The organism is Pontimicrobium sp. SW4, from assembly GCF_039954625.1.
GTDB lineage: Bacteria > Bacteroidota > Bacteroidia > Flavobacteriales > Flavobacteriaceae > Pontimicrobium.
This window is the reverse complement of the sequence record NZ_CP157199.1, coordinates 1,037,101-1,094,771: the sequence shown is the minus strand read 5'-3', so window position 1 is coordinate 1,094,771 and position 57,671 is coordinate 1,037,101. Positions and strand designations below refer to the sequence as shown.

Genomic DNA, 57,671 nt, shown 5'->3' with positions numbered 1-57,671 from the left:
GCAGATGAATTTATACTAGATAATATTAGCGATGGCGCTGGTAGAGCTCCTTCAAATATTATTGATGGTGCCCTATATTTTTGGGAACATTTTGCTAGTTCTACACATGTTCTATCACAGTACCAAGGAGGCTATGGCACCTATACACTTATAGGTGGTACAACCGCCATCTCCAACGATATTCGTATTAATAACACTGGAGCTTCAGGTGTGAAAACACCTCAGCAATATATTCCTGTTGGACAAGGATTCTTTGTTACGGCAGATACTGGTGGAACAATAACTTTTAAAAACAGTCAGCGTACTTTTAGAACTGAAGCTTCAGATCCTTCAGTGTTTATGAGAAGTGGTGGTGACAAAAAAGGAAAAAACACTGTTTCAAATAACAACACTAGAACTAGTGACAAAGTTGATTTACGTGAAAAAATAAGGTTGATGTATGACTCTCCTAAAGGGTATCACAGACAACTATTAGTTGGAGCAGATAGTAATACTACTGATGGTCATGATATTGGATATGACGCTCCAATTATCGACATCAACGAAGAAGATATGTATTGGACTATTGATGACAACTATTTTACTATTCAAGGCGTAAGCGATTTTAATGATGATAGAATAATTCCTTTTGCTGTAAAAGTAGAACAAGAAGGTACTGCAACTATTAGAATAGATTATTTAGAAAATATTTCTAAAAACACAATTATTTATCTGCATGATAAAGAATTAGAAGTATATCATGAACTTAAAGAGGGTGACTATCAAGTATATCTTACACCTGGTGAGCATCTCGAAAGATTCGAAATTAGCTTTGGAACTAGTGAAGAAGAAGAGGAAGAAGAGCCTATTCAAGAAGAATCTACTATTGTTGATACTCATTACTCTAATAGTATTAAAAGTATCATAATTATTAATCCTTCAAATAGAAATATTAATGGTGTAGAAATGATTAACATACTTGGACAATCTGTTTACAAAAACGAAAGTGTTAACAATAGTAGTTATAATGAAGTAAGAGTCCAAAACATTAATGCAGGAGCATATATAATAACTATAAAAACTGAAAAAGAAACAATTATTAAAAAAGTAATTGTCGAATAAAATTGCTCTGAAAACTTAAATTTATTAGTTAGTTAAAATTAAATGGCTCCAATTTCTTGGAGCCATTTATTATTTAACTTTATTTAGAAGTTCATCAAGCGAGCATTTTTGCTGTTCACCTGAACTCATTTCCTTAAGGGTATATTGATTATTTTTAAGTTCCTCCTCACCTACCAAAACAACATAAGGAATATCTCTTCTGTTTGCATAGGTCATTTGTTTTTTCATTTTTGCTGTGTCGGGATATAATTCTGCATTAAAGCCTTTTTCTCTTAAAGCCTTAATGGCTTTAAGACCAAATAAAGCTTCTTTATCTCCAAAATTTATAAATAACACATCTACTTTATTACTTACCGTTTCCGGAAATAAATTTAACTCTTCAAGAACCAAATAAATTCTATCTAAACCAAAACTAATACCAACGCCACTCACATTTGGCATTCCAAAAATGCCAGTAAGGTCATCGTAACGACCTCCACCACCAATAGAACCCATTTGTACACCTTCTGGTGCAGACACTTCAAATATAGCACCTGTGTAATAGTTTAGACCTCTTGCGAGGGTGACATCTAATTGCAATAATGCCGACTTTAATTGTAAAGTAGAAATAGCTTTATCTATAAACTCTAATTCTTCAATTCCTCTCAATCCAATTTCTGAAGTACTTAAAATTGTTTTTAAACTTCCAATTTGGTTACCAAAATCACCTTTTAAAGTAAACAGAGGTTGCAATTTAGAAATACCTTCTTCAGAAATGCCTTTACTTAACATCTCTTCTTTTACCTTCTCCTCTCCTATTTTATCCAACTTATCAAGGGCTACAGTAAAATCAATTAATTTATCTTGAGCGCCAATAACTTCAGCAATTCCAGATAAAATCTTACGATTATTAATTTTTATGGTTGTTCCTTTTAATCCTAAGTTGGTAAATACTTCATCATACAGTTGCACAAACTCCACCTCTTGCCATAACGATGTAGAACCAACCACATCGGCATCACATTGATAAAACTCTCTAAAACGTCCTTTCTGTGGTCTATCTGCCCTCCAAACTGGTTGAATTTGATAGCGCTTAAAAGGAAATACAATATCGTTTTGGTGTTGTACGACGTAGCGTGCAAATGGCACAGTCAAATCGTAACGTAGGGCTTTTTCAGAGATACTTGGAGTTAATTTATTTGAATCCTTCTCATTATAGGCATTTTCATTAGCTTTAGATAAGTAATCTCCAGAATTCAAAATCTTAAAAATCAATCTATCTCCTTCTTCCCCATACTTTCCCATTAAGGTATCCGAATTCTCGAAACTAGGTGTTTCTATGGGCTGAAATCCAAAACGTTCAAAACTAGACTTAATGGTATTAAATATGTAGTTACGTTTTGCAACTTGCTCTGGATTAAAATCTCTAGTCCCTTTTGGAATGCTTGGTTTTTGTGCCATATCAACTATCTGCGAAGGCAGGTATCTTTTTAATAATTATCGTAAAATATTCCTGCCTGCACTTCGACAAGCTCAGTGACTACTCAGGAATGACAAAAATAATTAATGAAATCGTCATTGCGAGCTTTTTCATTAGAAAACTTCTCGATACAATTCCTCATACTTCGGAATTACTCGAAGTGACTAATCGATTTATCATCCTCTAAAATAATTTGAAATAGATTCCTGCCTTCGCAGGAATGACAAAATTAATGTACCAACTTATCAAAATACTTAAACAAATCGCCTTTTGTAATAACTGACCCTTGCTGTATTAAAGCAAACTTATCTAGTTGCTTATCATCAGAGTACTCTTTTTTTGCCTGAAAGAGCTCCACTGTATCATCCATTAAATTTTCACGCAACCACGAAAACCCTTCTCTAGTGGTTAAATCTATAGCTGTATTAGTAACTTTTAAACCAATTAACTCTATTTGAGCTTCAGCTAAATGAAATAGATATATATGCTGTGGTGATATATTTTCTAAATATTCGGCTTTGGTTAGTACACCTTCCCAAACTAAATCGCTAAAAACGTCTAATTCTTGTTCAGCAACTTCTGGTTTATTAGTTTTAATATCTTTCCACTCGTCTGCTGTAATAGACTGTGTCGCTAAAAAGTTTATGAATTCTTGGTGTAGTTCTTCAAATTGTTCTTTGGATAATCTCGCGTACTTCATTTTAAAAAATCTATTCTTTTTATTTAATAATATTTAATGCGGCAGCAGCTTGAAAAGGTCTATCTGTTGCAAACACATCTATTCCTAGTTTACGCCATGTCATATATAAGTTATCTCCTCTAGTTTCAGCTTGTTTATCTAAGTTACCAAGCGTTCCTAGCATAGTTGTGATTCCTAATTGATGCAATTCGTTATACAATTTGACATCAGACAATCTAGTCCCAGTAAAAGCAATCATATTTTCTGTTGGAATATCAGTTTCTAACAACCGTTGTAATTCTTCTTGATTTCTGGCTGAAACTGATAATAATAAGTCTGGAGCTAATTGGTATGCTTTAATTGCTTGCTTTACATCATATGTAATAATCACTGAGGCATCCTCAGCTTGTTGTTCTCTAATCGCTTCTATGACTTCGGCAACGTCAACACTTCGCTTAATATCTACTGTAAGAATAGCATTATTATTTTTAGCCCATGCTAATACATCTATGAATTTTGGAATTTTAAACGTTGTTACATTTTCAAAATCATCTACTAAATTAAATGCTTGTAATTCTTGATATGTGTACTTCTCTATTCTATCTGTTCCAGTAGTGGTTCGTTCAAGTGTATTATCGTGCATTAATACCAAAACACCATCTTTGGTTTTTGCTACGTCAATTTCAAATACTGCTGAAATACTATCGTTTACATATTCAATTGTTTCTAAACAATTCTCAGGGTAATTTACTAATCCAACACCTCCACGATGCACACTTATAATTGGATCTTTACCTTCAGCATACTTAAAAGCTTCAATTAAGGCAGATGCTTTTACTCTACTAGTAACAATTTCATTAGTTCCACTAGGCTTTCCTTTGCAAGAAAAAATGATTAATAAGACTATAAATAGAGTAATACGTGACATGATGTAATATTTAAAAATTAAAAAACCGTCTAGAAAGTATATCCAAACGGTTAGTTTTATATTGTGAAAAGCTAATTAAGCTTGTGGTACAATCTCGAAATCTAAATCAACAGATACTTCTCTGTGTAATCTAACAACTGCTGTGTACTTACCTAAACGCTTAATACTACCACCAGGGATAGTAATATATTTCTTATCAATTTCTTGACCTTCTTTCTCTAAAGCTTCAGAAACATTGATGTTATTTACAGATCCAAATAACTTATCACCAGATCCTACTTTAGCAGTAATCTTAATTTCTAATGCTTTTATTGCTTCTGCTACTTTATTAGCATCATCAACAATTTTTTGTTCTTTAAAAGCTCTTTGCTTTAAGTTTTCTGCTAATACTTTTTTAGCAGAGCTTGTAGCTAATATCGCTTGTCCTTGAGGAATTAAAAAATTTCTACCATAACCGTTCTTAACTGTTACAACATCGTCTTTAAATCCTAAATTTTCAACGTCTTGTTTTAATATAAGTTCCATTGTTATCGGTATTTTATTTTAATAAATCGGCTACGTAAGGCATCAATGCTAAATGACGTGCTCTTTTTACTGCAACAGCTACCTTACGTTGGTATTTCAATGAAGTACCTGTAAGACGTCTTGGTAAAATTTTACCTTGTTCGTTTATAAATCTCATTAAAAAATCTGGGTCTTTATAATCAACATACTTGATTCCAGATTTTTGAAACATACAATACTTCTTTTTCTTGCTAGTATCTATGTTAAGAGGAGTTAAATATCTAATTTCTCCTTCTTTTTTTCCTTTAGACTGTTGTTCTATAGATGACATAATTACGCTTTTTCTTTAAGTTTAACTCTTCTTCTCTCTGCCCAAGAAATAGCATGCTTATCTAACGCTACAGTTAAATAACGCATAAAACGCTCATCTCTTCTAAATTCAACCTCTAGTGGGTTAATTACTTCACCATCTACAGTGAATTCAAATAAGTGGTAAAATCCACTCTTTTTGTTTTGGATTGGGTAAGCTAACTTTTTTAGTCCCCAATCTTCCTTTGCTATCATCTTTGCACCTTTAGAAACAAGAAAATCTTCGTATTTCTTTACTGTTTCCTTTATCTGATCTTCAGATAAAACGGGATTCAAGATGAAAACAGTTTCGTAATGATTCATATTAAATTATTTATTTATGTTTAAAATGGCTGCAAAAATAGGTATTTATTATTGTTTAGACAACAATATTTACAGCTATTTTTTCACTCTTAATAAAATGTTAAAATTTTGTTAAACAAAACAGTTTATCGGCGTTTTTTGGTTTTTAACCGAATTTTTTGTACTATTGTCGATATCTTAACCTAAAACAAGAAATGTTATGACTTTAAACTGTGTTGTTGTAGATGACTCCGCAATCCAACGCTTATCTATTGTCAAGCTTATAGAGAACCACCCTTCTCTTAACTTGATAGCAGAATATAGTAGCGCTCTGGAGACGAAAAACGGACTCAATACTCACAAAGTAGACTTAATCTTTCTGGATATCGAAATGCCTGTTTTAAATGGCTTTGAATTACTTGACGTATTAAATAATAAACCCCAAATTATTTTCGTCACTGGTAAAACAGAGTATGCATTTAAAGCATTTAATTACGATGCTACAGATTATCTACAAAAACCAATTACAAGAGAACGCTTTAATACTGCAGTAGACAAAGCTTTAGAACAGCATAAATTAACGCTGGATTTTAAAGAGACTGACGGTGAGCATATCTTTGTGAAAAGTAATTTAAAAAAGAGAAAAGTTTATATTAAGGATATAAAATGGATTGAAGCACTTGGTGACTATGTAAAATTAGTAACCGAAGAGAATAGTTTAGTGGTATTATCTACCATGAAAGCTTTCGAAGCAGAATTACCAGAAGGTAAATTCTTAAGAATTCATAAATCTTATATCGTTAATCTAGATAAAATTGATCGCTTTAACAGTAAAAATGTTGAAGTTGGCGCTTACGAAATTCCTTTAAGTAGAAATAAGAAGACGCAATTAGTAGATGCTTTAAATAATATTTAAACCCTAGTAATTATCGACATTTAGAATTACTTTAATCGGACGAAAATCTTTGATACTCAAGAAGCTGTTCTTAATTTTAAGAATAGCTTCTTTTGTTTTTGCTAAAGATTGATTTTGAGGAATTTTAATAAGTATATTTTTATGATACTGATTTCTAATTCTAGAAATTGGCGGAAACTCAGGTCCTAACACATGTTGCTTAAACACATTTCTAAATGATTTTGCCATCCACTCTGCACCATCATTTACTTTGTTATAATCTCGATGCCTTAAGGTGACTTTAATGAGTCTATAAATTGGTGGATACTTATAATTATAACGCTCATCCATTTGTTCATAAAACATCCCTAAATAATCATTAGTAGATACTTGCTGCAAAATTTTATGGTAAGGATTATATGTTTGAATAAGCACCTTGCCCCTTACATCTGTTCTACCTGCTCTTCCAGAAACTTGTAACATCAATTGAAAACTACGCTCATGAGCCCTAAAATCAGGGAAATTTAATAGACTATCTGCATTCATAATCCCAACCAGTTTCACATTTCTAAAATCTAAGCCTTTAGTGACCATTTGCGTACCTACTAATACATCTACTTCATGTTGCTCAAACGCTGTAATAATTCGTTCGTAACTATATTTTCCTCTAGTGGTATCCAAATCCATTCTAGCAACTTTAGCTTTAGGAAATAACACTTTAACCTCAGCTTCAATTTGCTCGGTTCCAAAACCTTTATTATCTAGCTCACTGCTGCCACAAGCTATACAATTTTTAGGCATTGCAATAGCATAACCACAATAATGACATCGCAACTGATTTTTATATTGATGATACGTCAAACTTACATCGCAATTTGAGCATTGTGGTGAATGTCCACATGTATTGCACTCAATAATTGGAGAAAAACCTCTTCTATTTTGAAATAATATTATTTGATTGTCATTATCTAAAGCTTCTGTCATTTCTTCGATTAATCTATCACTAAAATGACCTTGCATACGCTTACGCTTCTGTTTGTCTTTAATATCCACAAGCTCTATTTCTGGCATTAACACATCATTGTAACGTGTATTTAACTCTGCAAATCCATACTTCTTCTCCTTTACTGCATTAAAGTAACTCTCAATACTAGGTGTTGCAGAGCCCAAGAGTGTTTTTGCTTTAAATAAATTAGCAAGCACAATAGCAGTATCGCGTGCGTGATAACGAGGTGCTGGATCGAATTGCTTATACGATTGCTCATGCTCTTCGTCTACAATAATTAACCCTAAATTATTGAAGGGTAAAAATACAGATGATCGCGCCCCAAGAATTACTTTAGCCTTATCGGAATTATTTAACACATGATGCCAAACCTCAACACGCTCGTTTAAAGAATACCGTGAATGATATACCGAAATTTGATTGCCAAAATATGTGCTCAATCTGGTTACTAATTGAGAGGTTAACGCAATTTCTGGCACTAAATACAATACTTGTTTTTCTAGTTTTAAAACATCTTCAATAAGCTTTACATAAATTTCTGTTTTACCAGATGATGTAACACCGTGTAATAATGTAACATTTTGATTTTTAAATGATTTAGATATTTCATTTAAAGTGATTTCTTGGTCATTATTTAGAGACTTAGATTCTAAAATTTCATCTTTTTCAAAAGAAACTCTATCAGTTTTTAAGTAATACCCTTCTAAAATTTCTTTATCAATTAATGCTTTTATTTGTGCAGAAGATGCTTCACTTTTTTTGATTAAATCTGATACTTTTATTGCCTTTTTTGAAATGGAATTCAATGTGAATAACGACATTATTATTTGTCGTTGTTTTGGAGCTCTACTTAATGTTTCTAATAATTCTTGTAATGCGTTTTCGCTTTTGTATGTTTCATTTAGCTTGACATATCGTATTAATTTGGGTTTATATTTTTCATACAATTCTTCTTCAACTGTAATAACGTTTTTTTCAATAAGTCGTTTTATTACAGGAAGTACATTTTTTTTATCAAGAATATTACTAATATCTTGAATCTTTAAGCTAGACTGATGTTGCAGCGCTTCATACACTAAAAATTCATCGTCTCTTAGCTCTAAATCGTTAATTTCTTCATCTTTATTTAAAATAATGGTAGTCTCACTTTCTAGTAAAAAAGTACTTGGTAATGCTGCTCTAAGAATGTCTCCTAAAGTACACATATAGTAACTAGACATCCATTGCCAAAGCTTTATTTGAAATTCATTAACCAAAGGTATTTCATCCAGAATTTGGTGAATTTCTTTGGCTTCATAAGCCTCAGGAGTATTTTGATGAATGTTTAAAACTAATGCAGTATATATTTTACTCTTCCCAAAAGGCACAGCAACACGCATACCAGTTTTTAGAAATTTAGATTCTGCTAGCGTTATAGCATAGGTAAATTGCTTTTCTAGTGGAATTGGTAGTATAACGTCTATAAAATGAGTTGAGTTAAACATACTATACCTTACGCTTTAATTGCTGTAAGGATGCATTAAGTTCATATCCTAAGAGCAAAATATTTGAGTTTAACCATAAGTAGAATAACAAAATTAATAAAGCACCAATAGAACCATAAAGCTCATTGTATTTAGAAAAATTTTCAATATACACACCAAAAAGATAAGATGTTAGTAAAATTAATAATGTAGTAAACAAAGCTCCAATCGAAAAGAACTTAGAGTGCCTACCTTCTTTAGTCCCAAAATAGTATAAAGTAGCAGTAGCTATATAAATCATTAAGATAAAAAAAGCATATTTAACAAACTGCACCCAAAATAGTCCTGAATTAGAACTATCTATCTCTTTTCCACTAATACTTTCATATAGCGGTGTAACTATAGAAATTTGGAAATAACCAAATACCCCAACAGTAACAATTAGCAAAACTGCTAGAATTATTGCAACTCCTAAAGCATATAAATATTGCTTAAAAACGTTTCTTGTTAATTGTTGGTGATATGAATGTTCAAAACCAGAAAACACAGCGTTTACACCATTTGCCATTAAAAGCAAGGATAACAAAAATACTGTAGACAGTAAACCTCCTTGTTTATTTACACTTATATTATTAAAAATATTATCATTAAAAAACTCTGATGTTTGTGGCGGTAAAAAAGAGTTTAGAAATTCTAAAAATTCTTTTTGGAAATTCTCAAATGGGATGATTGGTATAAGAATTATGATAAATAACAAAAAAGGAAAAATAGCTGTAAAAAAACTAAAAGCAATTGCACTAGCACGTGTCGTTAAAGCTCCTTGGACAATGCCTATGGTATACATTTCAAGAAGATCATAAATAGAAAGCCCTTCGAATCCTGGTAGTTTAATATTCTTTAAAAGTCTAACTACCCAGTTTATTACAGGAATTTTATCTAATCGTTCTTCAATGTGCTTAGTCATTACACAGCTTTTAAGCTTAAATCCATATTGTAAACCGAATGTGTTAACGCGCCACTTGAAATATAATCTACACCACACTCAGCATATTTACGTACTGTTTTTTCGTTGATACCTCCTGAAGATTCTGTTAAGCATTTACCTCCGATAAGTGCTACAGCTTTTCTGGTATTTTCATAATTAAAATTATCTATCAATATGCGATAAACACCATCACTTTCTAATATTTCTTTAATTTCCTCAAGGCTTCTGGCTTCTACAATAATTTTTAAATCTCTATTAGTGTCATTAAGGTATGTTTTGGTTTTATTAATCGCTTTGGTAATTCCTCCTGCAAAATCTATGTGATTATCCTTTAGCATAATCATATCGTACAATGCGAACCTATGGTTTTCTCCTCCTCCAATTTTTACAGCCCATTTTTCTAAAGCTCTAATTCCTGGGGTCGTTTTTCTAGTGTCCAATATTTTAGTTCCAGTACCTTCTAATAAATCAACAAACTGTTTGGTTTTAGTGGCAATGGCACTCATACGTTGCATGGCATTTAAGACTAATCGTTCTGCTTTTAAAATTGATTGGGAAGCACCTTCAACATAAAATACAATATCACCAAACTTCACTTTACTTCCATCTTCAATTAATGTGTCAACGGTCATATCCTTATCAACATAAGTAAATACTTGTTTTGCAAATTCTACACCTGCAATTATCCCTTCGTCTTTTACAAGTAATTTTGCTTTTCCTCTTGCAGTTTTGGGAATGCAAGACAATGAGCTATGGTCTCCATCACCAACATCTTCTCTAATGGCATTGCTTATAATTAAATCTATTTCTTTTTGAAATTGGGCTTGCGATATCATTTTCTAAAACTTTAATGCTAAAATAGCAATTGATTTTTATAATTAACTCTCAAAAAGTAACAACAATTAATATTATTCGTCTTAAAATAAACGATTACAATGACTAGTATTGAAAAACTTCATAATCGTATATATAAAAAACGCCTTTTTACACTTTTTACCTGGGGAACGAGAATACTATTATTTCTAGCATTTTTACCTTCTGGTTTAAAAAAGGTATTGGGGGAACGGTTTACAATTTTAGGAATAGATACACCTGTTGGCTTCTTTTTTGAAGGCTTATATCGTACTGGTTTTTACTGGAACTTCTTAGGGTTTATGCAATTGCTAGTTGGTGTTCTGTTATTAATACCTAGAACAACCTTTTTGGGAGCCATACTCTATTTACCCATAATCATAAACATTTTTATAATTGTTGTATCTATGAATTTTAAGGGCACTCCAATAATTGCTGGATTAATGTTATTAGCAAATATCTATCTTTTATTTTGGGATTATAAAAAGGTAAAACAAATAGTTTCTGTTATATTTGGAAGGTAAAACCTTTGTCTTAAAACATGAATTTTACAGTTAAATCCCTTTTAATACTATTACTTCTTATACCTTTCTTTTCAACCGCACAAGTTGAAGAAATTTATGTTGATGAAGACATGAATAGAATGACTAAAGAGCAGTTTTTAAATAATTGCGGTAAGAGTATTTATCGCTGTACAAGCTCTGTTTCTGATTCTTTAGCAGTAAACATACTACATTCAAGGTTTAAATTTGGAAGAATCTCACCAGAAGTTCATGAAAAATTATTGTCAGAATTATACAAAAACAATGAAACACAAACTGACCAAACCATTGTTTTAAGATTTGTAGATAGACATTTAAGCTATGAAAGCTATGTCAAACATGAACTTAATAAGATGAATTCGGGAGGATATGACTATTATATTTTTCAAAATGGAGAAAAAAAACATTTTAAGGGGAAGTCAAGTGTTTTACCTGAATCATGGCATAAAAAAAACCTTAAAAGATATTTATATCGTGAAAAAAAATGCATAAAAAAAGTTAGTAAAAAATCAAACTCAAAAGTTTTTCATTTAGCAAAATACAGTTTTGATAGTTTACATGAAGACTACAAAGGTTTAACCTTAATAAAAAGAAATAATTACTTAGAAGACATTCGCTCTAGCCTACCTGATAGTACTAGATTTGTAATTATTCTACCTAAAGGAGAATATTTTTCCTCTGAATTTTTTGTGCATCCGAAAAGTATCATACCTTTTCTCAATAATAGTGATTGGTCTGAATATAAAAGAGATTTAAAATACTCCAATAGTATAAAATATAAAAAAGGCTATGGTTTTTTTAAAAGCTTACCATACAGGTATAGAAATTACTATTTAGATTATAATTTAACTTGTTTCTAATATGACTATAAAACTTCTAGCCATAGGTAAAACTGACCATAAACAATTACAGCAACTCATAGAAGAGTATACTAAGCGTTTGGGCTTCTATATTAAGTTTCATCTTGAAATTATTCCAGATATTAAAAATTCTAAACATCTAAGTGAAGCCGAACAAAAACAGAAAGAAGGCTACTTAATTTTAACCAAAGTAAACACGTCTGATGTTTTAATATTATTAGATGAAAATGGAAAACAATTAGATTCTATTGGGTTTTCTAACTACTTACAAAAACACATGAATTCTGGGATTAAGCAATTAATATTTGTAATTGGTGGTCCTTATGGTTTTTCTAAAGAGGTATATCAAAAAGCTCAAGGAAAATTATCATTATCTAAAATGACCTTTTCGCATCAAATGGTCCGTTTGTTTTTTATAGAACAACTGTATAGAGGTTTCACTATTTTGAAGAATGAACCTTACCATCATAGATAATCTATTCATATCTTTCTAATAATCAGTTATTTATTTTTGTATATTTAGAGTAACTAACATGAACTTCTTTAAAAGGAGTTTTATAAAACTAACTAATATGAAAAATAATGTATTAGCCGTTCTCGGCGGAACTGTTGCCCTTTTTGGTCTTGGCTATTTAATTTATGTTGTTCTTGGCTATCATGCTTTGAATGGATCTAGAGTTGAATCCATAGCTGCTGAAGAATTAAATTTACCAATGATTATTTTAATGGAAGTATTGTATGCTACACTAATTACAATGATTTTTAGTAAGTGGGCACAAATTAAAACCTTTAGTACTGGTGCAAAGACTGGTCTAATAATTGGATTATTTCTAGGTGCTTTACCTACCTTAGAATTGTTTGCAACTACTACTGATTTAACTGACCTCACTGGAGTAATTACTGGTGCAGTAACCTTTGGTGTGCGATTTGCCGTAGCTGGTGGTATTATAGGATGGCTACTTGGCAGAGAATAGTTAATAATAATTTAAAGAAAGTAAAGGAGCTATATAATGAATAGCTCCTTTTATATTTAATCTTCGGATTCTAATTCCAAACGTTCCTTCTTTGAAAGGTTATTTATAACAAGATTATAAGATATATCCAACCATTTATATAACACTTCATTCGAAATAGAACCATCCATTACAACCTTACTCCAGTGTTTCTTACTAAAACTTGAAGTGCAGGGTATTGAGCCCGTAACTGATCGATAGTAACCGAATCACACTTAATGCTAAAATTTGCAAATGTATCTATGTCTGTAGCCGTAACATTTTACTTTTTACTTTAAATACGAGTACATTAGGGAATTTTGAAAATGGGATAGATTCGGTAACTCCCATTTTAGATAAACAATACAAACGATATTCCTCGATATTCATTTTTTAAAGGTAAGTAAATATAACTTTTGTCTAAAAATATTTAATTATAGTAAATCTTAAAAAGCCATCATTCTTAAAGTTTGATAATTGAAGTTCACTAGAATCTATATTATTAAAAACCCTTGCTTCCAATTCTGCTTTCAAACTACTACCAAAGCGTCGGGAGGCCTCAACGCTAAAAATTTTACTACTAGATTCCAAATCTGCAATTCCGCCAACTAAAATCGAGGTATCTTGAATATCGTTGAACGCAATTCTACTTCCAAAAAAAATGTCGTTTTGTAAAGCAGTTAACGCTAATTCATCTCGTTCATCATATAAGTATTCTCCCAATATTCCTATATCCAAACCATTGCCATCTATATTACTAAATGTATATTCTAAACCAGCAGCCAAAGCAAAAAAATCTTGTGTTTTAGAAGAACGATATATTGATTCTAGTTTCCATAAAAAAGCCCCATTAGTAATTTGCATATCTAAACCTGTTTGATTAATTACTGGATAGAATGCGTTTATATTTCCAAATGAATCGAACATAAATAATGGCTCTCTACCGTTTCCATAAAAGTGTGTAAGTCCAACATCAAAAGCGCCAAAAAAGTGAGACCATCTAAAAGCAACGTCCTGATTCCATTCTTTAGCACTACTCTCATAACTCACTTGATCTTTATCTATAACAATTGGAAACCTAAAGCGGCCTTTATTACCTGGAAATAGTCGTTCTCTATGATAAAGCAAATAAAATAAATCGAACGTACCAATGGTGGTGTTTAACGAATACTGAATCATAGGTTGTCCCAGCTTTTGTTCACCATCAAAACTTTCTACAGCATCAGTTTGATTGATAATATCAACTAAATGATTACTTTCTGTAACTCCCCAATATATTTTTTTAAGCCCAATACTTAACTCCCAATTATTTTTAACCTTTTGATAATACAACTCTCTAATATCCCAATGTGTCCGCTCACTATCAACATCAAGTCTGTAAAATCCTTCAATAGTTATATTTTCATAACCTTTATTCCATTCTAGAGTATACTTAGGACGAATGGCTAATGATGGGAAATGATTTTTTTGTTTATCAAATGATGCATCATCATAAAACAGTCGATACTCACCTTCAATTTCTAGTTCAAAATCATCAACTACTTGTTTCTCTTTTGTTTCTTGAGCTATAATCGAAAATGAACAAAAAACTATAATAATAAATTGTAATATACTTTTCATAACAAATAATTTAAGTGAAAAGGAACCGGAAATCAATTTAATAAGCTTCCGATTCCTTACACAACTACTTAACTAACTAATAAAATATTAATTACTTCTTCGAAGTGCATTTTGAGTAAAATCTTCGTCAGAAAGATTTGCATCAAAATTATAATCGCTAAATTCCAAAAGTGTTTCTTTATTACTTTGGTGGTTAACCATCTTAAATGTTGCAGCTCTCCAAAACTTATTTTTATATAGTTTATATCCCGAATAGGTAAGTGTTTTTAATAAAGCATTCTTCCTATCATAAAACTCTACTTTCTCTATTCGGTACCCTTTGGCCTTGTTATAATTTACAACACGTCTTGTATAGCCAGATTTTGGGTCTACAGGGTCTTGCTCTACTACCAAAATATCTCCTTTTTCTTCAAGAAATTTATAGGTGTATTTTTCTACTTCTTGTGATGACAAATCTTCATAGGCAAACTCACTACCAACAAAAGGACCAGATTTATTGTTAGACGAAATTCGCTTCACTCTTTTAATAGAAGGCAAAAATAACCATTGGTCATCTGCTCCTATTTTGTGAGTAAAAGTTAAAGTAGAGGTGCCTTTTACATCTTTAGGGCTATTAAAAACAATTAACGACTTATCTCCATCTTCATTAAGCTCAAGGGTACTAGTTGTTAACAAACGCTCACTTGTTTGTCCATTTTTATTTCTCAAAGTCATTTTTAACTCAACAGTGGAGCTATTGAATCCAAAATCAGCCTTTTCGGCTGCCTGAGCTATTTGCATTCCTTTTTCTTCAGCAGACTGTGCATATGCTCCTATTGCACTTAATAATACTATGGCTAAAACTGTTTTTTTCATTTTTATATATTTAATTATTGTTTGTTCTTAAAAAAGTTTCTTGTGTTATTCCTATTTATTTAGTTACTATATCTTCTTTTTTGCTTGTAAGAATTAATAATGATGGTAGTAAAATGAAGTCTATTACCAATGCAGCTATAATAATTATAACTGTAATTCTTGCCATATAACTATTTAAAGCAAATGATGATGTAGACAATACTGCAAATCCAGCTATGAGCACAATGGTTGTAGTTACTAAAGCTTTTCCAACGGTTTCAAAAGCATAGACAACTGCTTGTTTAGAATCATACCCTAATTCTCTTTTGGCTCTTAAGAACTTGCTCATAAAATGTACGGTATCATCAACAATAATTCCTAGTGTCATCCCAAAAACAATCACCATTCCTGTATTAATTTGTCCCTTATATAGTGCCCATATTCCAAAGCCTACCAATACTGGAGTTACATTAGGAATAATACTTAATAAGCCTAACTTGAAATTTCTAAGTGCAAACATTAATACTAATGAAATTAAAATTAATGCGATTATATTCCCCTTCAACATGCTATCAGCTTGTCTAAACCCAAGTTTTGAAAACATTAATGTTGGGCTTACTCCAATGGTATGCATAGGTTTTGGAGTATTATCCTGTAACCATTGTTCGCCTCTCTTAGAAAAAGCGATCATTTCTGCACTAGAAATATTTTTAGTAGTTACAGTAACACGTGTCTCGGATTTATCAACATTGATTTGATTGTTTAAATCTAAGCCAAAAGGTAATGAGAGCTCATAAAGCAATAGATATTGTGCTGCTTCATCTCTATTCTCTGGAACACGATAGAAACGTTCATCGTCTCCATGCATAGACCTGTTAACACGTCTTGCTACTTCACTAAAGGCGTTTACATGTATTACTTCAGGTTGCTTATTGAGCCAATCTTCAAAAGCATTTAAGTTTTTTAGGTATTCTGGACTATTAATTCCTCCACTTTCCCCACTACCAACAGAATATTCTACATTATAGATACCTGTTAAGTTTTTACTTATATAATCTGTACTATTTCTAAACTCAACAGTTTTATCGAAATAATTAATAAATTCATCATTAAATGTGTTTTTTGTAGCTAAATAGGTTAGCCCAGAAATCACTACAATTGAAATAACCGCTAAACGTACTGGCTGTTTTATTACAAAATTTCCCAGCTGGGTATATATACCTGCTTTCTTCTTAACAACTTCTTTGGTAACTTTAGATTTCAATGGTAAAATTGCCATTAATGCTGGTAAAGAAGTAGTAGAAAACAAGAATGCCATAGCCATTCCAAAGGCGGTAATATTCCCTAAATCCCAAAATGGAGGAACATCTCCAAAATTCATGGTTAAAAATCCAATAACTGTTGTTAAACTAGTAATAAATACAGGCATAAAATTTAGTCGCATAGACTCCTTTAAAGCATCTATCTTGTTTAAACCATCTTTTCGCATTTTTTGCAGCATAGTTATTAAGATATGTATACTATCAGCTACTGCTAAAGTCATTATCATAGTTGGGAATACTGATGATGGAGGTGTAAGTTTAATACCTGTTAACCCAACAAAACCAACAGCACTTATTATTGAGAATAAAACGACAACTAGTGTTGCAAGGGTACTATAAATGTTTCTGGTTAAAACAAACGTAGTAATAATGACAATTATTAACATAATCATAGTCAGTCCCAAATCTTTCATAGAGGCTTCAAAAAAAGCAGTGTTCATAGGTATTAACCCTGATGAGTGTATCTCAAAATTTGGGTGCTTATCTTTAAAATTAGAAATCATATTCCTAACAAAAGGTGTTACTTCTCCTGGTATTTCATTAATATCAATACCAGGTAACCTTACGGTAATATTAATAGCTGTTACACTTCCGGTTTTATTGAGAATTCTATTCACCAATAAAGGTTCCTTCAAAGCAATTTCTTTTATTTTCTGTATTTCAGAGTCTGTTTTTGAAGAAGACTCATAGGATAAATCGTCAACATAAAGATCATCCCCATTAGCACTAGTGTGCTGGAAATTTGTTACTGCATCAACACGAGAAGAATAGGGTGTATTCCAAGCTTCTGCTGTTAACTCTTCTATTGCTGTTAAATTTTCTCTTGTGAAAATATTTCCATTAGAAGGAGATAATACCAAGATAACATTATCATCTTTTGTATACTTTTCCTGAAGTGCATCAAAAGCTTCTAACTCTGGATTTGATTTACTGAAAAACACATGATAATCGCCATCAAACTCCATGTTTCCTTTTGAACCCAATCCTATTGCTAACAGTAGTGTAGCGATTAATACTGGCCATTTATATTTAATTACAAAATCAGTCCATTTTTTCGTAAAAGTATTTGTTATATTACCTGCTTTTTTTAGTGCATTCATAGTTTATTAAATTTGATTAGTTGACCAGTCACTTATATATGACTAATTTGTTTTAGTGGTTTATATTATATTGACGTATACTTAACATAAAAGATGACAAAAAATCAAACTAATTTAATAATCGACCAGTCGTCTATTGTTTAATCAAAAAAATTATTGTAATAGAACCTCTTTAACAATAATCATGAAATTATCGATTGGTTCCGAACTTTTCATTTCTTTCATACTAATCATAGAGCCCTTACCTGCATCTTCTATAAAAGCTGCAATAACCTCAGCCTTCATAGGATTATTTATCTCACCCAAATCTTTTGCCTCTTGTATAACATTTGTAATTAAGGACAGTAATATTTCTTCTTTTACAAAGATTGCTATTCTTATCCTTTCACTGTGTTCTGACATTTCGTTACCCAAATTACTTGCTAAGCAACCCATTTTACAACACATTTCATTTTTTAATATATTGTATCTAAACTCATGAAAATCATGAAGTCGTTGTTTAGGGGAAATCGATTTATCTTCCAGTATCTCTTTAGCTAAAGCAAAATGACCATTAAAATATTTATCTATTGCTTTGACTGCAAAGTCTTCCTTTGAATCAAAATAAAAATAAAAAGATCCTTTCGGAACATCAGCAGCTTTTACAATATCGTTTACACTTGTACCATTGTAACCTTTACTCCATAGTATTTCCATTCCTTTTTCTAAAAGGAAATCTGCTTTGGCATCATGTTTTACGGTTTTCAGCATAAATTATATTAAAGAAGCAAAGATATGACCACTCGTCTAGTAATGCAAATTTTTTAAGAAAAATTTATAGTCAACATATATCCGCAGTCTATAAAAACTATAAAAGGGAGCCAATTGGCTCCCTTTTATTAATGTGTTTTAAAAACTTCTTTACGTTTTTTAAGCTGCTTTTCTAAATCTTTTATAGTGTGTTTTACAGCATCTTCATAATTATCCTCATTAGAAGCTGCGAAAATTCTTGGTCCAGGTAAACTTAGTTCTATCTTACAAATTTTTCCTTTGGTTTTATCATTATGCTCCACTGCAAAATGCACTTCAGCACCTATAATCCAATCATATTTTTTTCCTAGTTTATTTAATTTTTCTGTCACATATTCGTTCATAGCTTCACTTGTTGCCATATGTACATATTGAATATTAATTGTCATAGTGTTTTGTATTAAGTTTAACAATGATATAAAAGTACTAGACATATTTTAATACTTAGATGATTTTTATCATATGATTAACAATTTATTTAGCATTTTTTAATTTAAGCCCCTTAATAGCTTTTAAATAACGATGCATTTCTTCTCTAACTTTTGGAAATAAAAATAATAGCCCAATCATATTTGGAAACACAAGAGCAAGAATCATAGCATCCGAGAATTTAATAACAGCGTCTAAGGTTATTGCAGCACCTAAAATTGTGAACATTAGAAAAATAATTTTATAAGATAAATCAATAAGCTTTCCTCTACCAAATAAGTACTTCCATGACTGCAAACCATAATACGACCATGACAAAATAGTTGAAAAAGCAAACAAAGTAACAGCAACCACAAGTACATAAGATGATCCAGGTATAGCATTATCAAATGCCAACGACGTTAAATTAACACCTCCAAGTCTAGAGCCATCAGCCATTAAAGCTTGTCCGTTTATAACATCTCCATAAACAAAAGCTCCATCCATATTAAACATGACGATAATAATTGCAGTCATTGTACAAATAACAACAGTATCAATAAAGGGTTCTAACAAGCCAACAAGACCCTCTGAAGCAGCATACTTAGTATTTACTGCAGAGTGTGCAATTGCAGCCGAACCTGCTCCTGCTTCATTTGAAAATGCAGCACGACGAAATCCTTGAATCATTACTCCAATAAAACCTCCAGTTATTGTCGCTTTTGGTGTAAAGGCCTCGGTTATTATTAAACTAATAGCATCATCTACAAAACTAAAGTTTGAAAAAATGATAAATAATGCAGAAGCAACATATAGCACAGCCATTAATGGAACTACTTTCTCAGTAACTTTTGCAATTCGCTTAATACCTCCAATAATAACCACACCAACTATAATGGCAAAAATAAAACCTATAATACTTCCAGAAGCTGAACCCTCAATTCCAAATCTAGCAATAATTTGAGCTGCAGCTTGATTGGTTTGAAATGCATTACCTCCACCAAACGATGCTCCTACACATAAAACTGCAAAAGTTATAGCAAGTAGCTTACCCAGTTTTGCAAATCCTTTTTCTTTTAATCCTCTAGACAAATAATACATCGGTCCACCATAGACATTTCCTTCTTCATCAATATCTCTATATTTAACACCTAAAGTACATTCAACAAATTTTGATGACATCCCAAGTAAACCAGCAATAATCATCCAAAATGTAGCTCCTGGACCACCTATAGAAATAGCAACTGCTACCATAGCAATATTACCTAACCCTACCGTTCCAGAAACTGCAGTTGCTAACGCTTGAAAGTGATTAACTTCCCCATGGTGGCTTTCGTCTTTTATAGTATCAATAATATCTCCTTCAACCTCATAAACGTTTGCTTTTGTTTCAGTATTTAAAGATTCTAAGTCATCATACTTACCACGAACAACCTGAATAGCTGTTGGAAAATGTTTGATATTAACAAATCCAAAATAAATGGTGAAAAATAAAGCTCCTATGAGTAGTAAGATTAAAACAATGGGGATGCCAAACCCAAATATATTAACCGTAGAGAGTATAAAGCCTTCCCACCATGTTGCAAATGGCATAAAAGCGTTATTAATCTGTTCGTCGAATCCTATTGATTGCGCTTGATTGATGAATGGAAATAATAAAAATGTTAGAACAAGTAGTTGATGTCTCGAAGCCATAATTTTTTTATGAATTAGAGCGCAAAGTGTAAAAATGATTTTTTAGAGAATCAAATTATCAGAAAAAAAAGATAAATGTCAGTAAATAAGTTACTGACAAAATTAGGTTAGATACTAAGCTATATAGAAATATTCTCCTTTGGAATTTTTAAACGAATTTTTCGATCTCTTTTTTCAGACATTTCAAAAAGTGTCATTTTTAAAGGATTAAGGTGATGATCAATCGTCCAACTATCCTTTCCAAAAACACCATCAAGCAATGCTATAAGCAATCGCTTTACTTCATTATAATCGTTAATATCGAAAACTCTATTACTATGACTAAAGTTTTTAGGTTTAATTTCTAGCCAGTCGTCATTATTCGATATTTTCCGTTTCGCAAATTTTGATAAAAGCTCAAACAATGCTGGAGTTAATTTAACCTTACGTTTTTCAGTACCAGGAAATCCTTTCAAAAAAACGACATGTTCAATTTTTCCTGATGATAATTTATTGCTCAGAAATTTTATGTGAAAATTATTTGAATCTGGAATTACATTTTCTGCTAACTCTTTTACCCAACTCAATGCTAAAGCAAAGAAAATCATGATTAATGAAGTCTTAAAAATAGCTGAGAATAATGTCAAGTTAATGTCGTTTCCAGATAGCTTATATGCCTGTGCAACTAAAACTATTAGAATACATACCATAGATAAAAAAGCAAGTGCTTTTAATCGTCGTTTCAAAAAGGATTCCCATAATACATATCCTAAAAAACCAAGCGTAAAAATTGAGTAATAAACATCTAGTTCATTAATCATAGTAATAATCTTACCAGATAACATACGACTTAGTGTTGGTAAAATTGAAAACAAAAATGGAACTCCTACAATGTAAATCCAATACTTAGATTTTATAATATGCCCAATAGATTCAGGCAAATACCTAAACCAAGGCAACGCTAAAAGAATAAATAAACTATTTAGTAAAGACCATACACTACGCCAACCATCTACAACTATTTCTGATGTTGTATTTGTTTTAATAAAATAAATTTCAAATGCTCCTGAGAAACTCCAACACAATACAGAAAGAGCCAACCAAACTTGTCCAAAATCGTTTTGCTTTTTACCAATATGCCACCAAATTGCAATTAAAGCTATAAATGCAAAGAGGCATACAGAAAATTGCCACCATCCGTAAAAAGATAATATCTCGTTATTAATATCTTGAAAATTTAAAAACTTGAGTAGCATGAAAATTTAGCTTTTTACCTTTAATATAACCGAAAAATAGAGTTTTCTAAATGTCAAATTCATTTTTATTCAAAAATTACAGTATCACTCTCCTTAAACCAACTTGTATAGAACTCTTGATGTATTTTCTCAATGCTATTTCGCTTTACCTTCATAGTAGGTGTAGTTAAACCATTATCAACATTCCAATCTTCTTTCATAATAACTATTTTTTCAACCCTTTCATGCTTTTCTAGTGTTGGATTCATTGCATTTATACTATCTATTAAACTAACTGATAATGTTTCTCTATCCTTTACTTTTCCTAAATCACTCAATGTTACTAAAGCTATTGGCTGTGGAATTCCTGTACCTACCAAACAAATTTGTTCAATATCAGTATTTTTAGATAATGTTAGCTCAATATGTGAAGGCGAAATATATTTTCCTTTATCTGTCTTAAATTGATCTTTAACACGTCCTGTGATGGTTAAAAAACCATCGTGATCAAACTCACCAATGTCACCAGTTTTTAAATACCTTTCATCATCGAAAACAAATGTGGTTATTTCAGGTTCTTTATAATAGCCTTTCATTAAACAATCGTTCTTAACACAAATCTCACCTTCAGCAGATAATTTTGCCTTTACATTATAAAGCGTTTTACCAACCGTTCCAATTTTATCATCATGAATCGTATTAAAATGCGATACGCAACAATCCTCAGTCATACCATAACCTTGGAAAATTGTGATATCCAATTTTCTATACCATTTCACTAAACTCGGAGCTATAGGCGCAGCAGCTGAACAAATAAATACCGCCTCCTTAAGGCCTAGCTTTTGTTTTAGCTTATTTTTAATAATACCATTAAGTATTGGAATTTTTAATAACAAACTGAGTTTTTTCTGTGGGATAGATTCCAATATCTTTTCCCTAAATTTTGTCCAAATTCTTGGAACTGCGAAGAAAATTTGCGGTTGTGTCTTTTCTAAATCAGAAGCAAATGTTTCTAATGATTCTGCAAAAGCTATAGTGCCTCCAAGATTTACACCTGCATTAATCAATACGCGTTCTGCAACATGCGCTAAAGGCAAATACGAGAATAATCTAATATTATTAGGCAGCTTAAATATCTCGGTAAGTGTATGCGCGCTTACCATTAAATTACTAGAAGTATGCATAACCCCTTTTGGAATGCCAGTAGTTCCCGAAGTATAAATAATAGTATGCAAATCATAGGGCTCTTGTTTATGGATAGATTCTAATGGCTTATGTGTTTTAATTAAATCTTCCCAAAGGTCTCCATTAGATTGACCATATAATTCAATACTTATTTTTGGAATATCTGGAATGCCAACTTTTTGTGATTCATAATCATCAAGTTTTCCAATAATGATGGCTTTAGATTCACTATGCTCCAATATTTCATTAATAGATGATGCATTTAATGTTGGATAAATAGGGATTGAAACAAAACCTGCCATCATAATAGCAATATCTGCCATGACCCAATGCGCACAATTTTTAGATAATAGAGCTACATGACTTCTTTCTGGCAAATTATACGATTTTAAGGCTGAGGCAATTTTCCGTATTTCAATACCAGCATCAGCATAATTGTAAGTTCTATATTCTCCATTTATTGGCTGCTTTAAAAAAAGAACCTTAGGAGCATGCTGTTCCCAGTACAAAAAAGCTTCTAATGGTGTTTTAAATTTTGACATATATAATGAGTTAGTTAAGAACTAACTTTTTTTTTGTGCTTTTTCCAAGCTGAAATAATTTCTGTTTCTCGATTAAAAACATTTTTTTCGTTATCCTCAAACTTTTGTCGCATGTCGTCAGTAACTCCGTCTGAGTGCCACCAATTGTAAGTTTCCTTGATAGAATCTTTTAAATTTCTATAAGTCAAACCAGCTGCCAAAGCTTTATCTCCATTAGCTCTTGCTGATCCATAATTATTGCCTTCTGGCATTATCCATGGCACTAAATATGGCGCTTTATTTGCCTTTAAAAACTCATAATCATCTATTCTTACAAAGGTATGCTCTACATCAAATGCTTTACTCGCTTCTTCAACAAAATCATACATGTTTTGAGCAGTTTTTGGACCAACTGCATTAAAAGTTCCTGAGTGCTTTTCTTCAATTAATCGAATCATAAACTCAGCTACATCACGTACATCTATATATTGTACTGGATCTTCTTGCTTTCCAGGAACAAAAACTTCTCCACCTTTTGATAATCTTAAAGGCCAATGTATAAACCTATTCGTTTTATCAGCTGGTCCAAACATATATGTTGGTCTAACCACTATAGTTCTATCGTCACCATAGATTTTTCTAGCTGCCAACTCAGAGTTAGATTTCATAACACCATACCAATATTCAAGACGCATTTCCTCATCTTCAAGTGTTTCTGGTTCTTCCAAAAGTACTTTTGTATCCTCCTTAATATTATCTGCTAAATAAGGATAATATACTCCTGTAGATGATGTATATAAATACAAGTCTGTTCTGTCTTTTAATAATTCTGCAGAATTTTTAGTCCACTCAACATCCCTCCCAGAGTTATCAATTACCACATCCCAAATACCAGTTTCTAAAGCGGATAAATCATTGTTTCTATCTCCAACTAAAGAGGTGACATTTTTAAATAACTCTTGATGAACTGTTGGTACCGTTTTTCCTCTTGTAAAAGTAGTCACAGAATGTCCGCGTCCTAAAGCATAAGCAATTTGATGTGGTCCTAAAAAACTAGTACCTCCTAATATTAATATGTTTAATTTTTTTGAAGAAATATCAATTTCTTTCTTTTTTTCTTCATTAAAATTACATGCTAATAAACTTGAACCTACTAATGGTAATGCTATTCCAAATTTTACACCTTTTTCAATGAATTGTCTTCTAGTGGCTAATTTTTTCGTCATTTTATTAGGCTATTTCAGTTTTTCTTTAAAAAAATCAATTGTTCTAGTCCAAGCTAAAGTTGCAGCAGCTTCATCATATCTTGGGGTTGTGTTGTTATGGAATCCATGATTTACATCTGGATAAAAATGAGCAGTGTACTCAATATTATTGGCTTTTAATACTTTCTCATAATCTTCCCATCCTTCATTTACACGCTTATCTAATCCTGCATATTGCAACATGAGTGGTGCTTTAATTTTTGCAGCATCTTCATCAGAAGGCTGCCCTCCATAAAATGGCACAGCTCCTTTTAAATTAGGTAAACGAACAGCCATCATATTGGATATCCAACCTCCAAAACAAAAACCTACAACGCCTATATTGCCATCACAATCCTTGTGTGTTTTTAAATACTCAAAAGCTGCAATAAAATCTTCTAGCATTTCATTTCTATCACGCTTACGCTGCATTGTTCTTCCTTCGTCATCATTTCCAGGATAACCACCTAGAGGTGTTAAAGCATCTGGAGCTATAGAGATAAAACCTTCTAAAGCCGCTCTTCTACCAGTATCTTCAATATAAGGGTTTAATCCCCTATTTTCATGAACAACGACAATTCCTGGCAACTTTTTTTTAGTATTAGATGGTTTACATAACAATCCTTTAATAGAACCTCCGCCTTTTGGAGAGTCATAATTCACATATTTAGATTCTAACCTAGGATCATCTTGCTTCACTGTAATAGTGTCTACATAATTAGGAGACACAAAACTTAGTAGGGATGATACTGTTAACCCTCCAATAGCATATAAGGAGAGTTTTTCTGCAAATTGACGTCTATCAATTTTGTTGTGGGTATAGTCATCATAAAGATCAAACACTTCTTGTTTGATATCTTCTTTTTTTATAGAACTCATAAAGGAGAAATTTTGTTTGTATCAAGATACTAAAATTTTAGTTTCATAGAAATATTAAATTATTTTTGTGCTTAAACCTATAATATATGCAGCTCGTTTTTGCTACTAACAATTCCAATAAACTTAAAGAAGTACAAGCGTTACTTCCAAAAAGCATCACATTGTTAAGCCTACAAGACATTGGTTGTTTAGAAGACATTCCAGAAACCCAAACAACTATTGAAGGTAATGCTATACAAAAAGCAGCATATATTAAAGATAATTATGGTTATGATTGCTTTGCCGATGATACAGGATTAGAAGTTAATTCTTTACATGGTGCTCCTGGGGTTAACTCAGCAAGATATGCTGGAGAACAGCGAGATTCTAATGACAATATGGCTAAACTTTTAACCAAACTGCAACTAAAAGATGATAGAAGTGCACAGTTTAAAACGGTTATAGCTTTACATCTTAATGACGAATTAAAAATATTTACAGGTATTTGCGAAGGACGCATCACCATTGAAAAAAGTGGCGAACATGGTTTTGGCTACGACCCTATTTTCCAACCTAATGGCTATATACAAACGTTTGCCGAGATGGATTTGAAACTCAAGAATCAAATTGGACATCGAGGGAAAGCTATAAAACAGTTAAATAAATTTTTAAACGACCTTTAAGTTGTTAATAAATTTGTTACTTATTAATTCTTAGTATATTGACTTACTAAATTTTAAAAACTACTTTCGCTTATCGACTTATATAAGTCATTAAAAACGACTTCATATCATTAAAAAAGTTAGCTTCAATTAAACCAATCCTACAATAATGAGAACAACTCTAATACTCTTACTAATACTTTTGACTTCTTGTCAACAAGAATCATCTGATGAAAAAATAAGAAAATCAAACCTTGAATTAACTTCTCGTTATTTCAATGAAGTATACAATCATAATAATATTGATTTAATTGATGAGTTGTTTGTTGAAAATTATGAGCATACATCAACGGAAGGAAGAAAATTTAATAGTCGGGATGAATTAAAATCTGCCGTTAAAAGAATTGAATCTCTTTTACCAAATTTAAAACTTGAAATTGTAGAGGCAGTAGCTGATAAAGAAAAAGTTGTTTTCTTGATTAGAATGGAATCTGATTTACCAAAAATTGCTAGTTCAACAACCAAGGCTAGTAAAACTGATTTTAACGAAACGTTTATCTTTTGGGTTAAGGATAATAAAATATATAAAGGCAGGTCAATTGGGGCACATTTACCTTTTATAAAACAAGTTTCTGGATTTGAAGGAGGGTTAATGGCATTGATTAAAGAGCTATCGGAAAAACAAGATTCATTGGCAACGGAAAAATAAACAGCTGCTAACACCGTATAAAATCAATTGCTAGTGCAAGCCTACTTACGAAAATCCTTTCGGATTTTCTATTCGGTTTGTATTTGTTAAATTAGGTGCTTAAACACGCAATTAATCTTATACATAACCGATAAGCGAACTCCTAAAACGTAATCCAAAAAATAACACTATATTTGCACGCTGAAACTCAGAAGACTGAGTTCAATTAAATTCCTCAGGGTGAGGATGTGTTACTAGAAGTTTAGGTTTAGTATGTCGATTCGCTTCTTTATGTAACACCACATAACATAATCGAATACTTATTACTCGAATGAACACATTCCAAGATTTAGGTCTTAATGAAGACCTTTTGCAAGCTATTACTGATATGGGGTTTACAAAACCCAGCGAAGTACAAGACAAAGCAATTCCAATTTTATTAGAAAAAGAATGCGATTTAGTGGCATTAGCGCAAACAGGAACAGGTAAAACTGCTGCCTTTGGTTTTCCTATGTTACAAAAAATTGATATTAATAGTCGTACAACACAAGGTCTAATTCTGTCTCCAACACGTGAGCTTTGTTTACAAATTACTAACGAATTAAAACTTTACGGTAAACATTGTAAAGGTCTAAATGTTACAGCAATTTATGGAGGTGCAAGCATCACAGATCAAGCTAGAGAAGTAAAACGTGGCGCTCAAATAATTGTAGCGACTCCTGGTCGTATGAAAGATATGATTAGTAGACGTTTAGTTGATATTTCTAAAATTGAATACGCCGTTTTAGATGAAGCCGATGAAATGCTAAATATGGGATTCTATGAAGATATTACCGATATCTTATCACATACACCTGAAGAAAAAAGTACTTGGTTATTTTCTGCAACAATGCCTAAAGAGGTGTCGACTATTGCAAAAAAATTCATGAATAGCCCTATTGAAATAACAGTAGGAAATAAAAATGAAAGTACAAGTCAAGTATCTCACGAATATTACCTAGTAAACACTAGAGATCGTTACCAAGCATTAAAGCGTTTATCTGATGCCAATCCAGATATTTTTTCTGTGATTTTCTGTCGTACAAAACGTGATACTCAAAAAGTAGCCGAAAACTTAATTGAAGATGGTTATAGCGCTGGTGCATTACATGGTGATTTAAGCCAGAACCAACGAGATTTGGTAATGAAATCGTTTAGAAACAAGCAAATACAAATGCTAGTAGCTACAGATGTTGCTGCTCGTGGTATTGATGTAGACGATATTACTCACGTTATTAATTACCAACTTCCTGATGAACCTGAAATTTATACGCACAGATCTGGTAGAACGGGACGTGCAGGAAAAACAGGTATTTCTATGGTTATTGTCTCTAAAAGTGAAGTACGTAAAATAAAAAGTATTGAGCGCATCATAAAGAAGCAATTTGAGAAAAAAGAAATTCCTGATGGTATGGAGATTTGCGAAGTGCAATTAATGTCGCTTGCAAATAAAATTCATAATACGGAAGTGAATCATGAAATTGACAAATATCTATCTAGTATTAATGAGTTATTTGAAGATACTTCGAAAGATGAGTTAATTAAAAAATTCTTCTCAGTCGAATTTACACGCTTCTATAATTATTACCAAAAAACAAAAAACCTAAACGTTACCGACTCTCGCGGTGATGATCGCGATAGTGATGGTGGACGCGATTACAATAAGGACTCTAATGATTCTCGTTACTTTATAAATGTTGGTCGTAAAGACGGTTACGATTGGATGTCTTTAAAAGATTTCTTAAAAGACACTTTAGAATTAGGAAAAGATGATGTCTTTAAAGTGGACGTTAAAGAAAGTTTTTCATTCTTTAATACCGAAAAAACACTACAAGAAAAAGTGTTAGCCTTTTTTACCGATTTTAAGCACAATGGTCGTTTTGTTAATGTTGAAGTTAGCGAAAATCGTGGCGGCGGCGGAAGAAACAGAAACCGTGGTGGTGGTCGTAGTGATAGACGTAGTGGCGGAAGACGTGATGGAGGCAAACGTAGCGAAAGACGCTCTGAACCAAGAAACAACAGTGGGAATCGTAGTGACAGAAGGAGTTCCGATGAAAATTCAAGCTCAAGACGTTCAGACAATAGTTCAAGTTCAAGACCTAGACGCTCTGATAACAGTTCTAGATCTAAACGTTCTGATTCAAATAACAAGTCTGGAGATTTTGCATCATCAAGACCAAGACGTAGTCGAAGAAAGTAAACTTTCATGTTAATTTTAAGTCAAAAACACAAGCAATTCTAATTATATACGTTTTGTTTAGTACTTTTATACTCTAAAGTGATTGTATAAAATAAGCTTAACAATTCTAATATGAACAGAATTGTCTAATAGCAAATTATATTCAATCTCTTAAAGAATTAGATTTAAACAGATGAAAAACCTATACCTACTTTGTACTATTTTATTTATTTCAGCATTAGGTTATGCTCAAGAAACATCTGTTAATGGTAAAGTAATACGTGCCGAAAATGGCTCTCCACTTGAAAGTGTCAATATTGTAAATCTTACTCAGGTAATTGGTACAACTACAGATGTAAATGGAGAATTTGAAATAAGCGCTAATGTAAATGACACGCTTCATTTATCTTATTTAGGATATAAATCTATTAAAGTTAGAGTAACTAACGACTGGATTGTGTTTGGTGCGGCGACATCCATAGAAATGACTGAACTTGCTTTAGCTTTAGAAAAAGTGGTAGTAAACCAATTACGATTAACTGGCTATTTAGAAATTGATATACAACAAGTACCTCTACGTCGAGATACTAGATACAGCATTTCTGGGCTACCTACTAGAGGTTACGAAGGACAAACCAACTCACCAAGTATGGTAAGTAAGGTTTTAGGAGCTATATTTAATCCTGCAGACTTTTTACATAAAATGTTTGGGAAAAAACCTAGAGAAATGCGGAAATTGAGACAAATGAAAGCCGATGATGAAATACGAAATCTTTTAGCCTCTCGTTTTGATCGTGAAATGCTTACCGCTCTTTTACAGGTTGATAAAGTAGATCTTGACTTGTTAATTAGCGAATGTAACTATTCCAAAGATTTTATAAGAACCGCTAATGACCTTCAAATTTTAGATGCAATTAGTGAGTGTTATGAAGAATACAAAGTACTTAGTAAAAGTCGTTCACGACTTTAACTTTGTGAGTGCAACGCTACCCTATTCCCTTCAGTATCAATAAAAACACCCATATAACCGTGTTCTTCTGAAATTTGAGTTTTAGATTGATATATTTTACCTCCTGCAGCTTCAATTCTATCTAATTCATTTTGTACATCATCACTCATAAAATAAACCGTTGTACCTTCTTGACTTGGAATGTATGTCTCTTGTTTAATAAGCGATCCTGAAGCTCCATAAGCTTCCATATCACCTGGTGGGAACCAACCCATTAAGGTACCTCCAAAATCAACTATATTAATTTCAATGCTGAATACTGCTTCATAAAATGCCTTTGCACGATCCATATTTGATACTGGTATTTCAAACCAAGCAACCATATTTCTACTCATAATTCTAGTATTATTTATCTAATATTTTTTTTAGACTTTGAAGACCGTCTTCAAAATCTTTACCTACAGCTTTTTCGAAATTAACAAATAAAATAAAAATGTTGAATGGAAATGGATTTCTACCCGAAAATCCCCATGTAACCATAGTTTGGTTATCATCTACTTTATCAACTAATAAATGTCCAATAGATTGAGATTTCCAAGGTTTAAAAAAGCGTAACTCCGTATCTATAGATTCATCCTCTATTATAGATACTATTTCTTGTTCTCCCTCTCCTACTCCCTTATTTCCTTTCCATCTAGAAATAAAACCTACCTCTCCATCTGTGCCTTCAAAAGTTTGCTCCATACAAGGGTCCTTCTTCTTCCAAGGAGACCAGTTATTTTGGTTTTTAATCAATTTTAAATAGTCAAATGTTTCTGATAGTGGGCAATTAATAATAATGCTTCTTCTTACTTGGTAAGTTTTAGGTGCAATTAACCCTAATACTACAATTAGTAACACTATTGCAGCAAGTACATATAAAAAAATTTCCATGGCTAGTTGTATTAATCAAATTGACTGATTTAAAATTACAAAATTAAGTTTGATTCTTATAGTGCTCTAAGATTTTATCGACACTTTTAATTGTTTTTCTGCACCAATCGTAACGTTTTTCAAGCATTTCATCTTCAGAAAGTTGCCAAGAAATATCACTTTGTTTTAACTTAGTAGTTACATGTTGCAAAATAATTGCAGCAGATACCGAGATGTTTAAACTTTCGGTAAAACCAACCATTGGTATTTTTAAAAAAGCATCTGCTTGCTGCATGACTTCGTCCGATAAGCCTTTGGTTTCTTTACCAAAAAAGAAACATGACTTTTTAGTGATATCAAAATCCTGTAATAAACAATCATTTGTATGTGGTGTAGTCGCCACTATTTGATAACCTTGTTTTCTCAACGAATTTATACAATCTTTAGAGGAATGATGTCTATACAAATCCACCCACTTTTGCGCTCCCATTGCTATTTCTCTATCGATTCGCTTTACATTTACTTCTTCAATAACATGCAACTCTTGAACACCAAAAACGTCACAACTACGCATCACTGCACTTGTGTTATGTAATTGATACACGTCTTCCGTGGCAACTGTAAAGTGTTTAGTGCGCTTTGGTAGCACTTGCTTAAAACGTGCTTTTCGTTTTTCGGTTAAATAGGTTTCTAAATATTCAACTAAACTTATGTCAATCATTCAAATACATTTATATTTATACTACATAAAGATACTAATCCATGAATTTATTTAAATTTTCCAAATCGCTAACTGTAATACTATTTATTTTCTGTATTACAGTTTCTTTTTCTCAAAATAAGTACAACACCAAATCTACTAACAAAGCTAATAATAGTAAAAGTTACTTGGTTGAAAATGAAGAAAATGATGATAATGTTGTCGAATTAGGATACAATATACAAAGCGCTATTTTTGATAGTGATATTGATACATATTTATCTTATTACGATTTAGATGCTTTTGGAAAACTAATTATTAAAGACGTAAAAGATGATAAACAATCTAAGAATTATACGCTAGGCTTTCTAAAAGGCTTAAAAGATGGTATTTCGTCTATTCCAAAAAAGATTATTAGCGAAGTTGAAGCTGGTAGTTATTATGACTTTGTAAATTATAGATACGATGATGACACTAAAAACTACTATCTGCTTTTTAGAATTTATTCTCCCGATACTGGTATAAATTATCACGATTATACAGTGTCTAAATTAAACGGTAAGTTTGTTTTTAAGGATATCTATATTTATTTATCAGGAGAAACCCTTAGTAAAACTTTCCAAAGGTTTTATTTGTATAATCTTCCTAAAAAAAGCTTACTTGATTTTTTTGGAAAAAACAATTCTGATGAGTTTTTACAGCTGCATGATGCCGTAAATTTATACAATCAAGGTGAGTTTAATAAAGCATATGATAAGATAAGTGAAATTGAAGGCGATTTAAAAAAGGATAGATATGTTTTGTTAATAAAAGCTTTTTGTGCATCTGGTATTAATGATAATGAATATAAAAAATCCTTAAAAGCCATTTCTGATGCTTATCCAGATGATCCTTCTCTTTCACTAAGTCAAATAGATTATCATATTATGACTAAAAATTACGATACTGCTATCAGTTTGTTAAACTCACTAGAAGAAAAAACCGAAGATGAATTTCTAAATCTTTTAAAAGGAAATATTGAATATGAAAGAGAAGCATATGACAAGGCTACAGCTTATTTTAAAATAGTTTCTGATAATTATCCAGACTTTTGGGAAGGGCATTTTTCTTATTTGTCGTGTCTCGCAATTACAAATAAGTTTGACGAGTGTGTTAAATTGTTATCTTTTATGGTAACTGAAGGTTATGAAAAAACCGATTTAATTGAATTTGTTGAAGAATTAGATGAAAATGGAGAAAACGTATTCGAATTTTTAGTAGCGTCCAATTTATACAAAAAATGGAAACAAGAGTAAAACATCTAGTCGTACTAACAGGAGCAGGAATGAGTGCCGAAAGTGGCATTAAAACCTTTAGAGATACCGATGGTTTATGGGAAGGACACGACGTTATGGAAGTAGCCTCACCACAAGGTTTTGCTGCTAATCCAGAATTAGTTCTAGATTTTTATAACCAACGTCGCAGACAATTATTTAAAGTGCAACCAAATCATGCGCATAAAGTTTTAGCCAATTTAGAAAAAGATTACAATGTAACCATCGTCACACAAAATGTAGACGATTTACACGAGCGAGCTGGAAGTAGTAATGTATTGCATTTGCATGGTGAATTATTAAAAGTACGTAGTACTTATGATGAATTTGATATTCGAGTATGGAAACATGATTTAGTACTAGGAGATGTATGCAGTAAAGGTCATCAATTACGTCCACATATTGTGTGGTTTGGTGAAGCAGTACCAATGATAGAAAAAGCTGTGGATATTTGCCAAACAGCTGATGTTTTAATAATTATTGGCACTTCAATGCAAGTGTATCCTGCAGCTAGTTTAATGCATTATGTAAATCCAGAAACCAACATTTTTTACATAGATCCAAAACCAGCAATAGATAGTAATACACAAGTAACTGTTTTTGCTGAAAAAGCTACTATTGGTGTAGAGAAAGTGATTAGTCTATTATCAAACTAACCTTGACTTTCTCATAAAAAAAACTGAACTTCGAGTACATGACTGTAGACGTATATGATTTTTTTAAAAAACATCCCAAATTCAATAAACATATTGGAAATGACTTTCTTTTGGTAGAATATAAATGCCCACTCAATGTTGAAGAGTTTCAACTGTGGACAAAATCTCACTTGATCACTTACGTTATTAGCGGACGTAAAGATTGGATAACCCCTAAACAAACCTATTGTCTTACTGCTGGTGATACACTATTTGTTAAAAAAGGCGTGTATGCAACAAAGCAATATCTTGAAGAAGACTATTGCGTTATGCTCTTTTTTATGAATGATGAGTTCATCAGAAAATTCACTTTGCAAAATCATATAACATCTAGGACTTCCGAAGACAAAGCTATAAAAGATGGCGTACTAAAAATTAAGACCAACAATTCGTTCCAGATTTTAATACAAAGTATTTTACAATATCTGACAATGAATGAATCTATTCCACCTGAACTTGTGGAGCTAAAATTCAAAGAATTGATTTACAATATCACCCTAAACAAAAACAATAGCGCATTTAAAAATCTATTACTTGAGATCTCAAATCAAAGGAAAGCTAACATTGAGCAAGTTATGAATAATAACTTTCAATATGCGCTTCCAATCAACGCTTTTGCCAAACTATCGGGACGGAGTCTTTCAAGTTTTAAGAGAGATTTCAAAAAGTGTTTTGAAACCTCACCATCAAAGTGGCTTATTAATAGAAGACTCACTTACAGTAAGATGCTACTAATTAGCACCCAGTTGAATATCAATGAAATTTGTCATGATAGCGGATTTAAGAATACATCCCATTTTATTCGAGCCTTTAAAGAAAAATACAAAATGCCTCCAAATCGGTTTAGGAAACTAAATACTAGTTCATAATAACTCATATTTTACTTGAGCCTTAGAGAATATTTTTAGGACATCTCAGCAAATTGTTTGTCACTTATTTAATTGAATTTTGTGTCATTATTAATTCAACTAAATATTATGAAAACGGTATTCATGTTCATCTACTCTATTATCTGTTATTGCATTGGTTTTGCTTCTTTATTATTTTGGATTTTATCGATAAGTCATCTAATTCCAGAAATATCAATCGATAGAAACCCTGAAGTACCATTTTATTATGCTCTTTTAAAAAATATTTCACTTGTTTTACTCTTTGCTGTACCTCACAGTGTAATGGCTAGAAAATCATTTAAAAATTGGATTACTAAAGTTCTGCCAAAACCCATAGAAAGAAGTACCTACGTGCTGCAAGCTGGTATTTTACTCTTTGTTCTTATATGGAATTGGGAACCAATTGGTGGTAACATATGGACTATTGAAGAAGAAAGTATTCTATTTTATACTATGTACGCTTTATTTTTTTTAGGTTGGGTAATTTTATTTGTAAGTACTTTTCTAATCAATCATTTTGATTTATTTGGTCTGCGACAAACCTATTTAGAACTATTAAATAAACCATACACTGAATTGGAATTTAGAGTGGTTTCATTTTATAAATATACAAGGCATCCATTATACTTGGGTGGAATTATGGGACTATGGTTTACACCAATGATGTCTGCAACACATTTAGTGTTTGCTATTCTTTTAACTTTGTATTTCTTCATTGGAGCTCTGTATGAAGAAAAAGATTTAAAGGAAAATTTTAGATCTAAATATTTAGCATATATAAAGAAAACACCAATGATGATACCTTTTACAAAAAGAAAAATAAATTAATAAAAAAATTGTTACCAACAACGTGCATAAAACATAGCTAATATAGGTTTTAACAATGGTTTTTGTTCATTTATTAAGAACACCATTTAAGCAATAGATTAACCAAGTAAACAATTAAAAACACACAAACCTTAATCATCATCACTCAGTTTAAAAAAATCGTTAACTGGTTTATTAAACAACTGCGAAAGCTTAAGAGCTAATACCGTTGAAGGCACATATCTATTAGCTTCTATCGAATTAATAGTTTGTCTAGACACACCAATACGTTTAGCTAAATCGTCTTGTGTCAAGTTTAAAATAGCACGTTCTACCTTTATTGTGTTTTGCATTATCTATAACGTTTTAAAATGTGGTAGGACATTAATTGAATCATGAGCATAAACATTAAAATCTGAAAATCACCTAAATCTTTATAAACCTCTCCTCCATTATTTACAACATTAGACACTCCAAATTCTACATAAGGCATAACTAACGCATACACAACGCCTGTAATAAACGCCCAAGCGTAGGATTGCATTCTGAGTTTTACAGTAAGCTCATCTTCTTCTTTATCTCTAGCTATAGACATCAATAACAATGCAACTAAAAGTGTTTTTTGCAATAGGTGCTTTAACCACTCTGTATTACCATCCATAGTAAAAGCTCTAACAAACATCATTATAAGTGTTATTGCTCCTAATACGATTCCAACTTTGTAAAAATATTGTGGCAATCTAAAATTTGTTATTTTTTCTAAACGATTACGTTCGCAATTAATAATCTTTTCTGTATTCATAATTGACAAATATATTTTATAATATGTAAAATTTACTTTTCTATATGACAAATATACTTTACATTTTATAAATTCACAATTATTATTTCAAAAAAGTTTATCTTGTAAAGAATTCAAAAGATAAAACAATGAAGTTTACATGTTCTATAGCAGTAAATAAACCAAGAGATTTGGTTGTTGAGTACTTTTCTAATCCAAAATACTTAAAAGAATATCAAGAAGGTTTTATTAGAAAAGAATTTGTTTCTGGTAACGAAGGGCAAAATGGGGCTATCTCAAAAATGTATTATAAAATGGGAAAAGGTCAAATGGAGCTTACCGAAACTATTACTAATAATAACCTACCAGACTCTTTTGCTGCTCAATATCATCATAAGCATACAGATAATACGATGCTATGTACATTTACCATGATTGATGCAAATACCACACAATGTGATTGGGAGATTGAATATACTGCCTTTAGAGGTTTTGTTATCACAATTCTAAAAACACTTTTTCCAGGTATGTTTAAAAAACAAGTGCAAAAATGGTTACAGAATTTTAAAGATTTTGTAGAGAAACAAAATTAATGACGTCTAAACAATACATTAATCATTAAAATATATCATGAAAACTAAAACTATTAAACTACTAGCATTCTTCTTTTTAACTAGCATCTTAACAATTGATGCTCAAACACCTCAAAATCCTGAAGATATTTCGCCACTACTTATTGGAGAAAAGCTGCCAGAAGCCATACTACTTGACGAAAATGGAGAATCTGTAAATTTAAATGAAGAAATTGCTAAAAAGAATACGGTTTTAGTGTTTTATCGTGGTGGTTGGTGTCCTTACTGTAATATGCAATTAGCTGGTTTGGCAGAAAGTGAAGCGGCTATTTTAGAGCTAGGATACCAAATTATAGCTGTAAGTCCAGATGACTATAGAAACCTTAAACCATCGGTTGAAAAAAATAAAACGAGCTATAAATTGTATTCGGATGCCGACGGTAGTTTTATTAAAAATTTAGGTATTGGGTTTACACCTTCTGAGGGTACAACCAATTATATTGCTAAAAAAACCACTGGAAAAACTACTGATGTGTTACCTGTACCAACTGTTTTAGTTTTAAACAAGAGCGGTGAAATTTTATTTGAATATATCTCGCCTAACTATAAACAGCGAATCTCCCATGAACTATTATTAGCTGTTCTTAAAAATGTACAGTAACTAAAAACTTCACTTTCATATACATACGTATAAATACGTATTGATTTTGTAAGAAAAAACACCTAGATTTGTTTAACGACTAATATAAGTCATTAAAACGACGTCATATCACTAAAGTTGGGCACAATATCGAAAAACATAAAGAATGTCTAAAATTACAGAAACAAGATTAACATTAGCCGCATTAATCTACGGTATAGAAATAGATTTAAAGAATACTATTAAAAAAAGTATTACACCATATTTTGAAAATTTAGCATTTTTTAAAAACCCTGAACTGGAAAGAAAAATTATCGAAAGATTTGAGATAGATAATCCAGGAGCGAATTACCTCGAAAATATTGACGAAGTTGTTGAGTTTCTTGATTTTCACGACTCTTTCACGATTTTAAATCAGAATAAAGAATTTCTTAAAAAAGAAAGTGCAGTTTATTTAAAAAGCATCTTTAAAACTTTAAGTGACCTTACACCCATAAGGAATAGAGTTATGCATACTCGCCCTTTACTTGGAGGTGATTTTTCATTCACTTATGACTTTATATCAACATTAAAATCTTCTGACCCAATTGAATGGACAATAACAATAGACACAAGGCATAAAATAGACAAAGACCCTTCGTATGTTCTTACTTTAAAATTTCCAGCCTATCATCAGAAAGAAGAAATATCAAAAGTTAGCCATAACTTACCTGTTCCAGACTTTGACGAAACTGGTTTTATTGGTCGAGCCCAAGATATTGATGCTTTAACAAAATTAGTACTATCTAATAAAGTTGTTTCAGTTTTAGGTGATGGAGGAATAGGGAAAACTGCGTTAGCCTTAAAAGTTGCATATGACATTGTAGATATGAATGAAAAATGTCCTTTTGAATTAATAATTTGGACATCAGCTAAAACAACAATGCTAACATCAAAGGGAATACAAGACATATTCTCTGCAATTACAGACTATTCTGGGCTGATAGCTGAAATCAGCGATTCAATTGGAACAGATAACAAACTTACAGAAGTTCTTGAGTATCTCGATTTCTTTAAAACATTGCTTATTATAGATAATTTAGAGACAATTCAAAGTGATGAAGTCCGAAACTTCATAAGAGAAGCACAAACAAAGTGCAATATTTTAATCACTTCTAGAATTGGATTGGGCGAATTAGAATATCCGAGAAAGCTAAAAGGATTATCAGAAACAGAATCGGCAAAATTAATTAGAGAAATTGCAAGAATTAGAAATAGTGAAACTTTATTAAAGCTACCTCAAAAGACTTTAGTTGATATTTCAGAAAAACTCTATTTCAATCCTTTAGCCATTAAATGGTTTGTGAGTACTGTAGAAACTGGAATCGCACCACACGAAGTAATAAACAATAAAGAAGACTTGCTAGATTTTTGTCTTACTAACGTTTACGAAAAATTATCTGAAGGAGCAATCTCTATTCTAAAAACTATCAGAGCATCAAGAAAAAAGGTAACCATTGCGGAAATCATATATTTATCTGATTATAAGCCATTAGAGGTTAGAAAATACTTAATTGAACTGTTTAAAACCACATTGATTTCTAGACAAATTGAGGATGGGAATAACTACGAAGAAGTTATTTATTATATCTCTGATTTTGCCAAAGACTTTCTTTCAAAGAAATATCCAATTGAAGAATCTTATATTAAAGCAAATATCAAAAAATCAAAAGAATTAAATGTTGGAATAAGACAAATTAATAAAGTTCAAAAATATAATGAATTCGCTCTTAACGCATTAGTATATGATAATCAAAACCAAATGGTTAGTGCTAAATTCTTGCAAGAAGCGTTATTTTATTCCAAAAATGGTGACTACGAAAATGCACTTTTAAAAGTAAAAGAAGCAAAAAATATCGACCCAAATTTCTTTGAAGTCTATAGAGTTGGGGCATTCATTAAAGCTACTCAAGGTGATTTGTTAAGTGCAGATGAAGATTACCAATTAGGTCTTGAAATTGCACCAGAAAATATACGTCTTTTATATTATTATGCGCAATTTTTAATGTTTAAGCTTGAAGATACAGATGGAGCTTTAAAATATGCAAGAAAAGTATATGACCAAAAACCAAATCATCCATTTACTGCTTTTTTAATTGCACGCTGTTTAAATACGGCTCAAGATTTTAGTAATGCCATTAAGGTTATAGTTAACTTAAAAACTAATGTGGAATTAGATTCCAAAAATTTAAGAATTGCAAATACCGAACTTATATCTTACTACATTGAAAGGGGAAAGAGTGAATTATTAATTCAAACGGATATTATAGTTGGAGTTAGTCATTTTAAGAAAGGCTTTGAACTATTTTTAGAATGTATTGATGATTCAATTGTAGACTACAAGATGACGAAAAATTTCAGTATTGGATTACTTCATTTTGTGAGAATGATTCCTGTTGTTTCAATTGATGAAAACAGAGAATATATAAAGGATTTAGTAAAAAAAACCAACTCATATATTGACCTTACCGTAGATTTGAAGAAAAAAATCATTTTAAAATTTGAGGAAAAGTTTAAAGATGATTCTTTGAATACACTCATTGACTATGAGGCAAATCAGCAGAAAAAACTAGGAAACGTAATAAAAACCAAAGAGCAAAATAACTTTGTTTTTATAGAATCGGGAAATGACAGAATCTTTGCTTATCGCTATGATTTTATTGACATAGCTGATTGGAAAGAATGGAAAGACTTAAAAAACGGACAATTAGTCTCATTTGAAATGGGAGAAAATAAAACAGGATCTTGTGCTATAAACATAAAAAAAGCATAAATACTGTGCCCAACACCGTGTAAAAATAGTTGCTTAGTTCTAGCCTACTCGGAAAATCCTACGGATTTTCCTCTGGTTCGTTTCTTTTTACTAAATTAGGTCTTTAACACCGTAACTATTCTTACACAATACCGTTAAACAAAAACCACAATTATTTATACTCAATAATTAAAAACACTGCAGTACTATCGCCTACGTTCTGCACTTGGTGCTGTGAAACAACCTCCTTACTCCAAGAAAACCCAGTTGGAAAGCTAACCTCTCTAGTTCCAGTAGCTTCTTCAATTTTAAACGTCCCTCCTACCAATGCATACCCAAAATGTGGCTCATGGTAATGCTTGTCATGACCTACGCCTGGTGGAAACGTGCATTTTAAAACACGTAACTCATTATTATCTTCAAGGACTTCGCATACTTTTTCGCCTTCCCAACCAGCTTGATAAGGGTCTGGTAAAGTCTGTTCTTGTTTACAAGACATTGACAAAACAAGCGCGCAACAAATAATAATTACCTGTTTATTCATTTATTCAGTTTTATCAGTAGATTTTTCTACAGAACTCGCATGGTCTTTTATAACATACCAATTACCATCTGTTTTTTCAAGCACATAGCTTACAACCATTCTATTAAAATACGGTTCGCCATTTCTATCAGGTTCTCTATAAACAATTTCTATAATTGCCATCCCTAAGGTGGCTCCTACTTTGGTTTCCAAAATTTTAGTTTCAAAAGTCCAGCCATTATCTACAGCAAACCAATCTATGTGATACTTAATAAAAGCATCAACACCTTCCATGATTTCAGATTGTGGTAAAATAAGTCGCATATACCCTTTTGGAGACATGGTAGACTTTAATGTTTCAATATCCTTATTGCTTACGGCATCCAAATGCTTTTGCATCAACGCTTTCATTTGAGTTTCATTCTCTTTAATACTTATCTCCAGAGTTTCTTCTTTTTTATCAACCGCTTTGTTCTCTTTACAAGAGAAACCAATAATAAATACTAAACATAACAAGTAATAGGATAATTTCATTATTAAATAATTTAAGTTTGTTTTAAAATACGCATACAACATCAAGTGGTTTTAAGTTCTTAAACCTACTTAACATATCGCTTACTTCTTTATATCGTTGGTCATTTTATTTTGTTTACTCATAAAAAACAGCCACTTCTCCTAAAGGTTTTCTATCTAAATCTGGCACATATGCTGGTTGCTTAGGGTATCCTATTGGTAATAATAAATACGCTCTTTCGTTACTTGGTCTGCCTAGTAGCTTTGTTAGAAAATTCATAGGACTTGGCGTATGTGTTAAAGTTACTAAGCCAGCATTATGGATAGCTGTAATTAAAAACCCACTTGCAATACCAATAGACTCGTTAACATAGTAATTATTATAGCGTTCGTCACCATCATGTTCATACACACGCTTAAAGCCTACAATAATCCAAGGCGCTTCATCTATAAAAGGTTTATTAGTGTCTGTTCCTAAAGGCGCTAGGTCTTTTCTCCATCGCTCACTCATTCGTTTGCTATAGGTCTCACGTTCTTCAACTTCGGCTGCCAATCTAATTTGGTGCTTTAATTCAGGATTGGATACAGCACAGAATGTCCAAGGTTGTTTGTGCGCTCCTGATGGAGCTGTAGAAGCCGATTTTATAATATTCTCTATAACTTCTTTTGGAATATCTTGGCTAGAATATTCTCTCACTGAGCGTCTGGTTTCTAACCAATCATAAAACGCTTTACTTTTTTTAATGGATTCCTCTTGTGTTAACTTTACAGAATCGTACAACACATGTTTGTATCCATTTAGTAAGATATGATCTGCTACTTCCATAATTATTTCTTTATGTATTCCTTGTTTTTTTCTTCAATCCATCGCGACATAAATTTAGTACTTTGCATACTATGATGCTGCAACATGCTTCCTAAAAAATTATTTAAACGATTTGTTTCTTTATTTGTAAATGCATCCTCTAACTTATTTAAAAAACGCCTTGTATGAAGTTTTTTATTATACTTTTTTCTTAGAAGTTTAAAACCAAATTCTTGTTGGTTCAACCAGATTTCTTCATTTTGATATAGATTTACTGCATGTTTTACAATATTTTCAGTTAGGTCTGTTACAAATTGTTGTTCACTATTCTCATCGACAATACCTTCTGCTCCAATAGTGGTTGTTATAAAAGGAGTTCCATTATGCATGGCATCAAAAAACTTACCTTTTAGACCAGCTCCAAACCGCAAAGGAGACAAACACACTTTAGCATTCGCCATCACCTCATTTACATCATCTACATAGCCTTTAATGATAAAGCCATTTTTTTTATCTTCATATTGCTTAACCTTCTCATTAGCATAAGCTCCATAAATATGAAGTTCTGCATCTTTTAATTTTGATGTAATTTGTGGCCAAATGTGTTCTTTTAAAAACCTAACAGAATCCAAATTTGGAGGATGTAAGAAATTACCAATAGTTACAAAGTTTTTACGCGCTTTAAACGATGGCAAACCTTTGCTTTTTTCTTCTGAAATACCATTCACTAAAAATGGTAGATAGTGCAATATATTCTCCGAAACACCAAAATCGTTTTGCAATATGGTTATTTCGGCTTCTGAAATAATTAAACTCAAATCGCATCTATAAATGCTTGCTATTTCTCGCTTTGCAATATCCCTAAACAAATAGGTTTTATTAAAAGGCTTTTTATCCTTAAAGGCTTGCTCTCTACCTTTTCTTAAACAATGTAAATCTTCGGTGTCTAGAATACGTAACGCTTCTGGGTGGTTTTCAGCAACTCGCCAACCAAATTGTTCTTCCATCATGAAACGATCAAAAACAACAATATCTGGTTTTAACTGAGATATAAAATCATCAAAACTAGAATTATTTAGTTCGATTTCTTTCTGAGTTACTCCTAAAGAGTCAAGATTAAATGCATTTTCAGATTTTACACAAGGACTCGCAAAAGTAATAGTATAATCTTCTGATAAAAAAACGTTAATTAACTGCATCATTCGGCTTCCAGCTGCTGAACTCTTAGGTTCTGGCCATACAAAGCCTATGATTAAAAGTTTAGGCATCTATTCCGCAACCGCTTTTTGTTCTGCATACATGGCTCTTACCTTTTTTCCCCAAGCAACAATGCTTGCACGTTGATCATCGGTAAGTTTTGCTTCAGAATGTGTCCATGTATACGATGGTAAGGGCATTTCTTTCTTTTCGACCATTTCTATGAGTTCCTCAAATTTATGATCTCTTTTTTTTAGAGAAGCATCTTTCCAATCAGACACATTAAAATGTTTTTTGCCGTCCTTTACGTGACTATCAAGCCAATAATTTACAGGTGTAATAGTATTATACCAAGGGTATCGTGTGTTTGAACTATGACAATCTAAACAAGATTCTTTCAAAATTAATTTCACATCTTCTGGTGGATTGGTTTCAGTTAAAAAAGGTTCGATTGAAGTAAGGTCTCCTTCGTTCTTATCTGGTCCAAAAAACTGAGCAATAACAAATGCAATTAAAAGCAGTAATAATATTTTTTTTAGAAGCTTCATAATTAGTAATTTTAGTGTCTTAAAAGTAATAAAATATCATTGACGAACGAAGAATTATACAAGGAATTATCTTATGTAAACCATTCTAGGGAAAACAGAAAAAAATATGCGTTGCTTGTTATTTCTAGTCCAGAGTTAATCCCTAAAGTTTTAGATATTTTATTTCAGGTAGATGACAAAATATCTTGTAGAGCAGCTTGGTTGCTAGAGTTTGTAGCTCGTGAAAATCTGGATAGCATTTTGCCTTACTTAGACAGTTTTACTAAAAATATGCATACTGTACATCAAGATCCTGCAGTACGTCCAGTAGCAAAAATTTGTGAATATCTCATTGAAGCTTATTACCATAGAGATAATAACCATGCCAAAGAGTATTTGAAAGCTGCTCATAAAGAAAAAATTATTGAGCTTAGTTTTGATTATATGATAACTAATCAAAAAGTAGCAGCTAAAGCATATTCTATGAATACATTATATTTATTAGGAAAAGAGTATGATTGGATTCATCCTGAATTAGCCATGATTCTAGAACGCGATTTTAACTCAGGTACTGCTGCATTTAAAGCCAGAGCAAGACATTTACTTAAAAAGTTGAAAAAGTAGCTGTTTTGGTTAAAAACTTCAAGGCATAAACTTCTTGCTTCTTTTTAAAAGAATTATCTTTGCAACTTCAAAAATCAACACATAAGATATGTCTTTATCAATGCTCAATGCCATTTCTCCAATAGATGGTCGTTATAGAAGTAAAACTGAATCTTTAGCGCCTTATTTTTCTGAAGAAGCACTTATAAAATATCGCGTTCAAGTAGAAATTGAATACTTTATTGCACTTTGTGAAATTCCTCTACCTCAACTAAAAGATTTTAATACTGATTTATTTGATGAATTGCGAAACATTTATAGAAACTTTTCTTCTGAAAATGCTTTAGCAATAAAAGATATAGAAAAAGTAACAAACCACGATGTAAAAGCGGTTGAGTATTTTATTAAAGAAAAATTTGATGCGTTAAGCATCTCACAATACAAGGAGTTTATTCATTTTGGATTAACCTCTCAAGACATCAATAATACTGCAGTACCGTTAAGTATTAAAGAGGCTATGAACGATGTTTATGTCCCTGAATACTTCACTATTTTAAATCGTTTACAAGAATTAGCAACAGACTGGAAAGATATACCAATGCTAGCAAGAACTCATGGTCAGCCAGCATCTCCAACACGTTTAGGAAAGGAAATAGAAGTATTTGTGGTACGATTAAAAGAACAATTTAATTTATTGAACGATATACCAAGTGCTGCTAAATTTGGGGGAGCCACAGGTAATTTTAATGCACATCATGTAGCTTACTCTAATATTGATTGGAAAGATTTTGGAGGTAAATTTGTGCAAGAAAAACTAGGATTATATCACTCGTTCCCAACGACGCAAATTGAACACTACGACCACATGGCTGCTTTGTTTGATTGCTTAAAACGTATTAACACTATTCTAATAGATTTAGATAGAGATATTTGGACCTATGTATCTATGGACTACTTTAAGCAGAAAATTAAAAAAGGGGAAGTTGGTAGTAGCGCTATGCCACATAAAGTAAACCCTATTGATTTTGAAAATAGTGAAGGTAACTTAGGTATAGCTAATGCTATTTTTGAGCATCTTTCAGCTAAATTACCTATCTCTCGCTTACAACGTGATCTTACGGATAGTACTGTTTTACGTAATGTTGGTGTGCCATTTGGACATACATTAATTGGTTTTAAATCTACTTTAAAAGGATTAAATAAACTACTACTAAACGAACCTAAGTTTGCTGAAGATTTAGAAAACAATTGGGCTGTAGCTGCTGAAGCTATTCAAACCATTTTAAGACGTGAAGGCTATCCAAACCCTTACGAAGCCCTAAAAGGCTTAACTAGAACTAATGAAGCAATTACGCAACAATCTATAGCCAATTTTATTGACACTTTAGAAGTTAGCGATACTATTAAAAATGAACTTAAAGCCATTACACCAAGTAATTATACTGGTATTTAAATGAAGAATAATGTCACATTATTAGCAACTGCTCTTTTAGTAGCCTTCTTTTTTATAGCAGGACTATTACAATTGCTAGATAATTTTATAGTGATGATGTTGCTTTTTTTAGGATTTATTGGCATTGTTGTCAATATTATTCTAATAAAATCTAGAGACGATTAATCATAAAAAAAACCTGCCTCAAGAGACAGGTTTTTTACATTAACATTTTATCGTTTTTTGATTGATAGTACTTTTTTGATTAATCGAAAACTTCTGAAAAATCTTCAATATCACTTCCAGAGCTACCAGGTCTAAAGAATTGCATAAAATCTTCAACTGTGTTCTCTTCAGAGGACATTTGGTTAACTACTTCGCCTAGCTTCATTATTTTTGCTGGTTCCATATTATTTCCTAACACTCTAATTATTCCAAATCCAGCTTCATTCATAGTGCCAAAAATAATTAGTTCGTCTATAGATGTATCAGTCCCAATATATTTTACAATTATTTTTCCATCACTAGAGTTTCCTCCTCTAAATAATTCTTGATATCTCTCGTCTTTTAGAATCGTTTGTACTTTTACTAACTCTGCTTTATATTCTTCAATATTATCATCAGTTTTTCGGTATCCAAGCATATTAAGTTTATCTATAGACTCATACGCTTCTCGTTGTACGTCTGTAAGTTTGGCGTCATCTAAATTGACAAAACTTACTGGAATATCTACCGAAATAAAATTTGGTGCTTCCTGATTTACAACATAATACCCTTGTAAGGTCTCTCCTCCATAACCGCAACTAATTAAAGTTGCAGTTATAAGAAGTGACGCTACAATGTTTTTGATTGATGTGTTCATGATGATAATTCTTCTTTTTTATAATGTCTTAGTTCTTTTTATCTCCAGCTTTCTTCAAATGCTCTCCTCCAGGAATATTCATAGATTTAGTAAGCTTAGAAATTTCACTAAGATTAATGTCCCCAAGAAGAGATACAATTACAGTTTCTATTTCACGCTTTTCACCATTAATTGTTATGTTTTGATCTTTTGTAAGTTCGTCTAAACCACTTACAAACATTAAAAGTTCTTTAACTTGATTAGGGCTAGAACCTTCTCTTACATAAAATTTTACATTTTGGTTACCGTCCTTAAAACGCATTAACTCTTCCAGTTTTGAACTAGAAATGTATTTATTTACATCTGCTGCCATTTGTGATGATATTGATTTATCTCCAGTTGTTAAGAATTTTAAACTTTTAATCTTCTTTATCATTTCGAACATTGCTGCTGCATCTGGATCGTCCATATCTATATCGATACTCGAAATCATTTGAAACATTTTACTGTTTACAACTCCAGATCCTACACCTTCCATGTCCTCATACTTATCGAACAACCCTCCTTGTGCAAAAGACATTAAAGGCGTTACCATAATTGCTAATATTAATACTAATTTTTTCATGTTTATTTGTTTTTTTGTTCTACTAATTTGTTTTTAAAATTTTATTTGTTGTTTTTGAAAATTCACCAAGATAAGCAATGTTATCAGTGCCTTTGTCAAAGTTTGTAGTCACCATATTTAGTGTTTCAATACCTTCGGTTCCTTTATTTAATTGATTTGACACTAGATTAAACATTTCCATTGTTTGGTTGTAAGCCAAAAGCGCTTCTTGCTTCTCTGCTTCTGTCGGTCCACTCATTTGAAAATAAACTCCCAACATAATAACTGCTACTGCTGCGACTGAAATCCATTGATACAAGCTATATGTTTTTCTAGGTTTTAATGGAATGTCTTTAGTATACTGTTCCTCGTGGGTGTGCAAAAAATACTGAAACATTGATTTATAAACTTCTAAGTGTGGCAGAACAGTTTCTTGCGAAAAATAGTCTTTTAACTGTTGCTCTTCTTTTAAAGTAGTTTCTCCGTTGTCGTACTTCTCTATTAATTTCTCTATGCTATTTAACACCATAACTATGTGTTTTTGTTAGTTTTTCTCTTAATGTTTTTCTTGCTCTTGATAAGGCGACTCTAATGGCTGTTTGGTTCATGTCTAGCATTTTACTTATTTCCTCAAAGTCATATTGCTCAATATCTCTTAGCTGTAATATTATCTTTTGTTGTTCGGGTAACTCTTCCATTATTTTAGAAACCCAACCTACACTATCATTCAACTCCACTTGCTTCTGTAATGACACATTTTTATCTTGGTAATTACTATGCACAATCTTTAAATTTTGAGAGTGCTTAGATTTTAATTTGTCCAAACAAAAATTCTTTGTCATAGTCATAGAAAATGCTTCTACATTTTTATATTCACTAATCTTAAGTTTGTTTTTCCACAACTTCATCAAGATCTCTTGGGTAGCGTCTTCGGCTTCTTCTTGTGAAACCAGTATGCGCTTTGCCAAACGAAATACTTTATCCTTAAAAGGCATTACTATATTTAAAAACTCAGCCTGTGTCATTTTTTTGGTTAGCTTATAGCTTATTATGGCTATTTGTTATTACGACGATACACTTTATATTTTGTTACAAGAACATTGAAAATAATTTTTACTTTGTAATATTGTTACTAAATTTAGAGTTAAAAGAAAAACACCTTTGCTATGAAATTTTCTAAACCCCTTTTATGTTGCCTTATATTGACTATAATAACTTATAGTTGCTTTGATGATATGGATGACAACGCTATATCTGCCAATGAAATTAATGATTTTGTTTGGAAAGGTATGAATGCTGTCTATTTATATAAAGATAATATTCCTGACCTTGCTAATGACCGATTTTCATCCACCTCAGAATATGCTGACTATTTAAATAGTTTTAGTACACCTGAAGAACTTTTTGAAAGTTTAATTCATCAAAGACAAACTGTAGATAGATTTAGTTGGATTGTTGATGATTATATTGCTCTCGAGCAACTTTTTAGTGGTGTCTCTAAAAGAAGTGGTTATGAATTTGATTTATACCCAATTCCTGGTAGTGCTACAAACGTATTTGGTATTGTACGCTTAGTGCTACCAAATAGTAATGCCAGTGATAATAACTTAACTAGAGGACAGGTTTTTACATCTATAGATGGAGTAACTATGACTGAAAGTAATTACCGCACATTATTTAGTCCAGATAGTTATACAATGGGTTTCGCCGATTATGATGATAACGGCACACCTGAAAACTTAAATGATGATATCATTACGCCTAATGGCCAAAATATTACACTCACTAAAACTGTACTTTCTGAGAATCCAATATTTGAAACTGCAATTATTGATGTTGATGGTGAAAATTTAGGATACTTGATGTATAATGGTTTTACTTCGGATTATAACAGTCAATTAAATACTGCTTTTAATAATTTCAAATCCAGTAATGTTCAGCATTTGGTACTAGATTTAAGATATAACCCAGGAGGTTCTGTACTAACAGCATCCTATTTAGGAAGTATGATAACTGGTCAATTTAATGGAGAAGTCTTTGCTAAATTAGTTTACAACAGTGATTTACAAGCTAATAATTATGATTTTGAATTTGAATCACTAATAGATAATAGTGAAGCTATAAACAGTTTGAATTTAGATAAAATCTATGTGCTAACCACTGAAGATTCTGCTTCTGCAAGTGAGATGGTTATTAATAGTTTAAGTCCATATATAGAGGTTATTCAAATTGGTGATGATACTACTGGAAAGTCTCAAGCCTCAATTACAGTGTATGATTCGTCAAATTTAGAACGAGAAGGCGCAAATCCAAATCACACTTATGCTATGCAACCTTTGGTCGCAAACACTTTGAATAAGCTTAACAGTTCTGTGCCTTCAAATGGATTAACTCCAACGATAACTATTTTAGAAAACCCAGCAAATTATGGTGTTTTAGGGAACGTAAATGAGCCTTTATTGGCAGCTGCAATTGCAGATATACAAGGTACTGGAAGATTTAATTTTTCTGCATTAAATAAAATAAAACCTAAAGCTAGCAGCCATAATTTAATCCCTTATGTTAACGAAATGTATATTGACCAAGGTATTTTAATAGACGTACAAAAGAATAATATTGAACAAGATTAAACAAAGAGGCTGTCTTAAAAAAACTAAAAAGCGTCATTCTGAATTTATTTCAGAATCGTATTATTTTGATTATTAATCTTGATGAGAACCTGAAACAAGTTCAGATTGACAAAATATTGATTTTAAGACAACCTCTTTATGAGTTAAAAACTTAAATTGAATCCAAAGGTTATATTCCGCCCTTTAGTTGAATATCCATAAAGTTCTTCATAATCAGAATTTAAAATATTTATAACATTAGTAAACAAGGTCACTTTATTATTAATTAGTTTATGACTTGCGTAAAAATCTAATAAACTGTAGCTTTTTAAAGTAACGTCTTCATTCACAAAGGTTACATTATTATAAAAAGTATCATTTCTATCATCATTAAACTGGTAAGATGCACTCATAAAAAAATGGTCGTTTACTTGATAGTTTAACTTAGCATTTACCTTAATTTCAGGAATACGCAAGTTTAAATCATCTTCAACTTTAGTATATGTTGCGTTTGTTTTAATAGATACTTTACTCGAAATTTTATAATCGGCTATAAGTTCTATACCACTTGCTGTAAATGATTCATCTGCATTCTTATACTGAAACACCCAGTTTCCTAGATCCACAAAATCAATAAAATTAGTTTCTTTTCTATTAAAATATACGATACTAGTAGTGACTTTATTGGTTATACCTAACTCTGCTCCTATTTCTAAAGTAGTGTTTTCTTCAGGCTTTAAATTAATGTTTCCGTACGTAGGTTCAAAAAGTTGGTATAACGAAGGTGTAATATAAGCAGTACTATAACTTACTAACCCTTTTATATAACCAAAAGTAACATCCTCCTTAAATGAAGGGTTGATACTGTATACTAAATGCGACCCATACTCACTATGGTTATTAAATCGCAATCCAGAATTAATATTCAAACCGAAGTTTGATGTATAAACAACATTCACATAAGGGTCTACAATAGTAAATACTGCATCATTAGGGCTTATTGATTGCTCTAAACTTGTGCTTCCAAAAGGGACTTCAAAACTTTCCATATTATTATCTTGATAGTTTACACCAAGCACAGTATAAAACGTATCATTGAAATTGTATTTATTATATACATCTATCATGTAGCTTTTTGCTTTGTATATATTTGGATAATTGGATGTAACATCGCGTTCAATATCATTTGTAGCTGCATTAACTATTATGCTTCCGTTTTTATATTCATAGTTTGATGACATGCCAATTCTATGTTGATTCGTTTTAATCATATTATCTGCATCTTGAAACATGAAACCATCATCAAAATCGGCTTTGTATTTATCAAAACTTCCATACATACTAAAGTTAAAAGCATTAGAAAACTTATAACCTAGTTTTAGATGTCCATTAATTGCATTAAAAGCATCCTTTTCAGAGCCTAATTTTATAGCAGACAAGCCATCTGTAAACTGGTTACCAAAACTTGCTAAATAATTTAATTTATTTACAGTTCCATTTATTGAAACACTATTTTGAAAATTCTCTAGGTGATAATTATTATCGTTTTGCGATTGATTACTCCCTAACACACTTCTGAAATTTGCAGATATAGATTTTTTTGTAGCTACTTTTAGCTTAATATTAATCACTGCAGTAGCAGCTCCAGAGCCATATAAAGTGCTGGAAGCTCCTTTTAAAACTTCAATACTTTCAACTTGATTAGCATTAAGTAATCGTAAATCGTAATCGTTAGCTATTTGCGATGCATCCGAAAGGGCAATTCCATCTATTAGGATTAAAACTTGCCTATTTCTACCACCTCGTACAAAATAGCTTAAATTTTGTCCAGCATTACTTTTTGTTCCATTAATTTCAATGCCAACAGTATTGTTAATAATCTCTGCAATGCTTTTACCTTGTAGTTCTTCTAACTCTTTTTGTGTGATTTTTGTAATGACTTTACCTGAATCTTCTTTTTTAATCTCAAAACGAGAGTTGGTTACTACGACTTCGTCTAATTGTTCTGTTTTGGAAACTTCATCTTCTTGTGAAAAACCAAAAGCATAAATAAGTGTACAACAGACACTTAAAACACATGTTTTTTTGTTCATTTTAATTACTAATTGCTCGAGAGTAGTATGTATTTATCATACCAAAACTTCTATCCCGAAAGTTTGACTTATTTGTTTGAATTTGGCAGGTCTCCTGACTTACGTCTTCATGTTGGTCTTCCCAGAATAAATCCAGTGACTCGAAGTTTAACACGAAGCTTTATAGCTTACAGTTGCGGGAACAGTTCTGGACTTGATTAATTATAATCTCACCAGATTCCCTTTTAATCCTTAATAATAAAAATTAGAAAAGAACCAAAATTCATTGCGAAAGTATAGATATTCTTTTTACTTATGAATAAAAACTTATTTTTTCTTATTCATTTTATATATCAAATAAATAAAACCAATTAAAAAATGTGCAATAATAACTCCTGCAACTATATATATTACTAAATTTGAATCGCCTCTCATTTGTCCTAATTTATATTCAAAATTGCAATACAAAATGAGAGATTCAGTTATTAAAGTTACTTATGAAACACCTTTATAAATCTATAAGCTTATTCTTAATTTTAAGTTTCGTTTTTACTTGTAAAAATGATATCTCAAAACAAGAAGATACAATTACTACAGGGCAAAAAATAACTCTAAAACATGCTACTGGGTTTTCTATAACTAATTACAGCAATTATAAAGTATTAGAAATTAACAGCCCTTGGCCAAAGTCTGATAAAAAGTACACTTATTTATTACTTACAAAGGAGCAAGCTATGGTTAGTACTTTTAATAAAGAGGATTATGATGGAATAATTACAATTCCAATTGAAAGTATAGTAGTGACTTCGACTACACATATTCCAGCATTAGAACTCTTAGGTATCGAGCAAACTTTAATGGGGTTTCCTGGAACTGATTATATTTCTTCTGAAAAAACGCGACAACGTATTGACGAGGGAAACGTTAGAGAGTTGGGCAAAAATGAAGGTATAAACACCGAAGTGTTATTAGAACTTCATCCAAATGTTGTCATTGGTTATGGTGTTAGTGGTACAAATAAAAGTTTTGAAACTATACAAAAATCTGGTATTCCTGTAATCTATAATGGCGATTGGGTAGAAACATCTGCACTTGCAAAAGCTGAATGGATTAAGTTTTTTGGAACCTTATTCAACAAAGAAAAAGAAGCTGAAGCCATTTTTATTAAAATTGAAGCTGATTATTTAGAAGCTAAAACTTTAGCTAAGTCTGCAACAAATAGACCTACTGTTTTAAGTGGTGCTTTACATAAAGATGTTTGGTATTTACCAAGTGGTACAAGTCCTGAAGCACAATTTTTAAAAGATGCCAACGTCAATTATCTTTGGAGTGACACTGACCAAAAAGGAAGTTTAGCCTTAAGCTTTGAAAGTGTATTCGAAAAAGGATATAATGCTCAGATTTGGTTAAGTCCATCATATTATAGAAGTTTAAGTGACCTAGAAAAGGCTAGTCAACATTATGCTAAATTTTCTGCTTTTAAAAATAAGCAAGTATATTCATTTGCTAATACCACAGGTGAAAGTGGTGGTGTTCTATATTACGAATTAGGTACCGCTAGACCAGATTTAGTATTAAAGGATATTATTAAAATTTGTCATCCAAATTTACTTCCAAACTATCAGCCTTACTTTTTCAAACCATTAAAATAATTGCATACCCAAAAAACATACAAGCTTTCATTCATCATACTTAGTAGTGTATTGCTACTGTGCTTTTTTATGAATATTAGCTTGGGTTCGGTATCAATTCCTTTTAAGGGTATTTTTAATAGCTTTATTGGTGTTTCAGATAATTATATTATTCAAAATTATAGACTACCAAAAGCATTTACAGCTATTTTGGTTGGTTCTGGCTTAGGCATTTCAGGCCTATTAATGCAAACATTATTCAGAAATCCTCTAGCTGGACCATTTGTTTTAGGGATTAGCTCTGGTGCAAGTTTAGGAGTTGCTTTAGTAGTTATGGGAAGCTCATTTTTTGGCGGCTCGATGGCTATACTATTAGCTTCTAAATGGAGTTTAGTCATTGCTTCAAGTTTGGGAAGTTTTTTAGTATTACTAGCAGTAATACTTGTGTCTTCTAAAGTAAGAGACACGATGGCAATTTTAATAATAGGTTTAATGTTTGCAAGTATTACAGCTGCTGTAGTGAGTGTCTTATCATATTTTGCCTCAGCTGAACAATTACAGCAATATATATTTTGGGGGTTTGGAAGCTTAGGAAGTCTTAGCTGGAACGAAGTTTTAGTATTATTTAGCGTCTGTTTTATTGGTATTGTTTTAAGTATTGCTTCCATAAAAGCACTAAACACCTTACTATTAGGTGAAAACTATGCTAAAAGTTTAGGGTTGAACATAAAACAAAGTCGTTTGTTAATTATAGTTGCCACAAGCCTTTTAGCTGGAACCATAACAGCATTTGCTGGTCCTATTGCATTTATTGGTTTAGCAATTCCGCATATAACACGACAAGTATTTAATACTTCTAATCATAAAGTTTTAATTCCAGCAGTTATACTATTTGGAGCTATTGTATTACTAATTTGTGATAGTATTGCGCAATTACCAACAAGCGATTATATGCTACCAATTAATGCTATAACCTCTATAATTGGTGCGCCTGTGGTAATTTGGTTACTCGTAAGGAAACGAAAAATGGTATTTTAATATGCATAAAGAAAATAAACATACCATCCTCAAAACCCACAACCTTTCTATTGGTTATCAAACCAAGAAAGAAAAAACTGCTATTGCTTCCAATATTAATATCGAATTGCATTCTGGTGAACTAATTGGATTGGTTGGAGCTAATGGTATTGGAAAGTCCACACTATTGCGAACACTTACTAATGTACAATCGTCATTAAATGGTACAATACTAATCAACAACAAGCCATTAGAACAGTATAATAACCTAGAACTTGCTAAAGCGTTGAGTTTGGTTTTAACCGAATCTGTGATATCAAAAAACTTATCCGTTTTTGAATTAGTTGCTCTTGGTCGTCAACCTTACACAAATTGGGTAGGTAACCTTACCTATACTGATATTAATATCGTCAATAAGGCTCTAGCAGAAACTAACTTAAATGATATTAAGCATAAAAAATGCTATGAATTAAGCGATGGGCAACTACAAAAAGTTATGATTGCTCGTGCTTTAGCACAAGATACCAATTTGATTATTCTAGATGAACCAACAACTCATTTAGATATGTACCATAAAGCCTATATTTTAAGATTACTACAAAAATTAGCTAAAGACACTAATAAAACCATTTTATTTTCATCACACGAAATAGATTTAGCCATTCAATTATGTGATAAACTTATTGTGATGACTGAAAATACTGTAGTTTCAGACACTCCAAGTAAACTTATAGAAAGAGAAACTTTTGAAACATTGTTTCCTAAGGATTTTATTACTTTTGATAAAACCACTAGAAGTTTCCGAGTTAATAAACAATAGATTTAATCTACATCGTTCTTTTTCAAAGAATAAATCACTATATTTATTTCTTGAAAATCAAGCTTTTAAAACTAATCGCACTTATTAGAAGCTATTAATTTATAAATTAAATATACTTCTAATGAAATCGCAAAAAACTATCCTAAAGCTAGTTAGCTTTATTTTTTTAATTTCTTTTACTGCTTGTAAAGAAGAATCACCAAAACCAAACCCTGCATTAGCCTCTATTGATTTGTTAAGAGGTGAACTGTTATTGTGCGGAGATGGACAATTTGGAGAACTAAAATTCTCATTGTCTTGTAGCTATGATACTCGTGAAGATTTTGATATGGCAATAGCTTTATTACACTCTTTTCAATATGCGGAAGCAGAAAAGGCTTTTGTTAGAGTTATTGATGCAGATCCAAATTGCCCAATGGCATATTGGGGTGTTGCAATGAGTATTTATCATGCTGCATGGTTTCCTCCAACAGAAAAAGAACTAATTAAGGCTTCAAAAATACTTACCATAGCAAAAGAGCTATCTATGGATAACAAGCAAAGAGATTATATAAATGCAATTGATGCTTTTTACACAAATTGGGAAACTGTAGATCATAAAACTAGAGCTTTAAGGTTTGAAAAAGAAATGGAAAACATCTATAAAAAATATCCCGACGATGTAGAAGCTGCCATTTTTTATACTTTAGCTTTATACTCTACAAGAGATAGAGTTGGAAAAGAATATGAAAATGAAAGAAAAGCAGGAAAAATACTAGAGGGTTTATTTGCTGAAAATCCAAACCATCCAGGGATTGCACATTATATTATTCATAATTATGATAATCCCGTTTTGGCTCCTAAAGCTTTAGAAACTGCACGTCGGTATGCAAAAATAGCACCGTCATCCTCTCATGCACAGCATATGCCATCACATATTTTTACTAGACTAGGCATATGGGAAGAATCCATAGAATCTAACTTACTATCTGCAAGTAGTTCTAGGTGTTATACTGAGGCTGCTGCACTAAGTGGCGCATATTTTGAAGAGTTACATGCAACTGACTATTTGGTTTATGCTTACATTCAAAAAGGCGATAACATAAGCGCCGAACAACAATACAACCAAATTAAAGATCTAAAATCATTTTATCCTACTAATATAACTGCAGCTATATATCCATTGACTGCAATTCCAGCAAGACTAACCCTTGAAAATAGAAATTGGGAAAAAGCTTTGCAATTAGAATTGCAAGAAATAGATTTAAATTGGACAGAATTTCCATGGCAAAAAGCAATACTTCATTTTGCAAGAGCAGTAGGAGCTTCTCATACCAGTAATTTTGAAATAGCAACACAAGAAATAGACATACTAAAAAAACTTCATCAAGATTTAATAGCTCAAAATGATCGTTCAAAATCGATTCAAATTAAACAAGTTGAAATTCAAATTAAAACATCACAAGCATGGATGAACTTTAAAATGAATGAAAAAGAAGATGGTCTTGCGCTAATGAAAGAAGCCGTAGAAATAGAAAGGAAAACAAGTAAACATCCTATTACTCCAGGTGATGTATTGCCAGCAATAGAACTATTGGGAGACATGCTTTTAGAATTAGACAGATATGAAGAAGCATTGATAGCTTATGAAGAAAATTTAAAAGCGCATCCTTATCGATTTAATGGTATTTATGGGGCAGCTATAGCAGCAAAGCAATCTGATGATTATGACAAGGCAACACTCTATTTTAATCAGCTTATAGAATTAACGAAAAATTCAACAAACGATAGACCAGAAATAGAAGAAGCTAAAGCTTTTATTGAGAAACTAGCCTCCTAATTGTAACACCCCATGAAGATTAGTAAAGAACGTATATTCATTTTATCCCTTATTTGGTTAAATTTTGTTTCATGTAATCAAATAAAAAATAGAGAATTACCAGTATATAATCCAGCCAATTTTAACCCTGAGTTAGTTGATAAAAGCTTACAAAATAAGAGTGAGAATCATACTGTATTAAATTTTGAACTTGTTAACCAAAATGGCGATACTATTACCCAAAAAGATTATGAAGATAAAATTTATGTAACCGACTTCTTTTTTACACGTTGTGGAACCATTTGTCCAATAATGACAAATAACATGAATAAGATTCAAGAAGAATTTTTAAAT

Annotated in this window: 60 protein-coding genes and 1 riboswitch (2 of these 61 only partly in view); of the genes, 26 read left to right on the top strand and 34 right to left on the bottom strand. The window is 31.6% G+C overall.

Going from position 1 to position 57,671, the window contains the following annotated elements:
- A protein-coding gene (locus tag ABGB03_RS05235) for a choice-of-anchor D domain-containing protein (protein ID WP_347925435.1) crosses the window boundary here: on the top strand, positions 1-1,101 show its final stretch. The gene continues 4,164 nt to the left of window position 1, outside the view; the window shows 1,101 of its 5,265 coding nt (coding positions 4,165-5,265); the start codon falls outside the window, past its left edge; its stop codon occupies positions 1,099-1,101.
- 69 nt (positions 1,102-1,170) lie between these two features.
- Here the strand turns inward: ABGB03_RS05235 and hisS are convergent, their stop codons facing one another.
- From hisS to rpsF, 6 genes are all read right to left on the bottom strand, one after another.
- Positions 1,171-2,541 (bottom strand): histidine--tRNA ligase, encoded by a 1,371-nt coding sequence (hisS, locus tag ABGB03_RS05230; RefSeq protein WP_347925434.1) that lies wholly within the window; start codon positions 2,539-2,541, stop codon positions 1,171-1,173.
- Between the two features lie 248 nt (positions 2,542-2,789).
- Positions 2,790-3,260, bottom strand: coding sequence for a DUF6495 family protein (locus ABGB03_RS05225; RefSeq protein ID WP_347925433.1), 471 nt, complete (start codon positions 3,258-3,260; stop codon positions 2,790-2,792).
- A gap of 19 nt (positions 3,261-3,279) precedes the next feature.
- The gene (locus ABGB03_RS05220; protein WP_347925432.1) at positions 3,280-4,167 is read right to left on the bottom strand and encodes a glycerophosphodiester phosphodiesterase family protein; all 888 of its coding nucleotides are present in this window, start codon (positions 4,165-4,167) and stop codon (positions 3,280-3,282) included.
- 75 nt (positions 4,168-4,242) lie between these two features.
- Entirely contained in the window at positions 4,243-4,692 is a 450-nt protein-coding gene (gene rplI / locus ABGB03_RS05215; protein WP_347925430.1) for a 50S ribosomal protein L9, read from the bottom strand.
- A 13-nt stretch (positions 4,693-4,705) separates the two neighbouring features.
- A complete protein-coding gene (gene rpsR / locus ABGB03_RS05210) occupies positions 4,706-5,005 on the bottom strand; it encodes a 30S ribosomal protein S18 (protein ID WP_347926382.1) in 300 nt (99 codons plus the stop codon).
- Positions 5,005-5,343 carry a 30S ribosomal protein S6 gene (gene rpsF / locus ABGB03_RS05205; protein WP_347925428.1) on the bottom strand — a complete coding sequence of 113 codons (339 nt, stop codon included), beginning with the start codon at positions 5,341-5,343 and terminating at the stop codon, positions 5,005-5,007. Before rpsF ends, rpsR begins: the two co-directional genes overlap by 1 nt.
- A 199-nt stretch (positions 5,344-5,542) precedes the next feature.
- Here rpsF and ABGB03_RS05200 point away from each other — a divergent pair, with 199 nt between their 5' ends.
- Entirely contained in the window at positions 5,543-6,238 is a 696-nt protein-coding gene (locus ABGB03_RS05200; RefSeq protein ID WP_136842991.1) for a LytTR family DNA-binding domain-containing protein, read from the top strand.
- Between the two features lie 3 nt (positions 6,239-6,241).
- Here the strand turns inward: ABGB03_RS05200 and priA are convergent, their stop codons facing one another.
- From priA to nadC, 3 genes are read right to left on the bottom strand one after another with little or no spacing between them, the layout of a single operon-like run.
- Positions 6,242-8,707 carry a primosomal protein N' gene (priA, locus tag ABGB03_RS05195; RefSeq protein ID WP_347925426.1) on the bottom strand — a complete coding sequence of 822 codons (2,466 nt, stop codon included), beginning with the start codon at positions 8,705-8,707 and terminating at the stop codon, positions 6,242-6,244.
- 1 nt (position 8,708) lies between these two features.
- Positions 8,709-9,650, bottom strand: coding sequence for a YihY/virulence factor BrkB family protein (locus ABGB03_RS05190; RefSeq protein ID WP_347925424.1), 942 nt, complete (start codon positions 9,648-9,650; stop codon positions 8,709-8,711).
- Positions 9,650-10,507: a carboxylating nicotinate-nucleotide diphosphorylase gene (gene nadC / locus ABGB03_RS05185; protein WP_347925423.1), complete on the bottom strand. Its 858-nt coding sequence runs from the start codon at positions 10,505-10,507 to the stop codon at positions 9,650-9,652. Before nadC ends, ABGB03_RS05190 begins: the two co-directional genes overlap by 1 nt.
- 99 nt (positions 10,508-10,606) lie before the next feature.
- On the opposite strand from nadC, the gene ABGB03_RS05180 reads away from it, so the two are divergent.
- The 4 genes from ABGB03_RS05180 to ABGB03_RS05165 all read left to right on the top strand — a co-directional run bounded on the left by ABGB03_RS05180 (position 10,607) and on the right by ABGB03_RS05165 (position 12,899).
- Positions 10,607-11,047: a DoxX family protein gene (locus ABGB03_RS05180; RefSeq protein ID WP_347925422.1), complete on the top strand. Its 441-nt coding sequence runs from the start codon at positions 10,607-10,609 to the stop codon at positions 11,045-11,047.
- Positions 11,048-11,064: 17 nt separating this feature from the next.
- Complete coding sequence (locus tag ABGB03_RS05175) at positions 11,065-11,925, top strand: hypothetical protein (RefSeq protein ID WP_347925420.1); 861 nt, start codon at positions 11,065-11,067, stop codon at positions 11,923-11,925.
- Between the two features lies 1 nt (position 11,926).
- Positions 11,927-12,400, top strand: coding sequence for a 23S rRNA (pseudouridine(1915)-N(3))-methyltransferase RlmH (gene rlmH / locus ABGB03_RS05170; protein ID WP_347925419.1), 474 nt, complete (start codon positions 11,927-11,929; stop codon positions 12,398-12,400).
- A 97-nt stretch (positions 12,401-12,497) separates the two neighbouring features.
- Positions 12,498-12,899, top strand: coding sequence for a hypothetical protein (locus ABGB03_RS05165; RefSeq protein WP_347925417.1), 402 nt, complete (start codon positions 12,498-12,500; stop codon positions 12,897-12,899).
- Between the two features lie 438 nt (positions 12,900-13,337).
- On the opposite strand, the gene ABGB03_RS05160 is transcribed toward ABGB03_RS05165, so the two are convergent.
- The 10 genes from ABGB03_RS05160 to ABGB03_RS05115 all read right to left on the bottom strand — a co-directional run bounded on the left by ABGB03_RS05160 (position 13,338) and on the right by ABGB03_RS05115 (position 25,728).
- Positions 13,338-14,537, bottom strand: coding sequence for a hypothetical protein (locus tag ABGB03_RS05160; protein WP_347925416.1), 1,200 nt, complete (start codon positions 14,535-14,537; stop codon positions 13,338-13,340).
- A gap of 87 nt (positions 14,538-14,624) precedes the next feature.
- Positions 14,625-15,392, bottom strand: coding sequence for an outer membrane lipoprotein-sorting protein (locus ABGB03_RS05155; protein WP_347925415.1), 768 nt, complete (start codon positions 15,390-15,392; stop codon positions 14,625-14,627).
- 55 nt (positions 15,393-15,447) lie between these two features.
- Positions 15,448-17,793, bottom strand: coding sequence for an MMPL family transporter (locus tag ABGB03_RS05150; RefSeq protein WP_347925413.1), 2,346 nt, complete (start codon positions 17,791-17,793; stop codon positions 15,448-15,450).
- Between the two features lie 153 nt (positions 17,794-17,946).
- Complete coding sequence (locus ABGB03_RS05145; protein WP_347925411.1) at positions 17,947-18,543, bottom strand: TetR/AcrR family transcriptional regulator; 597 nt, start codon at positions 18,541-18,543, stop codon at positions 17,947-17,949.
- A gap of 128 nt (positions 18,544-18,671) precedes the next feature.
- Positions 18,672-18,971 carry a ribosome-associated translation inhibitor RaiA gene (raiA, locus tag ABGB03_RS05140; protein ID WP_347925409.1) on the bottom strand — a complete coding sequence of 100 codons (300 nt, stop codon included), beginning with the start codon at positions 18,969-18,971 and terminating at the stop codon, positions 18,672-18,674.
- Positions 18,972-19,056: 85 nt separating this feature from the next.
- The gene (locus ABGB03_RS05135; protein ID WP_347925407.1) at positions 19,057-20,685 is read right to left on the bottom strand and encodes an alanine/glycine:cation symporter family protein; all 1,629 of its coding nucleotides are present in this window, start codon (positions 20,683-20,685) and stop codon (positions 19,057-19,059) included.
- A 119-nt stretch (positions 20,686-20,804) separates the two neighbouring features.
- Complete coding sequence (locus tag ABGB03_RS05130) at positions 20,805-21,920, bottom strand: hypothetical protein (RefSeq protein WP_347925405.1); 1,116 nt, start codon at positions 21,918-21,920, stop codon at positions 20,805-20,807.
- 65 nt (positions 21,921-21,985) lie between these two features.
- Positions 21,986-23,626, bottom strand: a complete 1,641-nt coding sequence (locus ABGB03_RS05125) for an AMP-binding protein (protein ID WP_347925403.1) — start codon at positions 23,624-23,626, stop codon at positions 21,986-21,988.
- A gap of 14 nt (positions 23,627-23,640) precedes the next feature.
- Positions 23,641-24,831: an NAD-dependent epimerase/dehydratase family protein gene (locus tag ABGB03_RS05120; protein WP_347925402.1), complete on the bottom strand. Its 1,191-nt coding sequence runs from the start codon at positions 24,829-24,831 to the stop codon at positions 23,641-23,643.
- A 9-nt stretch (positions 24,832-24,840) separates the two neighbouring features.
- The gene (locus ABGB03_RS05115) at positions 24,841-25,728 is read right to left on the bottom strand and encodes a dienelactone hydrolase family protein (protein WP_347925400.1); all 888 of its coding nucleotides are present in this window, start codon (positions 25,726-25,728) and stop codon (positions 24,841-24,843) included.
- Between the two features lie 86 nt (positions 25,729-25,814).
- Here ABGB03_RS05115 and ABGB03_RS05110 point away from each other — a divergent pair, with 86 nt between their 5' ends.
- From ABGB03_RS05110 to ABGB03_RS05095, 4 genes are all read left to right on the top strand, one after another.
- Positions 25,815-26,390: a non-canonical purine NTP diphosphatase gene (locus tag ABGB03_RS05110; RefSeq protein ID WP_347925399.1), complete on the top strand. Its 576-nt coding sequence runs from the start codon at positions 25,815-25,817 to the stop codon at positions 26,388-26,390.
- 148 nt (positions 26,391-26,538) lie between these two features.
- Positions 26,539-27,078 carry a nuclear transport factor 2 family protein gene (locus tag ABGB03_RS05105; RefSeq protein WP_347925398.1) on the top strand — a complete coding sequence of 180 codons (540 nt, stop codon included), beginning with the start codon at positions 26,539-26,541 and terminating at the stop codon, positions 27,076-27,078.
- Positions 27,079-27,388: 310 nt separating this feature from the next.
- Positions 27,389-29,296: a DEAD/DEAH box helicase gene (locus tag ABGB03_RS05100; protein WP_347925396.1), complete on the top strand. Its 1,908-nt coding sequence runs from the start codon at positions 27,389-27,391 to the stop codon at positions 29,294-29,296.
- A 172-nt stretch (positions 29,297-29,468) separates the two neighbouring features.
- Positions 29,469-30,245: a carboxypeptidase-like regulatory domain-containing protein gene (locus ABGB03_RS05095; RefSeq protein ID WP_347925394.1), complete on the top strand. Its 777-nt coding sequence runs from the start codon at positions 29,469-29,471 to the stop codon at positions 30,243-30,245.
- Here the strand turns inward: ABGB03_RS05095 and ABGB03_RS05090 are convergent.
- Genes ABGB03_RS05090 through ABGB03_RS05080 form a run of 3 tightly spaced genes read right to left on the bottom strand, consistent with a single transcriptional unit; the run spans position 30,242 to position 31,857 of the window.
- On the bottom strand, positions 30,242-30,619 hold the full coding sequence (locus ABGB03_RS05090; RefSeq protein WP_347925393.1) for a VOC family protein: 378 nt from the start codon (positions 30,617-30,619) through the stop codon (positions 30,242-30,244). The two genes, ABGB03_RS05095 and ABGB03_RS05090, sit on opposite strands and share 4 nt — an antisense overlap.
- 10 nt (positions 30,620-30,629) lie before the next feature.
- Positions 30,630-31,157, bottom strand: a complete 528-nt coding sequence (locus ABGB03_RS05085; RefSeq protein ID WP_347925392.1) for an SRPBCC family protein — start codon at positions 31,155-31,157, stop codon at positions 30,630-30,632.
- A gap of 43 nt (positions 31,158-31,200) precedes the next feature.
- A complete protein-coding gene (locus ABGB03_RS05080) occupies positions 31,201-31,857 on the bottom strand; it encodes an RNA methyltransferase (RefSeq protein WP_347925391.1) in 657 nt (218 codons plus the stop codon).
- A gap of 41 nt (positions 31,858-31,898) precedes the next feature.
- Here ABGB03_RS05080 and ABGB03_RS05075 point away from each other — a divergent pair, with 41 nt between their 5' ends.
- The 4 genes from ABGB03_RS05075 to ABGB03_RS05060 all read left to right on the top strand — a co-directional run bounded on the left by ABGB03_RS05075 (position 31,899) and on the right by ABGB03_RS05060 (position 35,562).
- Positions 31,899-33,131 (top strand): hypothetical protein, encoded by a 1,233-nt coding sequence (locus ABGB03_RS05075; protein ID WP_347925389.1) that lies wholly within the window; start codon positions 31,899-31,901, stop codon positions 33,129-33,131.
- A complete protein-coding gene (locus tag ABGB03_RS05070) occupies positions 33,116-33,805 on the top strand; it encodes an NAD-dependent deacylase (RefSeq protein WP_347925388.1) in 690 nt (229 codons plus the stop codon). Before ABGB03_RS05075 ends, ABGB03_RS05070 begins: the two co-directional genes overlap by 16 nt.
- Positions 33,806-33,843: 38 nt before the next feature.
- A complete protein-coding gene (locus tag ABGB03_RS05065) occupies positions 33,844-34,713 on the top strand; it encodes an AraC family transcriptional regulator (protein WP_347925386.1) in 870 nt (289 codons plus the stop codon).
- Between the two features lie 108 nt (positions 34,714-34,821).
- Positions 34,822-35,562, top strand: a complete 741-nt coding sequence (locus ABGB03_RS05060) for an isoprenylcysteine carboxylmethyltransferase family protein (RefSeq protein ID WP_347925384.1) — start codon at positions 34,822-34,824, stop codon at positions 35,560-35,562.
- A 131-nt stretch (positions 35,563-35,693) separates the two neighbouring features.
- On the opposite strand, the gene ABGB03_RS05055 is transcribed toward ABGB03_RS05060, so the two are convergent.
- Both ABGB03_RS05055 and ABGB03_RS05050 read right to left on the bottom strand, forming a co-directional pair.
- Positions 35,694-35,894 carry a helix-turn-helix transcriptional regulator gene (locus tag ABGB03_RS05055; RefSeq protein ID WP_347925382.1) on the bottom strand — a complete coding sequence of 67 codons (201 nt, stop codon included), beginning with the start codon at positions 35,892-35,894 and terminating at the stop codon, positions 35,694-35,696.
- On the bottom strand, positions 35,894-36,343 hold the full coding sequence (locus ABGB03_RS05050; RefSeq protein WP_347925381.1) for a hypothetical protein: 450 nt from the start codon (positions 36,341-36,343) through the stop codon (positions 35,894-35,896). The genes ABGB03_RS05055 and ABGB03_RS05050 overlap by 1 nt, the downstream gene beginning before the upstream one ends.
- A 128-nt stretch (positions 36,344-36,471) precedes the next feature.
- Between ABGB03_RS05050 and ABGB03_RS05045 the strand changes: the two genes are divergently transcribed.
- The 3 genes from ABGB03_RS05045 to ABGB03_RS05035 all read left to right on the top strand — a co-directional run bounded on the left by ABGB03_RS05045 (position 36,472) and on the right by ABGB03_RS05035 (position 40,346).
- On the top strand, positions 36,472-36,915 hold the full coding sequence (locus ABGB03_RS05045; RefSeq protein WP_347925379.1) for an SRPBCC family protein: 444 nt from the start codon (positions 36,472-36,474) through the stop codon (positions 36,913-36,915).
- Positions 36,916-36,952: 37 nt separating this feature from the next.
- On the top strand, positions 36,953-37,555 hold the full coding sequence (locus tag ABGB03_RS05040; RefSeq protein ID WP_347925377.1) for a peroxiredoxin-like family protein: 603 nt from the start codon (positions 36,953-36,955) through the stop codon (positions 37,553-37,555).
- Between the two features lie 145 nt (positions 37,556-37,700).
- On the top strand, positions 37,701-40,346 hold the full coding sequence (locus ABGB03_RS05035; RefSeq protein ID WP_347925376.1) for an NB-ARC domain-containing protein: 2,646 nt from the start codon (positions 37,701-37,703) through the stop codon (positions 40,344-40,346).
- Between the two features lie 151 nt (positions 40,347-40,497).
- Here the strand turns inward: ABGB03_RS05035 and ABGB03_RS05030 are convergent, their stop codons facing one another.
- The 5 genes from ABGB03_RS05030 to ABGB03_RS05010 form a co-directional block, all read right to left on the bottom strand.
- Positions 40,498-40,869: a cupin domain-containing protein gene (locus ABGB03_RS05030; RefSeq protein ID WP_347925375.1), complete on the bottom strand. Its 372-nt coding sequence runs from the start codon at positions 40,867-40,869 to the stop codon at positions 40,498-40,500.
- On the bottom strand, positions 40,870-41,382 hold the full coding sequence (locus ABGB03_RS05025; RefSeq protein ID WP_347925373.1) for a nuclear transport factor 2 family protein: 513 nt from the start codon (positions 41,380-41,382) through the stop codon (positions 40,870-40,872).
- A 115-nt stretch (positions 41,383-41,497) separates the two neighbouring features.
- Positions 41,498-42,187 carry a nitroreductase family protein gene (locus tag ABGB03_RS05020; protein ID WP_347925371.1) on the bottom strand — a complete coding sequence of 230 codons (690 nt, stop codon included), beginning with the start codon at positions 42,185-42,187 and terminating at the stop codon, positions 41,498-41,500.
- Positions 42,188-42,189: 2 nt separating this feature from the next.
- Positions 42,190-43,434, bottom strand: coding sequence for a glycosyltransferase (locus ABGB03_RS05015; RefSeq protein WP_347925369.1), 1,245 nt, complete (start codon positions 43,432-43,434; stop codon positions 42,190-42,192).
- Positions 43,435-43,911: a heme-binding domain-containing protein gene (locus tag ABGB03_RS05010; RefSeq protein ID WP_347925367.1), complete on the bottom strand. Its 477-nt coding sequence runs from the start codon at positions 43,909-43,911 to the stop codon at positions 43,435-43,437.
- A 39-nt stretch (positions 43,912-43,950) separates the two neighbouring features.
- On the opposite strand from ABGB03_RS05010, the gene ABGB03_RS05005 reads away from it, so the two are divergent.
- The 3 genes from ABGB03_RS05005 (at position 43,951) to ABGB03_RS04995 (ending at position 46,111) form a co-directional block, all read left to right on the top strand.
- Positions 43,951-44,514, top strand: coding sequence for an adenylosuccinate lyase (locus ABGB03_RS05005; protein ID WP_347925365.1), 564 nt, complete (start codon positions 43,951-43,953; stop codon positions 44,512-44,514).
- An 88-nt stretch (positions 44,515-44,602) separates the two neighbouring features.
- Complete coding sequence (gene purB, locus ABGB03_RS05000) at positions 44,603-45,946, top strand: adenylosuccinate lyase (protein ID WP_347925363.1); 1,344 nt, start codon at positions 44,603-44,605, stop codon at positions 45,944-45,946.
- Positions 45,947-46,111 (top strand): hypothetical protein, encoded by a 165-nt coding sequence (locus ABGB03_RS04995; protein WP_347925361.1) that lies wholly within the window; start codon positions 45,947-45,949, stop codon positions 46,109-46,111.
- Positions 46,112-46,190: 79 nt separating this feature from the next.
- On the opposite strand, the gene ABGB03_RS04990 is transcribed toward ABGB03_RS04995, so the two are convergent.
- The 4 genes from ABGB03_RS04990 to ABGB03_RS04975 are packed head-to-tail and all read right to left on the bottom strand — an operon-like array spanning position 46,191 to position 48,395.
- Positions 46,191-46,787 carry a DUF4252 domain-containing protein gene (locus ABGB03_RS04990; protein ID WP_347925359.1) on the bottom strand — a complete coding sequence of 199 codons (597 nt, stop codon included), beginning with the start codon at positions 46,785-46,787 and terminating at the stop codon, positions 46,191-46,193.
- A gap of 28 nt (positions 46,788-46,815) precedes the next feature.
- Positions 46,816-47,391: a DUF4252 domain-containing protein gene (locus ABGB03_RS04985; RefSeq protein ID WP_347925357.1), complete on the bottom strand. Its 576-nt coding sequence runs from the start codon at positions 47,389-47,391 to the stop codon at positions 46,816-46,818.
- Positions 47,392-47,413: 22 nt separating this feature from the next.
- Entirely contained in the window at positions 47,414-47,899 is a 486-nt protein-coding gene (locus ABGB03_RS04980) for a hypothetical protein (RefSeq protein WP_347925355.1), read from the bottom strand.
- Complete coding sequence (locus tag ABGB03_RS04975) at positions 47,886-48,395, bottom strand: RNA polymerase sigma factor (RefSeq protein ID WP_347925353.1); 510 nt, start codon at positions 48,393-48,395, stop codon at positions 47,886-47,888. Before ABGB03_RS04975 ends, ABGB03_RS04980 begins: the two co-directional genes overlap by 14 nt.
- A gap of 141 nt (positions 48,396-48,536) precedes the next feature.
- On the opposite strand from ABGB03_RS04975, the gene ABGB03_RS04970 reads away from it, so the two are divergent.
- Complete coding sequence (locus tag ABGB03_RS04970) at positions 48,537-50,000, top strand: S41 family peptidase (protein ID WP_347925351.1); 1,464 nt, start codon at positions 48,537-48,539, stop codon at positions 49,998-50,000.
- 143 nt (positions 50,001-50,143) lie between these two features.
- Here the strand turns inward: ABGB03_RS04970 and ABGB03_RS04965 are convergent, their stop codons facing one another.
- Positions 50,144-52,072, bottom strand: a complete 1,929-nt coding sequence (locus ABGB03_RS04965; RefSeq protein ID WP_347925349.1) for a TonB-dependent receptor plug domain-containing protein — start codon at positions 52,070-52,072, stop codon at positions 50,144-50,146.
- Positions 52,073-52,138: 66 nt separating this feature from the next.
- A riboswitch (cobalamin riboswitch) is annotated at positions 52,139-52,347 on the bottom strand.
- 201 nt (positions 52,348-52,548) lie between these two features.
- On the opposite strand from ABGB03_RS04965, the gene ABGB03_RS04960 reads away from it, so the two are divergent.
- The 5 genes from ABGB03_RS04960 to ABGB03_RS04940 all read left to right on the top strand — a co-directional run.
- A complete protein-coding gene (locus ABGB03_RS04960) occupies positions 52,549-53,703 on the top strand; it encodes an ABC transporter substrate-binding protein (protein ID WP_347925347.1) in 1,155 nt (384 codons plus the stop codon).
- Positions 53,704-54,720: an iron ABC transporter permease gene (locus ABGB03_RS04955; RefSeq protein WP_347925345.1), complete on the top strand. Its 1,017-nt coding sequence runs from the start codon at positions 53,704-53,706 to the stop codon at positions 54,718-54,720.
- A 1-nt stretch (position 54,721) separates the two neighbouring features.
- Positions 54,722-55,519, top strand: coding sequence for an ABC transporter ATP-binding protein (locus ABGB03_RS04950; RefSeq protein ID WP_347925344.1), 798 nt, complete (start codon positions 54,722-54,724; stop codon positions 55,517-55,519).
- Positions 55,520-55,640: 121 nt separating this feature from the next.
- Positions 55,641-57,338: a hypothetical protein gene (locus ABGB03_RS04945; protein WP_347925343.1), complete on the top strand. Its 1,698-nt coding sequence runs from the start codon at positions 55,641-55,643 to the stop codon at positions 57,336-57,338.
- Between the two features lie 12 nt (positions 57,339-57,350).
- Positions 57,351-57,671, top strand: partial view of an SCO family protein gene (locus ABGB03_RS04940; protein ID WP_347925342.1) — the beginning only. 321 nt of this gene lie beyond the right edge of the window; only the first 321 of its 642 coding nucleotides appear in the window; it begins with the start codon at positions 57,351-57,353; its stop codon lies off the right edge, out of view.

Excerpts from the sequence above, each read along its gene's own strand:
- hisS (WP_347925434.1), bottom strand. The coding sequence starts at position 2,541 with ATGGCACAAAAACCAAGCATTCCAAAAGGGACTAGAGATTTTAATCCA.
- ABGB03_RS05225 (WP_347925433.1), bottom strand. The coding sequence starts at position 3,260 with ATGAAGTACGCGAGATTATCCAAAGAACAATTTGAAGAACTACACCAA.
- ABGB03_RS05220 (WP_347925432.1), bottom strand. The coding sequence starts at position 4,167 with ATGTCACGTATTACTCTATTTATAGTCTTATTAATCATTTTTTCTTGC.
- rplI (WP_347925430.1), bottom strand. The coding sequence starts at position 4,692 with ATGGAACTTATATTAAAACAAGACGTTGAAAATTTAGGATTTAAAGAC.
- rpsF (WP_347925428.1), bottom strand. The coding sequence starts at position 5,343 with ATGAATCATTACGAAACTGTTTTCATCTTGAATCCCGTTTTATCTGAA.
- ABGB03_RS05200 (WP_136842991.1), top strand. The coding sequence starts at position 5,543 with ATGACTTTAAACTGTGTTGTTGTAGATGACTCCGCAATCCAACGCTTA.
- priA (WP_347925426.1), bottom strand. The coding sequence starts at position 8,707 with ATGTTTAACTCAACTCATTTTATAGACGTTATACTACCAATTCCACTA.
- ABGB03_RS05190 (WP_347925424.1), bottom strand. The coding sequence starts at position 9,650 with ATGACTAAGCACATTGAAGAACGATTAGATAAAATTCCTGTAATAAAC.
- nadC (WP_347925423.1), bottom strand. The coding sequence starts at position 10,507 with ATGATATCGCAAGCCCAATTTCAAAAAGAAATAGATTTAATTATAAGC.
- ABGB03_RS05180 (WP_347925422.1), top strand. The coding sequence starts at position 10,607 with ATGACTAGTATTGAAAAACTTCATAATCGTATATATAAAAAACGCCTT.
- ABGB03_RS05175 (WP_347925420.1), top strand. The coding sequence starts at position 11,065 with ATGAATTTTACAGTTAAATCCCTTTTAATACTATTACTTCTTATACCT.
- rlmH (WP_347925419.1), top strand. The coding sequence starts at position 11,927 with ATGACTATAAAACTTCTAGCCATAGGTAAAACTGACCATAAACAATTA.
- ABGB03_RS05165 (WP_347925417.1), top strand. The coding sequence starts at position 12,498 with ATGAAAAATAATGTATTAGCCGTTCTCGGCGGAACTGTTGCCCTTTTT.
- ABGB03_RS05160 (WP_347925416.1), bottom strand. The coding sequence starts at position 14,537 with ATGAAAAGTATATTACAATTTATTATTATAGTTTTTTGTTCATTTTCG.
- ABGB03_RS05155 (WP_347925415.1), bottom strand. The coding sequence starts at position 15,392 with ATGAAAAAAACAGTTTTAGCCATAGTATTATTAAGTGCAATAGGAGCA.
- ABGB03_RS05150 (WP_347925413.1), bottom strand. The coding sequence starts at position 17,793 with ATGAATGCACTAAAAAAAGCAGGTAATATAACAAATACTTTTACGAAA.
- ABGB03_RS05145 (WP_347925411.1), bottom strand. The coding sequence starts at position 18,543 with ATGCTGAAAACCGTAAAACATGATGCCAAAGCAGATTTCCTTTTAGAA.
- raiA (WP_347925409.1), bottom strand. The coding sequence starts at position 18,971 with ATGACAATTAATATTCAATATGTACATATGGCAACAAGTGAAGCTATG.
- ABGB03_RS05135 (WP_347925407.1), bottom strand. The coding sequence starts at position 20,685 with ATGGCTTCGAGACATCAACTACTTGTTCTAACATTTTTATTATTTCCA.
- ABGB03_RS05130 (WP_347925405.1), bottom strand. The coding sequence starts at position 21,920 with ATGCTACTCAAGTTTTTAAATTTTCAAGATATTAATAACGAGATATTA.
- ABGB03_RS05125 (WP_347925403.1), bottom strand. The coding sequence starts at position 23,626 with ATGTCAAAATTTAAAACACCATTAGAAGCTTTTTTGTACTGGGAACAG.
- ABGB03_RS05120 (WP_347925402.1), bottom strand. The coding sequence starts at position 24,831 with ATGACGAAAAAATTAGCCACTAGAAGACAATTCATTGAAAAAGGTGTA.
- ABGB03_RS05115 (WP_347925400.1), bottom strand. The coding sequence starts at position 25,728 with ATGAGTTCTATAAAAAAAGAAGATATCAAACAAGAAGTGTTTGATCTT.
- ABGB03_RS05110 (WP_347925399.1), top strand. The coding sequence starts at position 25,815 with ATGCAGCTCGTTTTTGCTACTAACAATTCCAATAAACTTAAAGAAGTA.
- ABGB03_RS05105 (WP_347925398.1), top strand. The coding sequence starts at position 26,539 with ATGAGAACAACTCTAATACTCTTACTAATACTTTTGACTTCTTGTCAA.
- ABGB03_RS05100 (WP_347925396.1), top strand. The coding sequence starts at position 27,389 with ATGAACACATTCCAAGATTTAGGTCTTAATGAAGACCTTTTGCAAGCT.
- ABGB03_RS05095 (WP_347925394.1), top strand. The coding sequence starts at position 29,469 with ATGAAAAACCTATACCTACTTTGTACTATTTTATTTATTTCAGCATTA.
- ABGB03_RS05090 (WP_347925393.1), bottom strand. The coding sequence starts at position 30,619 with ATGAGTAGAAATATGGTTGCTTGGTTTGAAATACCAGTATCAAATATG.
- ABGB03_RS05085 (WP_347925392.1), bottom strand. The coding sequence starts at position 31,157 with ATGGAAATTTTTTTATATGTACTTGCTGCAATAGTGTTACTAATTGTA.
- ABGB03_RS05080 (WP_347925391.1), bottom strand. The coding sequence starts at position 31,857 with ATGATTGACATAAGTTTAGTTGAATATTTAGAAACCTATTTAACCGAA.
- ABGB03_RS05075 (WP_347925389.1), top strand. The coding sequence starts at position 31,899 with ATGAATTTATTTAAATTTTCCAAATCGCTAACTGTAATACTATTTATT.
- ABGB03_RS05070 (WP_347925388.1), top strand. The coding sequence starts at position 33,116 with ATGGAAACAAGAGTAAAACATCTAGTCGTACTAACAGGAGCAGGAATG.
- ABGB03_RS05065 (WP_347925386.1), top strand. The coding sequence starts at position 33,844 with ATGACTGTAGACGTATATGATTTTTTTAAAAAACATCCCAAATTCAAT.
- ABGB03_RS05060 (WP_347925384.1), top strand. The coding sequence starts at position 34,822 with ATGAAAACGGTATTCATGTTCATCTACTCTATTATCTGTTATTGCATT.
- ABGB03_RS05055 (WP_347925382.1), bottom strand. The coding sequence starts at position 35,894 with ATGCAAAACACAATAAAGGTAGAACGTGCTATTTTAAACTTGACACAA.
- ABGB03_RS05050 (WP_347925381.1), bottom strand. The coding sequence starts at position 36,343 with ATGAATACAGAAAAGATTATTAATTGCGAACGTAATCGTTTAGAAAAA.
- ABGB03_RS05045 (WP_347925379.1), top strand. The coding sequence starts at position 36,472 with ATGAAGTTTACATGTTCTATAGCAGTAAATAAACCAAGAGATTTGGTT.
- ABGB03_RS05040 (WP_347925377.1), top strand. The coding sequence starts at position 36,953 with ATGAAAACTAAAACTATTAAACTACTAGCATTCTTCTTTTTAACTAGC.
- ABGB03_RS05035 (WP_347925376.1), top strand. The coding sequence starts at position 37,701 with ATGTCTAAAATTACAGAAACAAGATTAACATTAGCCGCATTAATCTAC.
- ABGB03_RS05030 (WP_347925375.1), bottom strand. The coding sequence starts at position 40,869 with ATGAATAAACAGGTAATTATTATTTGTTGCGCGCTTGTTTTGTCAATG.
- ABGB03_RS05025 (WP_347925373.1), bottom strand. The coding sequence starts at position 41,382 with ATGAAATTATCCTATTACTTGTTATGTTTAGTATTTATTATTGGTTTC.
- ABGB03_RS05020 (WP_347925371.1), bottom strand. The coding sequence starts at position 42,187 with ATGGAAGTAGCAGATCATATCTTACTAAATGGATACAAACATGTGTTG.
- ABGB03_RS05015 (WP_347925369.1), bottom strand. The coding sequence starts at position 43,434 with ATGCCTAAACTTTTAATCATAGGCTTTGTATGGCCAGAACCTAAGAGT.
- ABGB03_RS05010 (WP_347925367.1), bottom strand. The coding sequence starts at position 43,911 with ATGAAGCTTCTAAAAAAAATATTATTACTGCTTTTAATTGCATTTGTT.
- purB (WP_347925363.1), top strand. The coding sequence starts at position 44,603 with ATGTCTTTATCAATGCTCAATGCCATTTCTCCAATAGATGGTCGTTAT.
- ABGB03_RS04995 (WP_347925361.1), top strand. The coding sequence starts at position 45,947 with ATGAAGAATAATGTCACATTATTAGCAACTGCTCTTTTAGTAGCCTTC.
- ABGB03_RS04990 (WP_347925359.1), bottom strand. The coding sequence starts at position 46,787 with ATGAACACATCAATCAAAAACATTGTAGCGTCACTTCTTATAACTGCA.
- ABGB03_RS04985 (WP_347925357.1), bottom strand. The coding sequence starts at position 47,391 with ATGAAAAAATTAGTATTAATATTAGCAATTATGGTAACGCCTTTAATG.
- ABGB03_RS04980 (WP_347925355.1), bottom strand. The coding sequence starts at position 47,899 with ATGGTGTTAAATAGCATAGAGAAATTAATAGAGAAGTACGACAACGGA.
- ABGB03_RS04975 (WP_347925353.1), bottom strand. The coding sequence starts at position 48,395 with ATGACACAGGCTGAGTTTTTAAATATAGTAATGCCTTTTAAGGATAAA.
- ABGB03_RS04970 (WP_347925351.1), top strand. The coding sequence starts at position 48,537 with ATGAAATTTTCTAAACCCCTTTTATGTTGCCTTATATTGACTATAATA.
- ABGB03_RS04965 (WP_347925349.1), bottom strand. The coding sequence starts at position 52,072 with ATGAACAAAAAAACATGTGTTTTAAGTGTCTGTTGTACACTTATTTAT.
- ABGB03_RS04960 (WP_347925347.1), top strand. The coding sequence starts at position 52,549 with ATGAAACACCTTTATAAATCTATAAGCTTATTCTTAATTTTAAGTTTC.
- ABGB03_RS04950 (WP_347925344.1), top strand. The coding sequence starts at position 54,722 with ATGCATAAAGAAAATAAACATACCATCCTCAAAACCCACAACCTTTCT.
- ABGB03_RS04945 (WP_347925343.1), top strand. The coding sequence starts at position 55,641 with ATGAAATCGCAAAAAACTATCCTAAAGCTAGTTAGCTTTATTTTTTTA.